The sequence below is a fragment of the Pseudooceanicola sp. NS-SX8 genome, from assembly GCF_057380755.1.
In genome coordinates this window covers 1-52,871 of record NZ_JBXXRX010000003.1, presented here as the reverse complement: position 1 = coordinate 52,871, position 52,871 = coordinate 1, and the positions used below count along the sequence as shown (strand labels likewise).

Sequence of the window (52,871 nt, the reverse complement as noted above, 5' to 3'; positions counted from 1 at the left end):
GTGCGAATCTCAATTGAGATACATATTGAGGTGAGACAAGGAGACCGCCATGCCAGCGCAAACATCCATGATTCACGTCCGTGTTGATGACCATCTGAAAGCTCAGGCGACCGATGCCTTGGCCGGAGTTGGCCTAACCCTCTCCGATGCTGTCCGTATTCTTCTGACTAGGGTGGCTGCCGAGGGCGGGATGCCCGCTGGACTTACTGCGGATCCGGATGCCTATGACGCGTGGTTCAAGTCCAAGGTCCAAGAGGCTTTGGCCGATACACGTCCGACGACGCCTCATGACCAAGTCATGCTCGAAGCGCGCGCCCTCATCGACGGGAAGCGTCGTGCCTGAACTCGAATGGACTGCCTCGGCGGTCGCTGATCTCATGGCGATCGTCGACTATATTTCGGACGATAATCCAGATGCTGCCGCAGCCCTCATGGATGAAATTCATATGAAGGTCGCTCAGTTGCTGTCGCATCCACGGCGCTGTCGTCCGGGACGCGTAGATGGAACGCGTGAGCTAGTCGTCCGTCCGAACTATCTCGTAGTTTATACCGAAAGTCCAATGGGCGTGACGGTCTTGCGTGTGCTTCACGCCGCTCAGTTATGGCCATGAAAACAGTTGGCAGGCTCTCTCTTTGAGCTTTTGTCACTGTCGAATGTCGTGTGAAACTGACTCTTTCAGCCCAGAATATTGAGGCTTTTCAGGTAGGATGCTCCAAGCAATATTGACCTAAACATCACGCACTCCTAACCCAAAGCTGATGGAGTGGATGGCTCCTGCTCCCGGCGTTGCAATGCGCCATACTGCAGATGTCATCGTCTGCTGCGAGAGGAGCCATCCAAATGAAGGTTACAACAGTCGGCCTGGATCTGGCCAAGAATGTCTTTTAGGTTCACGGGATCACCGATGAAGGCCATGTCGTCTTCAACAAGCCGCTGCGCCGGGCTCAGCTGCTTGCCTTTTTCGAGCGCCTGCACCCTTGCCTGATTGGCATGGAAGCCTGTTCTTCAAGCCACTACTGGGCTCGGGAACTGTCCAGGTTCGGGCACGAGGTGCGGCTGATCCCACCGATCTACGTCAAACCCTACGTGAAACGGGGCAAGACGGATGCTGTCGATGCAGAAGCGATCTGCGAAGCCGTCACCCGCCCGACCATGCGCTTCGTTCAGGTCAAATCCGTTGACCAGCAGGCCATGCTGAGCCTGCACCGAACGCGTGAGCTTGTCGTGAGGCAACGGACGCAGCTGGTGAACATGCTCCGCGGACTTCTGGCGGAATTCGGGATCGTCCTGCCGCAAGGTCTGGAAAAGGCGACCGGCTTTGCAAGGGGCGTCCTTGACGGGGCTGCGCCGGACATCCCGGAGATCGGGCAAGACGTCATCCGCGTTCTTTGCCGGCAGCTCCTGTCGACCGACTGTCTTGTGCGTTGGCATGATCTTCGTTTGCAGGTCGTGGCCCGGGCGGACCATCGGATGAAGCTGCTGCAGACCATTCCAGGCGTCGGACCGGTCACGGCCTCGGCGATCGTCGCGACCACCGGCAGCGGCCGTCAGGTCCGCAACGGACGTGAGTTTGCTGCATGGCTGGGGCTGACACCAAGAAACAATTCCAGCGGCGGCAAGGAACGGCTGGGCAGGATCACGAAGATGGGGGATCAGTACCTCCGAAAGCTCCTCGTGGTTGGTATGACCTCCCGCGCTATCCAGGTGAAGGTCCGACCGGACAAGGGGGACCCGTGGCTGAGACAACTACTGGAGAGAAAGCCCTTCCGACTGGCAACCATCGCTATGGCCAACAAGACGGCCAGGATCATCTGGGCCGTCCTGACACGGGAGGAGGCGTGGACGCCAAGACACGCCTGATGCGGCAAGCCCCGCATAGAGGATAGCAAGACCGAAGAGATGATGGAGACACCCACAGCCGCGAAACCGGGAGACCCCGCCGAAAGTCCGGGGCATCATCGCCCGCAAAGCTGACAGGGACCCGGTACGCGGAAGCTATCAGGGCCAGCGGTGGAAACGCCGCGCAAACAGGCCGGACACACGACCGCTTCTGAATGGGTGAATTGAAGTCATTTCCCGCTTGCTATGCAGGAGCCATCCACACAAGTCTTTCTGGTTTTGATTGTGAATGACGGCAGTGCGGACAAACCGGGCTTTCGCTACGCTACGCGCCAACGTCTGGTTTGTTGGGAGGTATCCATAACCCGGTCCTGCATGGGGACGGATGGCACTTCATCCTTCCTGTGCTACGTCTGCCGTCACCTCGACGGTCACATGCTCCATCCCGGTCGTCTCGCGCACTCGGCCTTTCACAGCGCGGCGCACGTCTTCCGCCACCGCGCCGTGCGCCAGCTCGACCTCCAAGGTGGCCATGGGACGCTCCTGCGTGATCGACCAGGCATGGACGTGGTGGGCGCGGGCCACACCGGGCAGCGTCGCCTCCAGGTCGGCTGCGACAGCGCGGGGATCGAAACCGGCGGGCACGCCTTCGAGCAGGATGTGACCGCTCTCGCGCACGACGGTCCAGGCCGAACGCAGAATGAGAATTGCAACCAACACTGACAGGATCGGGTCGATCGGGGTCCAGCCTGTCCAGATGATGATCAGCGAGGCCGCGATCGCCGCGACGGAACCCAGCAAGTCGCCCATCACGTGAAGCGCGGCGGCGCGGACGTTAAGATTGTCGCCCTCCGCGCGGCTGAGCACCCAGAAGGCCAAGACGTTCACCACGAGCCCCCCCACGGCGACCCAGAGCATCAGTCCGCCCAGCACCTCATGCGGATCGCGCAAGCGCTGGATGGCCTCGAAGACAATCCATGCCGCGATTGCGAACAGCGTCAATCCATTCACGAAGGCGGCCAGCACCGAGAAACGGTCGAAGCCGTACGTCCGTTTCCAGTCTGCCGGTCGGCGCGCCAGTCGGAAGGCGAACCAGGCTAAAAGCAACGAGGCGAAGTCGGTCAGCATGTGGCCCGCATCGGCCAGGAGCGCGAGAGATCCGGAGATGAGACCTCCGAAGACCTCAGCCCCCATAAATCCTCCCGTCAGGACAGCAGCAATGAGGATGGCGCGCTCTTTGGACTGGCGCGCCTCGGGCGTGTCGCTGGCCGAGAAGGTCGGGCCGTGCGAATGGCCCGCGTGGCCATGTGAGTGGCTTTGACCATGCCCGTGCGCATGATCGTGCCCGTGACTGTGATCGTGTCTCATCACCGCTCCTCCGCCCAAAGACCTTTATCAGCAGGGCGCGTGGCGCGCTGGCCGCCGGGAACGGGGAACCCGCACTGACGATGGATGTCTGAAACTCGGGCGTTTATTCCGTGGCGGATCGTGGGGGCATCGAAGTCCGGCAGCTCGGGGCTGCGGAGGTGTTGGTCGGTCATGGCAGTACTCTTGATTCGTTTTGCTCCCATTGGTAGATACAATCTACAGGCACTGTAGCTTCAAGGGATAATCGCGATGCAGGGCCATTCCATCGGTGAGCTGTCCAAGCGGACAGGCGTTAAGGTGACGACGATCCGCTACTATGAGGGGCGGGGTCTTTTGCCCGATCCCGGCCGCACGGGTGGGGGGCAACGCCGCTACGGCGATGCCGAGTTGGACCGGCTGACCTTTATCGCCCACGCCCGGCAGTTGGGCTTTGACCTCGACGCTATTGCCGAACTGATCGCGTTGCAGGAGGAACCTCATGCTGCCCATAGCAACGCACACCGCATCGCGAAGGATCGGATTATGCAGGTCCGTGATCGGATCGAGCGGTTGCGGCGGCTGGAGTCTGAATTGGTACGCGTCATGAGGGCCTGCGACGGTCAGTCCGATGGGCAACCCTGCCGGGTCCTGCACGCTTTGGCCGACCATGAGGCTTGTGAGAGCGAGCACTGAAACGATGCTGATGGATGCAGTCCGCAGATACGACTGCGTGGAACACTTCAGGCGTCTCGGTAGGGTACGAAACGGCAATTAGTGTATCTTCAGGTTTAAGTGGAAGGCCCTGCTGCGGCAATGGTACTTCTGCCGAAGCAGCCATTTGGACGCGCCGCAGCATCCGTTAGTTTGGGCTCAAACCAGAATTTCGCCGCGTAAGGTACAAACGTCTGCTCTAGCCCCTGCCCCGCCTGTAAGGCGTGGCACCGCGCTCTAGGCTTGCGCCCGGAACATCACGCCCCACTCTCCCTGTCCGAATAGCCCGCGCCCAGTCTCTCCGAGCCAGTGCGCGGGCTTTCGGTCATGGTCGCTTTGGGACGCAATGATCCGCCCTTCGGGTAACGATCGCTGGGGCGACGAAGCACTCTTGGACAATCATTTGGACGCTGCTGTGAAAGAAAAGCCAGTTTAGTCTGACATTCGACAGTCACTGCAGAAAGTAGATTGCGGGGGTTCGGGTAAGCCGAACGCCCGAGACATGCAGGGCCGCGCTTGAGCGCGCCCGTGCAGGGAACCGCCGGTTCCCCCACGCAAGGCCGCTCGCTTAACGGATCGAAGGGGTTTCCCCAACCACGGTCTCGGGCCGTGCCCGAGCTGCGTGGCCGGGTGATCCCCCTCCCCTTCGATCCTACGAGCAACCTTGCGTGGGCCCCCCTCCTGCCCTCGCCGGGAGGCAGGCTTTCAGGAGAGGGCCGCTTGCAGCGGTCCTCGCCAGAAACCCTGCCCCAATTTTCGGCACCAAGACCGGAAGGGCGTCACCACAAAGGAGGGCCATAATGGCTTATTACCAATGCACCGCCTGCCGCGATGTCGAGGAAATCGACGATGCGATCCCCGACAGTTGCCCCGCTTGCGGCGCGACGAGCGTCATCGACCTTGAGGTTCAAGCGCCGCAGATCGCCAAGGCGAATGACGCGTTTCGCGCGGCGATGATTTCCGGCGGCCATCCCGTCTATCAAGGCCGTGTGGTCTGCACCCAAGGAGTCGCCGCCAAGGGGCCGGAGTTCGTCACCCTTGCACAGCTTGCCGTTGCGGGTTTTTCGGACTTCACCGAGGACACCGACCCCCACGGCGATCATTCGATGGCCTCGGTCACGATCTGCGGCGAAGTCGTCTGGTTCAAGATCGACCTTTACGACGAGAGCCTGTGCTACGGCTCAGATGATCCGCTGGACGACGCCAACACCCGCCGCGTCCTGACCCTGCTTTTCCCGAGCGAATACTGAGGCCAACAGCGGAGCGCTTTGTGCGCTCCGCTCCGGCTCCTTGTCCCCCAAATCCTTCAAGGAATGTCCCAATGACCAAACAGAGCATCATCACCGCCGACGAGGCCCGTTTCCCGCTGTCCGAGCTGTCGCTTTCTCCGATGAACCCGCGCCAGAACGTACCCGCTGCCGAGGTCGAGGAACTGGCCGAAAGCATCTGGACCGCTGGCCTGATCCAGAACCTTGCCGGGATCATGGACGGTAATGGCGGGGTCGAAATCGTCGCTGGTGGCCGTCGTCTGAGGGCGCTGCAACTGTTGGCCGAGCGCCACGCCGATCTGGCCCAGGTGCGCCCCGAACTGGCAAATCCGCCGGTTCGCCTCGCGCGCGATCACAGCACCGCGCAGGCGTGGGCCGTGGCCGAGAACTCTGCCCGCCGCGACCTTCACCCCGCCGATGAAATCCGGGCCTATGGCAAGATGGAGCGAAATGGCGCCACCCCGGCGGCGATTGCCCGCGCCTTCGCCGTGACTGAAAAAAGCGTCTACCGCCGTCTCGCGCTGGCCGGTCTTCCGGAAGCCGTGATCGACGCGCTGGCCGCGAATGAAATTAACCTTAGTGCCGCCGCCTGTTTCACGATCAGCACCGACGAGGCGCGGAGCCTTGAGGTTCTGGAACAGTGCCGGGGCAACACCCTGTCCGACTATCAGATCAAGAAGGCGTTGAAGCCTGACGCAGTGAAGGACACCGACCGACGCGCGAAATTCGTGGGCATCGAGGCATATCAGGCCGCTGGTGGCCGTGTCAGCGGCGACCTTTTCGCGGAAGAAACCTTGCTGGATGATGCCGACATTCTCGATGCGGTTTTCGTGGATCGGTTGGCTGAAGTCGCGGAAAGCCACAAGCGCGATGGCTGGAAGTGGGGCGAAGTGAGCCACGCCGATTATCTTGGCTACTGGTTTCTGCAAGAGAACGGTTTCGAGCGCATCCACAGGGAGGCGGGCGTGCTTTCCCCCGTGCAGTCCGAGCGGTTCGATGAACTGACGGAACAGGCCGAGGCCGACGCGCTGGACGAGGCAGGACAGGAAGAGTTTGCCGCCCTCAATGCGATCACGGAAGGCGACTACACCGAGATGCAGCGCGCGCATTCCGGCGTCATCATATATGTAGACTCGCAGGGCGAGGTGCAGAGCTATGAGGGCCTGATCCGCAAGGCTGATAAGGCCGAGGCGATTGCGGCGGGCGTTCTGGCGAAGTCGCAGCACATCCCCGATAATGCGCCCAAGAGCCCCATTTCCCAGAAACTCCGCGATGATCTGGGTCGCGTCTCGCGCGGTGCCCGTCAACATGCTGCCTTGCGTGACCCTGACCTACTGATCGACCTGCTGGCCTACCAGTTGAGCCACAATCTCTATTGGTCCAAGCCGTTCGGCCTGTCCGTCGAGGACGTGCCGAACTGGCCGACGACCGAGGCCGATGGCTATGCGCTGGATGGCCGCCTGACCGAGAACCCGCCGCGCGATATGTATGGCAAAGATCTTGGTAAGAGCTTCCGAGCGTTCCGCCAGAAAGGGGCGGATCACATTCGCGGCGAACTGGTGCGATTCCTTGCCGCGCAGCTTCGGGGCGGTGATGAGAAGCTGATGGCGCTGATTGAGAAGGAGACACAGCCGAACACCCGCGAAATCTGGACCCCGACCGCCGCTAACTTCTTTGGCCGCGTAGGAGGCCCTTATATGTCGGACCTCTGGCGCGATCTTCTCGACATGCCTGCGGATCATCCGACCGCTACCAGCTTCGACAAGCTGAAAAAGGGCGAGAAGGCCGCGAAGCTTGAAGCCCTGTTCCGTGGTGATCACGACCTGCTCAATGCTCTCGGTGTCACTGGCGAGCAGGCCGACAAGATCGCGGTATGGCTGCCTGAAAGTATGGAGTGAAAAGAGTTCTTTGTGGTGAAGGACGACCTGGCCCCGCTTCGGCGGGGTCTTTTTGTGGCCGGGCCTTCTGGTGTCCTGCCACGTCAGGGCACGAGGCCCTGCCCTGGAAGGACTGGCGCTATCCGCGCGGGAGCCGCTGGCGCGGCGGAATGGCCCCAGGAAGGGCCATTCCAATCCGTGAGCTAATGGCTCGCGGGCATCGGAACGATCAGAACATCCTCATCCGGGCACATCTGGCGGTGATACTGGATCATGGCATCTGCCGAGCGGAAGTGCTTGTGCTCGCCTGATGTCGTCGTGAACACCGGCTCTTCCGTCTTGTCGGGGAAGACGCCCATAACCACCCAGACGAGCTTGCCGTTCGCCGGGTCCTTATGGGGTTCGTAGCGCAGGCGGCCACCGCGTTTGATGAACTGGCGCACCCTGCTGCCGAGCAAAAGGGCGCGCTTCGGTTGTCGGACAGCCTCGCTTGTTTGGGCCATTTGTACCTCCTTCTTGGTCCGTCTGTGTCGCGCCACAGGATCAGAGACCGGCGGCACAACAGGTCGTGTCGGCTCGCCGCTTGAGAGAAGCGGTTGGCTGAGAACGGGGTGCCTGCTCCCGGTCGGGAGCCCATGACGTCAATTTCCTGAGCCTCTTCAGAGCCTTCAAGGAAACGGTCGTCGCGGTCATTCACCCACCAAGAACCAAGCCCGTAATTGCTACTTTGAAACAGTCTGTGGTTGAACCTTGCTGTTCGAACCTTGCGCGGAAAGACGCCAATCCGCGTCATGGCAACATCTTGAAAGAAGATACGTTTTTGAATGTGCCGCGACCTTTTCGGGGCGTGGCGGTTCTCCTTCTGCGCGCAATTTTCGATCTTGCGGCAAATTCCAAATGTGGTCCCGGACCACATTTCCCGCCGGGTAGTGCTGTGGCGGCGGTTGGGGCTGAGCGGTTTTCCAGCCTGGAATGTAGCGACCTTGGGAGCGGAGTTTCAGGCCGGAGCAGGCCCCGAACGAGACGTCAAGTATCGAGAGAGGGGCCTGTGGGAAACCGCGGCGGGACGTTTGAGCAGGGCGAATCCCGCGCATGCGCGGGACCGCGTGCCGAGGTTCCGACCGGCAGGGCCGGTCTCCACCCCGAGCCGGACGCCCCTGCCCTCCCTTCGTCCTGAAGCGCTGCGGTTTGTCTCTCCGAGTCAATCCTCAGCGCGGCCGAATGGTCGTTCAGGCGCATCCGTCTCGGCCAAAGGTCTGGCCCGCATTTCGCAGTCGCTTCGAGGTGAGGTAGCGCAGGAATGGGCGCGGCGTCGGGCATCCGTCAGTGTGCTGAAGCGCCTTCGCGGTGTGGCGATTTATTGGGGAGAGCGTGCGCCGGCCTCGTCCTGGTGCAAGGGCAAGCCCTTCTCCACTGCGCTGCGCTTCGTTGCGACCGCAGGCGGTGCACCTGTCCGATCTGGGCCGTCGCGGTGATCTCCCGAAATCGTCCAACACCGAAAGGAGCTCCACAATGAACAAGATCATCGCCCGTCTGCGCTCAATCCTGCGAAGCCTCACCACAAAAGCGAACCTCAAGATCTCCATTGCGCTCAGCGTCCCCGGCTTCCTGAAGGTCGAGGTTAGCTATGCGCGCAACCTCGATCGGCCGCCCGAGGAGGGCTGACGGTCCCGGGGGCGCGCCTTAAGCCCCTGCCCTTTTCCTAGAAATCAGAAGAGACCCACGCAGCTTGCGCGGGTCACATCCAATCAGAGGTCAGGCCAGGGGATCGACGGGCTACGCCCGCTCACCCCCGCCCTGGCTTTTTTCTCTTTCTTGGTCCGCCCAACAGACCTGACCCGGAAAGTCAAAAGACAAGCGCCGCGCAGGCGCGTCGTCTCCAACGAGGCCGTGTCCTCGGCCTGCGGCCTGCGGGCCGCACCAACCTCGTCTCCGATCCTTTGACTGTCCGGTTCAGGCCCGTGGGTCGGGCTTCGCCCTCCCCCACTCTGTTCCGCCGAAAACATGCGTTTTCGGTCGGATCAGGTGGCCGAGGCGCAGCCCATCGGCGGAAGGACGGCACCCAGCCTCCCCGTCTCACCTTGAAGGAGGCCACAAATGGCAAAATCGGATTTCGACATCTACCAGCACGTCACCAACCAAATCATTGAGGCGATGGAGGCGGGCGTTTCGCCGTGGCGCAAGCCTTGGTCCGGCGGGGAGCAAGGCGTCTCGTTCCCGCTGCGGTCGAATGGCGAACCGTATCGCGGGATCAATGTTCTGATGCTGTGGCTTGCAGCCCATGCCAACGGGTTCGGCTCGGCGCATTGGTTCACCTTCAAGCAGGCGAAGGAGTTGGGCGCGCATGTGCGCAAAGGCCAAAAGTCATCGACGGTGGTGAAATACGGGACCGTCGAGCGGGAGAATGACGATGGCGAGGCGGTCGCGATCCCCTATGCCCGCGCCTATCGTGTTTTCAACGCCGACCAGATCGAGGGCTTGCCGGAGGAGTTCTATCGCCGCCCCGAGGTGCAGGAGGATCTTGGCACCCAGTCGATGCCGGAGGTCGATGCGTTCTTCCAAGCCGTCGGTGCCCGCGTCACACATGGTGGTGCAAGGGCGTGCTATGTCCCTGCGGAGGATCGTATCCAGATGCCGCCCGTATCCGCCTTCATTTCCGCGCAGCACTACACGGCGACGCTTTGCCATGAGGTCACGCATTGGACCGGCCATCGGTCGCGGCTGGACCGCTTCAAGATGGGAAGCACGAAGGCAGATTATGCCCGCGAGGAGCTGATTGCAGAAATCGGCAGCTGCTTCCTTGGGGCGCGCATTGGCGTAGAGCCGACCATCGACGAGGCCGCATCCTATCTCGATAGCTGGCTCGGGGTGTTGAAAGATGACAAGCGCGCGATCTTCAAGGCCGCAAGCGCCGCGCAGAAGGCCGCAGATTTCGTTCTGGAGGCCGCAGCTGCTGGCGGCGCAAGCGAGATCGCCGCCTGAGCACATCGGCAACACCTTGAAAGGGGCTCGCAGATGCGGGCCTCTTTCTGTTTGAAGAATGTACTTATGTATGGCTGTATGTATGTCATTACAGGCACGCAGCCTGGGCCAAGAAAATTTGCCGCGCCGAGACATGCGTCTCGCCGCGGCCGCAAGTGGCCGAGGTTAGTCGCCCGAGATCAGGGCGCCGCGCTTATGTCAGCCGGAAATCCGGTGCATCTTGCGGAGAGGTATATGAGCAACCCAACACGCATGTTTTCCATGAATATGCCGGTCGACGTGCATCGCGCGCTCAAGCGCGAGGCCTTCGAGCGAGAAACAACAATGGGCGAAATCGTCCTCGATGCGCTCAAGCAATGGGGCATCGCTCAACAGACCAACGAGGAAGGAGCAGGCCGTGAAGACGATCGTAATCGCGAATAACAAGGGCGGTGTCGGCAAGACGACCGTTGCGACCCAGATCGCCTTCTATCTCGGTCGCGCAGGCTATTCCGTCATCGCTGTTGACCTCGATGGGCAGCGCAACCTGACCAGCGCCTTGAATGGAAAGCGGGTGGTCGGGAACGCGTTGCAGATGATCGAAAGCGGTGAGGCCCCGAGCTTCTCTGTCGATCCTGGTGAAGTTGTCCTGATCGAAGGGGACCGGGATGTTCCTGTCAGCTCCGATGATGCGGTTCTGCAAAGCACCGTGGCGGCGCTTGACGGGCTTGAGGGCGCGGATTTCTGCGTCATCGATACGCCGCCGACATTCTCGGCGCTGGTCTACGGGGCGCTTCTGACGGCGGACTTCATGCTGTCGCCCATCGAGTTGAAGCGCTTCTCGCTGGACGGGGTCGAGGGCGTGCTGAAAGCCTTCGTGCAGGTTCAGGAGATCAACGAAGGCATCCAGTTCCTTGGCCTCCTGCCGTCCCGCTTTGATGCCGTGAAGCAGAACGAGCGCGAAACCCTGCAAGCGGTCGCCGAGTCCTACTCCAACCTTCTGGTGCCTCATGCGATCCGCAACCGCGTCGGCTACGAGACGGCAGAGGCGGAAGGCATCCCGGTTTTCGAGGTGCCGACTGCCAGCGGCAAGGACGCAGCCGTCGAGTTCGGCGAGTTCTTCGACTGGTTCATCGAGACCGTCGAGAAGGAGGATTAAGCCATGACCGAGAAGAAGTTTGGCAGCACGATGCAGACGCTGGATCGCCTCAAGAAGAGCGGCGATCTGTCGGCCCTGACGCGGAAGAACAAACCTGCGCAGGCCGGGCAGCGTGAAATCCCGCTCGATGACATCATGCCGGACCCCGAACAGCCCCGTCGCCACTTCGACCAGGATCAGCTGGCGTCTCTGGCGGAGAGCATTCGGACCCAGGGGGTACTTCAAGCGATCACGGTGCAGCCTGCCGATGATGCCGGAAAGCACATGCTGATCATGGGCGAGCGGCGTTTCCAGGCCGCAAAGCTGGCGGGTCTTGCCAAGATCCCCGCAGTCGTTCGCGAGATGACCGATGCGCTCCGGATGGCGCAGTTGACCGAGAATGTGCAGCGGGCCGATCTGACGACCTTGGAGGTGGCCGAGGCCGTTGCTGCAATGCGGGCCGCAGGGCAGTCGCGCAGCGCGATCGCCGAGGCGCTTGGCTGGAATGAAGGGGAGGTGTCCCGTTTCGCGGCTCTGGCCAAGATGCCGGATGAGTTGCGCGAAGCCGCCGCGCAGAACGCACCTATCCGCGCTCTGTCGGATTTGAACGCGCTCTGGAAGAAGGACGAGGCCGCCGTTCGGCAGTTTCTCAGCGAGAACGAGGCGGGGGATATTTCCCGTGTGACGGTCGAGCGTCTGCGCGGGGAAATCGACGGGAAAGGAGCAGCGCCCGAAGTGGGGATTCCGGTGCAACCCGCACCCGAGGCCCTGCAAGCTGAGGGTGCGAAGGACGCTCCCGATGCAAACGTTGGGACTGCGGATGTGGCAGGGCAGGGGGGCGAGCCGGGTGAAGCGCCTACGGTCGCTTCTCCGCAATCGCCACGGCCTCGTGTTGCAACGGCATCTCCGGCTCTTCTGGTCCGTCATGGCGGGCAGCTTGGCCGGGCCTTGCTTGATCAGCCTGCCTCGAACAGCAAGTCTGTTCTCATTCGCTTCGAGGTGGATGACCGGGTGGCAGAAGTGCTATTGGCCGAGGTCGAGCTGGTGGAGCTGCTGCGGGACTGAGGAGGACGAGAGATGGTGAAGATCGCGCTCTGGAATGCAATGCTGCTGATCCGCACGCCGGTTCAGGCAATGCTCACGGTGCTGATGGTGCTGCATTTGGTTGCCGCTGTGGCCGGAGCCGTCATGATCTTCACCGGCTACGGCGTTGAAGCGGTCGATCAGATCCCGTTCGTCTATCGGCTCATTGCTCCGGTTCTGATGGCTGGTGTCTTTGTCATCTTGAGCGCTTTGTCCTTCTATCTCGATAGCCTTGTCTTCCGCGTCACGCCGCGCAATCGGCTGCTTTTCCTTTGGGGCTAGCCCTCAAAAAACAGACTTGAAAAGTTGGAGCGCACCGCCTTCGGACGGTGCGTTTTTCTTTGTCTGCCGCGTCGGGCCTAGCTCTCCGATGTGGTCCGGGACCACATTTTGAGCGCGTGGTCCCGGTTCTGCCGACCAAACGGTGAGTGCGAAAAACGTGGTCCCGGACCACGTTTTGGGTTGGGATTTAGACTAATGCAGGATAGGCTAATCGCCAGCAAGTAGCCCACTTTTGAGTTGAAAATGCCCACACAGAAGAAAGCCGCCAAGACGTACCTGCCTCCGGAGCGCCATGCCCAGCTTGAGGCTTTGGCCGCTTCGGAAGGGCAGACTGTGTCGGTCCTTTTAGGGCGTTTGATTGATCTGGCGCTGGATGGAGAAAAGGCCCCGGTCCAGCCCCGTCGTCCGCTTTCCCGTGCCCGGCGTGAGGGCAAAGTAACGGTTCGACTGGCCGCTGACGTGCGGCAGGATCTGGAGGAAGAGGCGCGCTCCCAAGGTGTCACGGCATCGACCTGGGCAGCCGTTCTACTGTCGGCCCGGATGCGAAGCGCACCGCAGATGGTGTCGGGCGAGAGGCGGGGAGTTCGTGCCGCCTATCGCCAGCTTCGCGGTCTGGCCGTCAACGCCAACCAGATTGCCTACGCGCTGAACCGAGGTGTCCTGACGGGTGCAGGGGCTGATCTTACAAAGGCTGAAGTTGAGGGCTTGCGCCAGGACATCGCGAAATTGCGCATGGCACTGAGCGTGTACGCAGAAGGCCGCTTCCAGTTCCAGTCCGCAGAAGGTGAGCAGCCATGAGCGATTTCAAGTCGGAGCTGGGGTTTCAGGACTGCTGGTCGTCAGCGGCCAACAAGGAACTGAACAAACCGGCAGGCGGATCAGTCGGTGGCGGCACCCGCAAGCCTAAGGCTGGCGCTGATCGGCCGGAGCGCTCCTCTGTCCAGGCACAGACCATCTCGGCGGCAGACAAGGCGCGGCTGGCCCGTGTTGTCAAAGGCGCGCCGGAAGTCATGGTGAAGGTGTCCAAGCCTGCCAAGAACGATAAGTCCGGTAATCCGATCAAAGTCAGCCGAGCATCGGAAGCGGTCAGGGCCTCAGAGCATCTCGCCTATATCAGCCGGAATGGAAAGATCGAGGTCGAGAACGACCGGGGCGAGACCTTTTCCGGACGGCAGCAGGTCGGTGTGATCTATCGCGAATGGATGGAGAAGCACGACGAGGACCGCCGCGAAGGCTCCGCGACTGACCGGACCAGGATCACGACAAGCATCGTGTTTTCGATGCCCGGCACGGCAAATGCGGAAGCGGTGAAAGACGCGGTCAGGGCACTGGCAAGGAAGGAGTTTCAAGGGCGGCATGATTACGCGATGGCCCTGCACACGGATACGCATCACCCCCATGTTCACCTGACGCTGCGCACCGTTGGAGAAGACGGTCAAAAGCTGAACTTGCGGAAAGCTGATCTACAACGCCTGCGGGACACGTTTGCCGAGAAGCTGCGGACACGCGGGATCGAAGCGGAATCCACCCCTCGTCATGCCCGAGGCGTGACGCGCCGGGGAGAGGTGACGCCGGTCTACAAGATCAGGCAACGGGGCGGTAAGCCTTTGGTCGATGCCCGGAAGATGCGCCAAGTCCGGCGTGATCTCGACGATAATGGCGGGCGTCTGCCGCAGAAGGCGTGGGATGATGCGTTGATCGCGCGGCGCAACAGGGTGATGGCGACCTATGACCAAGCCGCGATGATCTTGGCTGGCTCAGCAGACCCGAGGGACCGTGACCTGGCGCGGGAAACCAAACGGTTCGCAGCGCGACTAACCGAGACGACCACGCAACGTGCCGAAATGGCCCGGTCTCTGGCGGGGCAGGGGGGCACGCGTTCCGTGCTGCGTGGACGCGGACACGCAGTCGATGGTCCAGAGCGTCAGCAGGATCTATCGAAGGGGAGCCCAGACAAGGGTGGACGTCAACGATAGAGGCAGTTTCTGTGTGGGGGGGGGCGAAAGCCCTTCCACGGGCTCGCAAGTTCTAAACCTGCCGTTCGGGCAATCTACGGCGAATAGCGTATCAGAGCCCGAACTGACCATGATCTGCTGCGGCTTCGCTGCGGGTACATTCGCCCGTTCCCAGCTCTCGGCGGCTTTACTTGCCTACGCTACATGGCACCGAATTCCGACACTAAGGTGGGATTGTGGCTATCGGCTACTCAAGCGATTAAGGCTGAAAGCACCAGAATTGGCGCAGTTTTGGGATTGACCATGCCGCCGTCCGAACTCATTTTCGATGCTGCAACCGAGGGTCTTAATGCGCCTGATCGCCGTTATCGTTCTGACCAGCCTCATGATGCTGGCTGCCTTTCCGCAAATGTCTGCGGCAGGGTCTGCGATGCATGACTGTGCTGCCTGCCCAGAAACGACGATCCATATAGATCAGCAGAACCCGGCGAACCAGCTTCAAGCTGACGTGTCTTGCGCAGACATGGCGATCTGCGCATCCTATGCCCTTCTCGATACCAGTCAGCCTTTCCGTGACACTGATTTGCCACGCCTCCGTCATGCGTGGCCGGAGCCACGAAGTGGCACGACGATCAGTCTGTCTCTAGACCTCCCACCTCCCCGCGCCTGAGCCAGCTCCAGTTGAACCTGGGTCGATTTCGATCGACCCATCATCAGAGCGCGCGGCCCGCAAAGCCGTGCAGGCCAGGATACTATCATGAATAAACTCACCCTCGCCGGGGCCGCGCTTATTGTCGTGGCGCTTGGTGCTTATGCAGTCACTCGCTCCTCCGAGCAAACCGCCCCCGTTCAGGAAATCACGGCGCCAGCGGAGGGCGCGGCCATGGTGGCCGTCACTCTTCCCGATACGTTGTCGCCCGAGGGGACGATGGGGAAGTGGGCTTTCGATGCGGTCTGCGCTGATTGCCATGGTGACAATGCCGCCGGGAAAATGGGGATCGCCCCGCCGCTGATCCACAAGATCTACGAGCCGTCGCATCATGGCGACATGGCCTTCCAGATGGCGGCTGCGAATGGCGTACGCGCACACCATTGGAAATTCGGCGACATGCCGCCGCAGCCCGGGGTGACCCGCGCGGATGTGACGTCGATCATCGCCTACATCCGCGAATTACAGCGCGCCAATGGGATCAACTAACATGAAGATGACACGACGCGCCTTCTGCGCAAGTCTCGCTGCTGTGCCACTGGCGCGCCCTACACAGGCTCAGGATATGGCGCTCCTGACAGCTAGGGCAGCCACAGTGCAGCTTGCCCCGGATGGCTATCCGGCGACGCCGGTCTGGAGCTACAACGGGACGATCCCTGGCCCGGTCATCCGCGCCGCTCAGGGCAGCCGGTTGCAGCGACGGCTGGTGAACACGCTGGAGGTTCCGACCTCGGTTCACTGGCATGGCATCCGGATCGACAACGCCATGGATGGTGTCGCGGGGCTGACGCAGGATGCGGTGCCGCCCGGTGAGAGCTTCGACTACGCCTTCGATCTGCCCGATGCGGGAACCTATTGGTATCACGCCCACACCAATTCGATGGAACAGGTCGCGCGGGGTCTTTCCGGAGCCCTGATCATCGAAGAGGCCACACCGCCTGATGTGGACCGGGACGAGGTCCTGATGATCGACGATTGGCTGCTGGACCCCGATACCGGCCTGTTTGTCGATGATTTCGCGGCGCCGATGACGCGCAGCCACGGAGGCCAGATCGGCAACCTCGTTGGCGTGAACGGGCGCTACGATTTCAGCCTGTCGGCCCGGCAAAACGAGCGGCTGCGGCTGCGGCTGATCAACTCGGCCAATGCCCAGATCTTCGGTCTGAAGCTGGAAGGGCTGACCGGCTGGACGGTGGCTCTCGACGGCATGCCTCTCGACACGACGGAACCGGTGACGGATACGCTTGTGCTTGCACCGGCACAGCGCATGGATCTGATCGTCGATGTCACCGCCGAGGAAAGGGAAACCGCAGGACTTCTCTTTGCCGCAGCGGATGATACTTGGCGCGTACTGGCTGAAGTTTCTGTCGAAGGGCGTGCCGCCTCAGTTCCGCGCGGTGCGCCTCAGCCCTTGCCACGCAATCCGCGCATGGAGGTTGTGGGCGCGGGCGCCGCGCCTGTCCTTGAGATGCCGCTGCAGGGCGGTGCGATGCGCGGCCTGGAAAGCGCAGCCTTCAACGGGCAGAAACTGACCTGGCAGGAGTTGGTGCAACAAGGACAGTTCTGGGCGCTGGCCGGACAGGCCGGGCTAGGAGAGGCGCCGTTTGCCACGCTTTCGCGCGGCGAGACGGCCCGCATCCGCATGACCAATGACACGATTTTCCCGCACGCGATGCACCTGCACGGGATGCATTTCAGAGAGCGCAAGGCAGACGGAAGCCTTGGTCCGCTGCGTGATACGGTTCTGGTCATGCCCAACGAGACGACGGAGATCGCCTTCGTTGCGGACAATCCCGGAAAGTGGCTGCTGCATTGCCATATGCTGGGCCACGCAGCTTCGGGAATGACGAATTGGATCATGGTCGCATGAAGGGCCTGATCGCACTTGCAGCAACTCTTGCAAGCTGGGCGCAGGCCGCTGCGGCAGAGGAAGGCATGGATGGCGCAGCTCTGTATCAGCAGAACTGCGCATCCTGTCATGGGGCGGAGCTTCAGGGGCAGCCGGACTGGCGCAGCCCCGGTCCCGACGGCCGCCTGCCTGCGCCACCCCATGATGCAACGGGCCACACCTGGCATCATGGCGACGACATCCTGTTCCGCATCACGCGGGACGGGACTGCCGCGGTGGTCGGCGGGGGATATGAAAGTGACATGCCCGGCTTTAGTGACGCGCTGACCGAGGCGGAAATTCGAGCGATCCTCGACTACATCAAATCCACCTGGCCCGAGCGCGAACGCGCCTATCAACGTGAAAGAACTCAGCAGGAATAGGCCGAGAAAAGTCAACTTTTAGGGAACATCCACCCACTGGAAGGTTGTTATTCCCCTAAACGCACTCGGAGGTGACGATGGCCTATTCCCGCTTTTTCCTGATGATTGCCGTGTCTACGGTCCTGATGTTCGGGTTGATGTACCTGAACACTTATCTGATCAGCCATATCTTCTGGTCAGAAACACGCGCCTATATGGCAATCGTCATGGGGGCGGTCATGGCCTTTGTCATGCTGGCCTTCATGCTCGGCATGTACAAGAACCGCACGCTCAATATCGCGATATTCGCGGGCTCCATCATCGTTTTCGCAGGGGCGCTTTGGCTGGTGCGCAGTCAGGTGACGGTGCAGGACCGGGCTTACATGCGGGCGATGATCCCGCACCATTCAATTGCCATCATGACGTCGTCGCGCGCGGAAATCACCGATCCTAGGGTACGCACTTTGGCCGATGACATCATCTACGCCCAAGATAAGGAGATCGCGGAGATGCGCTATCTGATCGCGGACATTTCGGCGAATGGAGAGGCGACCCCCGCCGGGGATGCACCGGTAGCCGAACTGAAGCCCGCTCAGGACGCCCTGTCCAGCGAGGTCGTTTCCAAGGTCGATCCGGAGTTCCTGACTCAGGCAGATATCGCCCAGGTCTTCCCGGATGGGGCCGCGTGCAGCTTCACCTACACTGAAACGAGCCCGCCCGTGTTCGTGTCTGGAAACGGCACTGCCCTAGTCAAGATCAGCGGGGATCTTGTCCGCCTCGATGGCGCGGGAGGAAGCTTCAAGGCTGACCCGATCACGATCGAGGTGCGCGACACGGAAGATGATGGCCTTCAGGACTTCGTCATCAGCGCGGGCCCTGACTACGAGGCCGGTTTCCGCGGTCAGCACGCCTGCACGAGTTGAGGAAGATGATCATGCCAAAAGATACCACGAAAACCGCCGTTCTCTACCGCATGGTCATGCCTGAGCACACATGCCCCTTCGGTCTGAAATCCAAGGACTTGCTTGAGCGCAAAGGCTACGCCGTCGAAGATCATCACCTGAAGACCAAGGACGAGACTGAGGCCTTCAAGCGTGAGCATGACGTCAAGACGACGCCGCAGACCTTCATCGACGGGGAGCGCATTGGGGGGCATGACGACCTGCGCATCTTCCTCGGGATCGACCCGCCGAAGGAAGAACAGAGCGACACGACATATCGACCTGTCATCGCGATCTTTTCGGTCTGTGCCCTGCTGGCGCTTGGGCTGGCGTGGCACCAATACGGGACGATCCTGACCTGGCAGAGCTTCCAGTGGTTCATCTCGCTGTCCATGACCGTGCTTGCGATCCAGAAGCTTCAGGACGTCGAGCAGTTCTCGACCATGTTCCTGAATTACGACCTGCTGGCGAAACGTTGGGTGCCCTATGGCAAGATCTACCCCTACGGCGAGGCCCTGGCCGGCATCCTGATGACTGCGGGCGTCCTGACATGGATTTCCGCGCCCGTTGCCCTGTTCATCGGGACCATCGGGGCGGTCAGCGTGTTCAAGGCCGTCTACATCGACAAGCGCGAGTTGAAATGTGCCTGCGTCGGCGGGAACTCCAACGTGCCGCTCGGTTTCATTTCCCTGACCGAGAACCTGATGATGATCGTGATGGGCCTCTGGATGGGCCTGCGCGCCCTCGGGGTCTGAGATGAGAAATGGGGGCGTCGTCGTAACGCCCCCGGTGTTTTTCCGGCTTAGCCAACGTGCTCCGGCGCGACCGTGGACGTGAAGGTGGCAGTGACCAGCAGGATCACGAGGAAGGCCGCGACCTCCCACCGGATCGACGCCCTCAGCGGGCCGGCGTTTCCGGTCTCGGCCAGGGCCGGGGTCAGCCGAAGCTTGTTCAGCCCAGCGAGGCCGAGAAGCAGGGCCACGACAGCCAGTTTCAGCGTCAGGAACTGCCCCCATGGTTGGGCCAGGACCGCGATAGGATCGCCCGCCAGGATCACAAGGATCACGACGCCCGCTGCGACAAGCAGCCCGACCATGACCAGCGCCGCCTGACCGAACCGTTCGACAGTGCGCACGGCTGCTTCGTTGCCGCGCTCTGCCATATCATAGAGCGGATAGAAGCCCCCTATCCAGAAGCTCGCGGCCAGGATGTGGATGACGAAAAGCGTTGCAAGCGCCAGCCTTGGATCTTCGGTCGCGTGACCGCGCAGCGCGAAGCTGATGGCGACAAGAACAACACCAAGAAACGCCACAGGTCGTGTCCAACTGCGATTGAGCACGATGGACGCGATGCCGAGAAGGCCAAGAATGTCGGCCTCAACCGACAGCCCAAGAGGGCTGAACAGCGCGATCTGAAGCATCATCGGATCAAGCGCGCCGCCAAAGCCCCCGTAGAAGAAAGCCGCCCGCAGCGGAATGTTCAGCGCGCTGAACACAATGCCAACGACGGCTGACCCTGCTGCAAGCCGCCTGAGGCGACGGCTTGCAGCGGCATCCAGCTCCGTCAGGAGCCAGAGGTTTATCACGGAGCCTGCCGCAAGCAGGACACTGACATACATCCCCGCCTTGACGAGGATCGAGGCTATCTGCACCGGTTCCAGTGCGGCAAGAACTCCGCCCATGATCAGTTCGCGACCTTGAACGCGAAGCTGCCGTTCATCGGGTGGCCGTCCGGCGACATGCCGCGCCAGTCGATCTTGTAGCTGCCCGGTGCGAGCTTCGGCAGCTTGCCTTCCCAGGTTTTCACGGACTCATTCGCAGCAGGACCGTTGATCTTGTAGGTCTTACCGTCCGGCGCTTTCATCGTGACGGTGGTGATCTGCATGGGGTCTTTGAACATCAGGTGCATGACCTTGGTGTCCGCGCCTACCGTCTGGCCGTTGCCCGGCATGGTCATCATGCCCTTGCCGTGGGCCAATGCAGCGCCTGCGCTCAGGGCCAGACCGACCGACAGTGCGGCGGACGTCAGGATAGTACGAAGTTTCATTGGGATGCTCCCTTGCTTGGTTCAGGTTGAAAATGGCTGCGCCCTCTCCGCGGCTTCGGAGGAGCCGAGAGGGCGCAGAAAAATCAGAACATGAAGTTGATGCCGACGACGCCGGTCAGCTCGTCGACTTCATGGCCATGATCGCGCAGGATGTCGGCTGTGCCGCCGAAGGCGCGTTCGTAGTTCACGCCGACATAGGGGGACACGCTGCGGCCGATCAGGTCGTAGCTCAGTCGCAGTCCCAGCTCGACAGAGCCGCCGCCCGCCGCGATTTCGCGCGCGGGATCATCCGCCAGCGGCAGGCTGACTTCGAGAGACGGCGTCAGGATCAGCCGGTTGGTCAGCAGAGCTTCATACTCCACCTCCGCCCCGAGGTAGGGGTATTCGGAAACGTAGAGCGCCGCTTCGACTTCGAACCATTGCGGCGCGAGGCCGGTGACGCCGAAAGCGCCGTAGTAGCGCTCGGGCGCGCCGTCCGGCGTGGAGGCGGCGACCCCGATGAAGCCATCGAAGAACTCGGTGATCGGTTTCTGGAGGCGGATCTGGTTGTCCATCTCTTCGAAATCGCCACCTTCGATCTTCGCGCCTTCGCTCTTCCAGACGAGCCGCAGCTCGTCATTGCCCGTCCAGGCCTCGAACTCCCAGGCAAAGGAGTTCTCTTCATCGCCCATCCGGTATTCGAGCTTGTCGGTCCGCACGCCCCAGACTGTCGGTGACATTCCCGGATCAGCCACCGCAGCAGTCGTGAAAGCCAGCCCGAGCGGAAGCCCGAGGGTCATTCCAAGCAGTCGTTTTTTCATGTGATTGGTTTCCTTGGAATACGTGCGCATTAGGAAGGCCCGCCTTCGACGATGACCTTGCGGAACATGCCGCCGGCCATGTGGTAGGAGAGGTGGCAATGGAAGGCCCACTGGCCGGGGGCATCGACTTCGGTCTCGGTGTAGAGCGTCGTTCCGGGGGCGACGCTGACCGTGTGCTTCACGGGGTCATAGGCCCCTTTGCCAGTGTCGAGGATCGACCACATTCCATGCAGGTGCATCGGATGCGCCATCATGGTTTCGTTGACGAACTTGAACCGGACCCGCTCGCCGTACTTCAGGCGGATCGGGTCGGCGTCTTCGTATTTCACGCCGTCGATGGACCAGATGTATCGTTCCATGTTGCCGGTAAGGCGGATCTCGATCTCGCGGGTGGCGGGGCGATCACGGTAGAGCGGCTTGCGCGCCGTGAGGTCTTCGTAGCCAAGGAACTTGCCGCCATTGGCCGCCGTCGGGATCAGCCCGCTGCCCGGTGCATAGAAGGCAGCGCCCGGTGCGCCTTCAGAAGGAACGACGGGCATGCCAGCGGACATGTCCATGCCGCCCATATCCATCCCGGAATGGTCCATGCCCGACATGTCGAACCCGCTCATGTCCATGCCTGAGTGATCCATCCCAGACATGTCCATGCCGCCCATGTCCATTCCCGAATGATCCATTCCGGACATCATGCCCCCCATGTCTGCCATCGTAAGAAGAGGCTGTGGCCGCAGCTTGTAGTAGGGGCCGACCATGCCTTCGGACGGCGCCAGCGTGCCCCGCACCATCGCGGTGCGGCCCGCACTTTCGCCGATGATCGAATAGGCCTTGGCCTCGCGCGGCTGGACGATCACGTCATAGGTTTCAGCCACGGCGATGCGCAGTTCGTCCACCACGACCGGCTTCACGTCATTGCCGTCGGCCTGCACCACCGTCATTTTCAGACCGGGCACGCGCACGTCGAAATAGGTCGTCGCCGAGGAGTTAATCAGGCGCAGGCGCACCTTTTCGCCGGGCTTGAAGATGCCGGTCCAGTTCTGCTGGGTGCTGGCTCCGTTGATCAGCGGTGTGAAGCCCTGAACATCCTCGATGTCCGTGGGCATCATACGCATGGCACCCCACATCTTCCGATCTTGAAGGGCGGCCTTCAAACCTTCGGCACCTGCGTTTTCGATCAAGTCCTGAGCCGTGCGTTGCGCGCGGTTGTAGTAGTCTGCCGAAGCTTTCAGGTTGCGGAAGATCCGCGATCCGCTGTGCGGATGCTTGTCCGTGAACTGCACCACGTAGTCGCGGTCCGTCGGCACGGCCTCGCCGCCTTTTGGGGCGATCACGATGGCGCCGTAGGCGCCGTCGGGCTCCTGGAAACCCGAATGGCTGTGGAACCAGTAGGTGCCTGCCTGTTCGATCGGAAAGCGGTAGGTGAAGGTTTCGCCCGGCTTGATGCCGTTGAAGCTGATGCCCGGCACGCCGTCCTGCTGGAACGGCAGGATCAGGCCATGCCAGTGGATGGACGTGCTTTCGCGCAGATTGTTCTTCACGCGGATGACGACGTCTTCGCCTTCCTGGAAGTGCAGGATGGTCGGGGTCTGGCTGCCGTTGTAGCCGATGCCGTTCTTCTTGAAGGTTCCGGTGTCGATCCGGACCTTGTCGACAGTGATGTCATAGGTGCCAGCCTGCGCGGGCAGGCCAAGGGCAAGCCCCAGCACTACGGCGAGAGGCCGCAAGAGATTCATGTGTTTCATGTGTTTTCCGTGAGCGCGGACCAAAAAGATGGCCCCGCAAAGAGGAGATCACTGCCGAGCAGTGAAGGGAGGGAGAAGGATCAGCTGGGCCAGAGGTTCGAACCTGAACAAGGCCGCAAATGATCGGATTGCCGGACGTCGCCGCTCGGGCACGCCGCAATCAACGCCGGACAGGCGCGCTCAGGCCAGAGGAGGCCGAAGGAAGGAAAGAAGAACGGACTGCAGAGCCATGCGCGGCTCAGTCGGATTCAGGTCCGCAATCCGGAAATCTTTGTTCAGGTCGACAGCAGACGTATTTCCAGACTGATCTGTGCAAGCAACGCTGGCACAATGAAGCAGTCCCATTGGCTTGGGCTGCTGCTCAGTCTCGAAGGCAGTGTCGACCACCTGATCCTGAAGAACGGATATTTCGTCACCATGCACATGCTGAGCCGCAGGCTCTGCACAATGTTCGGCCATCGGCATCACATGCGCAAATGCACTCGTCACAACGAGCTGCAATGCAACAAGAATGATGAAGACCCGACCGAGCACACAGTTTCCTTTCGTCCATCGACGATAAACACTTCCCGGTGGCCAGTCGTCAAGTCGGAAGAGGCCCTCCCGTTGCTGGAGGCTAACGACAATGTGAGGTTAACATGACGCTCTATCTAGAGCGGCTGCCCTTGGTCTGGTCCGGCATCTGGCGTTCAGGAACAGGTCTCGTTTCCTTGGCGGTCGCTCCACGCACTTGAGCCTCCTGCTCCTTGGTGACGTTGGCTAGTTTCTGGACAGGGATCGGTCTTCCGGATTTCATCCCTTGAGATAGAAGCTTGGCGGCGTGGTCGCGGGCAGTCTCACGGTCCTTTTCCGAAACCCCTTCAGCCCGGAGCCGCGCGTCCATGTGGGCCAGAACGCTGGCCGGACCTTTGGCGGCATGATCCCCCGGTTCGTAGCGCTTGATCCGGTCTTCGAGCCGGTCCGACTTTGTGTCCTGCTCGCGCTGCTTGTCGGCCATCGGTGTCTCCTCGGTGGTTGCCTTCGCCGCAGATTTGCCCTGTGCCGCGCGTTGCGGCTGTGTTTCACGCTCGATGTCCTTGGCGTCCCAGAGGCGGCGGTGTCCCTGACGTTCGACTTCCTCGCCGGTCTTCTGGTCTTTGGTCTTGTAGGTCACGGGTTCGACGCCGGGAGAGAAGAAGGTCGCGCGGTCGCCGACCTTCAGGTCATGCTTTTCGAGCGCGGCAGGCAGGGTGACGCTCCAGATATGCTCTTCCTTGCCCGTCTTGCTGGTCAGGGCAACGAAGGGCACTGGGTCCGCCCCTTCGCGGTTGCGATAGGGGGCGGTGCCGATGTCAGTGATCTTGCCGGAGATGCCGTCAGAATAGCTTTGGCGCGGCGCGGCCTGCTGGTCTTCGCGATCGGGCGTCCTGGAATTGCCGGGTTGGGAGGCTCGGTCCGTCCGCTCGATGGCACGTTCGCCGATCATCTGGGACCGGCGGGTTGCTTCCTCCTGGTCCTTCTCCGTCGGGCGATAGCCCTGAACCTTCAGGCCTTGGGCGGTGCCTTCGATCCACATCTCGCGCCGGAACTCCTCCGGCCCTTTTGCCTTCAGGCTTTGCCAGCCGCGATGCGAGGCCAGCTCGATCATGTCCATTGCGGTCCCGCGATCCGCGTTTCGGGTGCTGAGCTGGTCGCCCTTGTCGATGATGGCAGGCCGGGCGTCATCATAGGATCGGTAGAGGTCCTGCTGACCCTTCGCCTTCGTGACGAGAAACCTGTCGTGGTAGCTCAGCGGCAGGTCAAAGCGATCCTGATCCGGTTTGGCCTTTGGTCTCTCGCTTGGCGAGATCGAGCCATGATCTTTGGGCTGCTTTTCCGGGCTGGCCTTCTCCGCGACGCGATCATGATAGCCGGTCCAGAAGTCCATGTTGGTCTGCATCATGCGGGAAGGGGCCGCGCCATCGCGGTTGAGATCGGTGAGATCCTTGCGGACGCTGTCGAGCGTGGGCACGGATTTCTGAATGTCCGTGCCGACGGTGACCGTGTGGGCGACGGTGCGCGCGCCCTTTTCCGTGGCCTCGATCACGCGCGGATGCTGGCTGGCGTCGGCATCCGCGAAGGCACGCCCTGCAGCGGCGGCTGAAGTGAAGCGCTCTTCCTTGTCGTTATGCGCGTAGGAGAGCGTGAAGCTTGTGCTCTTGTCCGTCTCAGGCATTCCGTTTCCTTTCGGCTTTCGCGGGGGCGACGTCACAGCCGAGGGCGGCGAGGATGTCCGCCGCGCCCTTGCGTGTTCCGACCTGTCCGGCCTTGTTCAGCTCCTTGATTTTCGACTGTGCCTTCTGACCGCTCAGGGCCAGCCGGTCGAAGGAGATGCCCTCGGGGTTGGCGATCTCCTCGTCGGTCATCGGCACTTCGGCAGGTTCGCCATTGGCGACGTTCGCGGCCTGGAAGGCTTTCAGACCGGCCAGTTTGTCAAAGTTGGTTTGAAGGGTGGAGACGCTCTCGCGCAGCATCGCGTTCTCGTTTCTCAGGGAGGCCACGGCCTCCGCCAAAGCATGGCGGTCGATCTTGGGGACCACGGGCGGCGGCACCTTGGAGCGTTCGAGAAGGGCCGCTTCGGCATAGAACCTGATCTTCTTCGCCCGGATCGGTGGGTGTCCGGCGACGAAGACCAGCGCCTCGCTCTGGTCCATTTGCAGCAGCTCCTGCGGCAGCATGAGGGAGCGCTTCTGTTCGCTGTGGCTGACGGTCGTGCCCTTGCGGTTGGCAAGGTATTTGGACTTGGACTCGCTGCGGGCCTCCACGCCATGCGTGCCGAGCCGTTCCGACAGGTTGCGCGCCTCTTTCACTCCCTTCGGGGTGAAGACGATGCTGACGCCGGAGTTGTCCATGTAGGCATCGGCGCCGTCCTGGCCGTAGAGGTCGGCCAGCTGGGCCGGGGTCTGGACGATGGTCAGCACCTTCATCCCGTAGCCTGCGAAATAGCCGATGCCGCGCTTGAAGGCCGGAAGCTCTCCGACCGAGGCGAACTCGTCCATGCAAAGCAGGATCTTGTATTTCAGGGCCGGATTATGCTCGGGCAGTTCCTGCATGTTCGCATCGACGCAGGACTGGAAGAAGAGGTTCATCAGCGGCCCGAGGCGACCGAGGTTGTTGGGCGTGATGCCGACATAGATCGTCATCCGCTTGCGGCGCAGATCGGCAAAGGAGAAATCCGAGGCAGCGGTCGCCCGGTCGAGCATCGGGTTGGCAAAGAGGCCGAGGTTGGCGGTGATCGTGGATTTCACGCTCTCGAAGGTATTTTCGCTCTTCGACAGGAAATCGTTGAGGGTCGAGACGGTCTGAAGCGACAGCGGACGCCCGGAGTTTTTCCTGTCCTCGATCCGCTTCTGGAAGGTCTGGACGAAGTCCGGGGTCAGGGTGAGCTGGCGGTAGATTTCCCCCAAGGTGAAGGGCCGTTCCGGCGTCTCGGCCAGATAGCCACCGACGCCGACAAAGGCCGTCTGTGCCGCCCGGTCGAAGAATGGGTCTTTCGAGGCCACCGGAATGAACAGATCGGCCAGCCGCTGAAGATCCTCGATCTGGTAATCGGTGCCACGCCGGACCGTGGAAAGCGGGTTCCAGCGATGTGTGCGACCGTCCGGATCGAGGGGATCGAACAGGAACACCTCCTGGCCGCCCGCCTTGCGGAAGCCTGCGGTCAGCGTCCAATTCTCTTTCTTGATGTCGAGGACCACAGCAGATTCCGGCCAGTTGAGAAGGTTCGGGATCACCACGCCGACGCCCTTGCCGGAGCGGGTCGGGGCATAGAGCAGGACGTGTTCATCGCCGCCATACATCAGCAGGTTCTTGGGGGTCAGATGCCCGGCCTTCTGGATCCTGACCGCGCCGCCTTGCTCGACTGCTTGGCCCCATTTGTCGACCCGCTTGCCATAGTTGCGGGAGGGCAGCGAGCCGGTAAAGCCCGCGATCAGACCGGCCTTCGATCTCATGCCCGCCTGCCGGATGTCGCGGGCGCGTGCGAACTCGGCGCGGCCATGCACGTCCGGTTTCGGCTGCGCCTTCAGTATGGCGGCGGCGATGACGATGGTCGGCAGCAGACCGGCATAGCCGGAGAGCTTGATCCATTTGACCGTCTCGGGATCGGTGTATCCGGCCAGCGCAGCCTGCGGCCACAGAAGCAGGTCGCGGGGCAGGTGGAGTGGAACCTTCAGCCCCCACTGCATGACATAGGCGGCGGTGATGAGCCCCCCGGCCACGGCAAAGACCACCGCGGCCGAGATGGCGGCAGCCCGTGCGGGGGTGCCAAGGCGATGCCAATTCTGGACGATCATGCGGCACCCCCAAGCTTTCTGCGAGGATCGAAATAAACCTCGGTGACCCTGCGCCCGGCGGCGGTCTTTTTAATCTGAACGACCACATCGACCATCTGGTAGAGCATGTCCTTGATCTCGTCGCGCTTGAGGTCGCGCCCGGCTTCGCTCTCCTTCACCAGAAGGGCCAGTTGCTCGAAGGCGAGCGTGGCGGAGTCGGCGTGGATGGTGGTGATCGACCCGCCATGCCCGGTGTTGACGTTGCGCAGGTAGTAGAAGGCCGAGGCGTCGCGCAGCTCCTGCAGAAAGATGCGGTCGGGCCGCATCCGGAGCGCGCTTTCCAGCAGGTCGCGGGCCGTGACTTTGGCCTCGCCCTGACCGCCCTTGGAATAGATCATCCGCACCACATTGGGCTGCGGAAGTTCCAGTTCGACGGTGTCCTCGATGGTGATCAGTCGCTCGCTGGTCGGGATCAGCGGGATCAGCGCCTTCGAGAAGGTCGTCTTGCCAGAGCCGGTGGAGCCTGAAACCAGGATATTCTTCTTCGCCAGAACGGCGGCGTTCAGGAAGGTCTTCCAGTCGCCGCTGCGGTGATGGTCGAGGAGGGCGTCATCCTCGCCTGACAAGGCGGAGGGGGCGTTGGTGACGCCCTCGAACATGCCCTGACCCAGAAGTTCGTCGAGCGAAAAGGTCCGCTGCGCCGGTTTGCGGATGGTGATGCTGACCGTGCCCGCCGGGACGGCAGGCGGCAGCACGATCTGGATGCGTTCGCCCTGCGGCAGGGAGCCGGAGAGGAGCGGCGTCGTCTCGTTGACCTTCTGCCGCGAGAACGTGCCAACGGTAGCGACGAGGCCGGTCAGGAAGGCATAGGTCAGGTCGGGCAGTTCGACCCTTTCCCAGGTCCCGTTGGCATATTCGACGAAGACCTCGCCGGGGCGGTTGATGCAGATTTCCAGAACGTCATGGCGCTCTAAGAAGGGCGACAGCGGGGCCATGTGAGAGGCCAGCGCCGGGGGCACGGGCCTTTCTTGCGGCGTGATGGGCCTCTCCATCATTTCAGCCGGTAGACGCCGGAGAAATCGAGATCGCGGGCCACCATGACCGATGCCTCTTCGCCTTGGTTCTTCCGCAGGATCACGGGCACGTCGATGGTGTTTTCCAACTCCGTCTGGGCGAGGCTGCGCGCCGCCGCGCGGGAGTTTTCATAGGAGTCATCATCGCCATCGCCGGATGTTGTGGCGACGATCAGCGCATCGTCGATGATCGACAGCATCATCGTGCCGCCGAAGCGGGTCCAGAACTGGGTGTCGATGTCGCCCTCGAAGCCGGTACGACCAAGCGCATCGGCACCGGGAGAGCCCAGGTTCACGATCACGCCGTTCGGTGTTTCGGCACGGGTCCAGATGACGAAGAGGCGCTTGCGGCCCCGCTGCATCCCGCCCTTGTACTCGCCGACGATACGGGTGCCGCGATCCAGCAGGATTACTGCGCCGGTGGTCGAATAGACGTCGTCGGTCACAGTGCAGCGGACCATGCCGGGGGCCGTGGAATCCATCGCCGTGTCGAGCGAACAGGGGATGGTTGTGCCCTGTGTCACGGTCAGGTTCGGATGGGCGAGAACGGTGGCCTTTTCCGATTGCCGGTCGCTGGTGACAAGCTCGGCCGCGAGCCCTGTCAGCTTGCCGCCCGCGCCCTCGGCCGAGCCGCCAAAGAGATTGGCCCCGGCATCGGTGCCTGCCTGGGCCGCCGACCCGGCAAGGCCCGTTAGGTTTCCCTGATAGGCCATGACAGGCGCGCGTTTCGAGGACTCGTAGAGTTGTTCGGCCTCGCTCGGTTCCGCCGGGGCCAATTGTTCTTCCCGGCGCACGCGCTCGATCGGGCCGACTGGCGCTTCAGGTTCGGGGGCCGCTTCCTCCGGCAGGGCTTGCTGCTCCTGCTCTCGGGGCAATTCCGCCGGTTCGAAATTCTGCCCGGGCCGGATCGTGGTCTGCTGACGTTCGGTCTCTTCGGGCGGCGCAGGCTCTTCGCCGGACGGCCATTGGAGAAAGGCCATCGTACCGAGGAAGACCAAGCCAGCAGCGACGAGGAATTTCTTGTTCTTCTCGTTCAGCCCGGCGGATTTCGCGCTGGTGATCGAGGAGATGCCGCGCTCGCCCTCGATGCCGTTTTCCATTGGTTCGGGTGCACCGTCCTGCGGCGCTTGCTCTTCAGTCGTCATGATCACTGTCCGATGATTTCGCGCTGCACGGAGCGGCTGGTGGTGCCGGTGCCGGTGTAGCCACCAGACGAAGATCCCAGCCCCATGTTGTAGATTGCGGTGACCTGGTTCCCAAGGCGCAGGCGCATTTCGGGGGCCACGTCATGTACGATGATCTGGTTCTTGCGGACGGTGGTGTTCGCCATGCGCTCGGTGCCGGAGCTGTCCACGACAAAGACCGAGGGCATCCGGTTCATCCGCGAGAAGGTCAGAACCGTCATTTCCCCGTTGTCGTAGGCTTGCGACGGCTGGAGGTCATGCGATCCGGCGACCAGATAGCGCCAGTTCTTCGAGCCGGAGGTTGCCACGGAGTCCGCCAACCTTGCCTTGGCCGCCTCTTCCTGCGCCCGCGCCTTCTGGTCTGCGGCCTCAGTTCGGCGGCGGTTGGCCTCGTCGGTCGGATAGGCGAACCTGATCTGGAAATAGACATCCTTGGAGTTGTTGGTGATCGCGCCGTCCCGGACGATCAGCTCGAAGGAATAGGTCCGGGTGGTGCCGTCCTCGCGCATGGTCGCGATCTGGAGGTTGGTTGGCGGATTGGCCTCGCGCGGCTTGAGATAGAGGATATTGCCGCGTGGCACGATCTCCCAGGCGACGGTGTCACCGCTGCCCACGTCAATGATTTCCTCGGTCTGGGCGAAGACGACCTGCACGGAGGTCCGCAGGGTGCCGACGACACGGACCACGTCCCATTCGTTGTAGCTGACGGAGCGGACGCGGCTGTCGGAGCGCGACGGGTTCGGGATGTCGAGCGCCAGGGCAGGCGCGGCGGCGCTGAGTGCCAGACAGGTGATGAGGGCTGTACGCAGGATCATTCCGTCACCTCCGGGTCGGCCCGATAGGTGCTGACGATGAAGCCCAAGGGATTGATCGTACGATCCTCGGTGCTGATTTCCGCATCGGCGTCAAAGTCGAAGCCGATGGTCGAGACCCAGAGGCTTTGCGTCGTCAGGTTTTCCCGCTCGTTGATCTCGGTTTTGTAGAACCGGACCTGTGCCAGCCCGTCCTTCAGGAAGGAGATTGAGCGGATCTTGATCTCGGCCTTGGTGTCGGTGCCATAGGCGTATTGCGGGCTCTTGGGGTTGGAGCCGTTGTAATAGGTCGAGAAGCGTGCCTGTTCTTCCGGCGAGGACATCAGCGTCACTTCGTGGAAGATCGCCTCCCGTTCGGCATAGGTGTAGCCCTCGCGCTCGCGGACATAACGGGCGAGGAAGTAGCGGGTGACGGCCTCGTCATAGGTGGTTTCGCCGTCGCTGAGCCGGGTCATGACCTCGGGCACGCCGCTGGCCTGATCGACCCGGATGACGAAGGGCACCACTTCCTTGAGCGGAGCCATGAAGCCAACAGCGGCCACGCTGGTCAGTGCCATGACGCTGGCGGCCCCGGCGATGATCCAGGCCGTCCGCTTGGAGCGTTCGGCGGCGAGGCGGCTGTCATAATCGAAGTTGCGGGCCTCTTTCAGATAGGCGGCAAGGTCCTTGTCCTGCGATACCGTCATGCGTCGTCCCCCTCCCGCGTGTCCGCGATCTGGGGCGTGACGCCGATTTCCTTCTGCTTTTCGAGGACAGCGGCCTGATAATCCCATTGGGTCGGGTTCAGGGGCCGGACGACCGAGCCTTTCACATCCGGCAGCGGCGTTGTTGTGGCGCAGGCCGAAATGCTGAGGACGGCCATCAGGAGGACAAGTTTCTTCATCGCGTAACCTTGGAGTCTAATCGTGGAGGAGGTGGATTTGTCCGCCTCAGCTCTGTCGTGTCGCGGAGCCACCGGAAGGGGGCGTGCTGCCTCCCTGCCGGGGTGCCGCATTTCCCAGAAGCTTCCGCTCCACGAAGCGCTGCGCGGCGCCGGTCGAGGCACCGGCCCCGGCGCTCAGCGCCGCCGCGATGGAGGGAAGCAGGAAGAAGAAGATCGTGCCGCAGGCCATTGCGACGAGGAATGCAGAGACTGCCGCCGCGCCGTCCTCGATGCTGAAGCTCGAATAGACGTCGCCGATGAAGGAGGTCACCACCAGCATGAGGACGATGACCAGAAGCTTCAGAAGGGCGAAATTCAGGGCCTGACCCAGCCAGGCGAAGAACCAGCCGCGCGTGACATCGAAAAGGGCGAAGGCGACGAAGAGCGGGCCTATGGCCGCCATGAGCGCCAGACCGAAATGGACAAGAAGGCTGATCACGAAGGCAATCGCGGCAAAGGGCACGGCGGCGATGATCACGACGATCGACAGGACATAGCCATAGATCGAGCCCGCGATGCCCGAGCCGTACTGATCCTGCACCTCGGCGCTGATCCGGCCCGCCATCGCCATGACGGGATCGGAGGGCAGGTCGGTCGAGCCGCCGGTCAGCGTTTCCACGAAATCGGGGATGCCGTTGAGGATCGTGTCTCCGACCCAGGACGAGTAATCGCCAGCGCTGGACACCAGGGTCCAGATGATCGCCAGCTTCACGCCGCGCAGGGTGAAATCCATCAGTGGTTCGTGGATGGAGCCACGGATGATCGCCCAGCCATAGAGAAACAGGTAGATCGTCAGGGCCGCCGTCAGCGGTGCAGTCAGCTCGGAAGAGATGGTGCTGCTGATGTCGTTCATCTTGTCGGTGAGACTGTCAGCAAAATTGTCGTAGAGCGCTTGCAGCATGGGACGGCCCTTTCCGGGTGGCGGCGATGATCAGTTGAAGGACGGGTCTCCGAAGAGACGGTCCGAACCTTCACGGTCCTTCTGCGTCTGGGTTTTCTGGGCAGCCTTGCGGGCGTTCACGCAGTTGGCGTCATCCATCGCGCGGTCGGCCACCTCGCAGGTTTCCAGCATCGCGGCCCGCTCGGCGGGATTGGCGGTGAAGTAGTCGACCGTGTGGTTCTCGGCCTCTTCCTTGCAGCCCGCGAGAAACGCAGAAGCCGCAAGGGTGATGATCAGGGGAAGGGGCAGGTGCATGGTGTCTCCTCAGAAGCTGTCGTCGCCGTAGATGCTGGTGAAGGCCGCGCTTTCCTTGGCACGGCGCTGTGCGGCGACTTCGGTCTGGCGCTGTTCTTCGACTTTCGCCTGGGCCTGCTGGAGCATGGCGAGGCCCTGAATGCGGTTGGTGTCGTTCTGGAGCATGGCCTGTTCCACCGCGATCCGGGCGTTCAGCGCGTCCACCTCCTTCTGGGTGGAGACGGTGCCGATCTTGCTGCGCAGTTGTTCAAGCCCTGCCAGCCGGTCATCGGAGAGCGACACGATCCGATCCCCGACAGCGGTATCGCGGGCCGACTGGTTGCGGATGCGGTCCAGTTCGCTCTGGTAGAAATCATCGGCGTCGATATTGGCGCCATCCAGCGCGGAGAAGTCGGCTGCGTCCTGCGCCTTGCCCGCCAGATCGCCCAAGTCATCGAGATCAATGTCGAAGTCGCTGGCGATCTGCATGGCATCCGCACCAAGAAGTTCGCGGACATCGGGCGAGTTCAGCGCGCTGACGATGGAGTCCATGTCGGTCAGGCCGTTGATCGAGGCATAGAGCGCCTTGGCCTGTTCTAGCTCTTCGACCATCTGGGCGATTTCCTTGACGAACTCGGCCTTGGCGTTGGCGATAGCCGCGGTGTCGACCACGGGCACGCCTTGGGCATGAGCCGCAGTCGAGAGGGAGATCGCCAGCGCAGCGGCTGACACGAGAAGCCTTGTCATCGGAGGTCCTTCCTTTTCTGGAACAGGCGGGGGAGCCAGTCTTTCGGGGCCGGGTGGTCCTGCATCAGCGCGTGCATGATGGCGTTGGTGGCAGTGCGGCCCGACAGGACGGTCAGAACGTCATCGAGGCCCGACAGGTCGAGGTCGCAGACCACCGAGTTCTGCGCCTGCTTGATCAGGAAGTGGCCGAGGGGTAGCTCGTCGCGCACGATTTGGAACTCGCGTTCGGACAGGCCGAACTCGTCGACCAGATCCTTGCGGTTGGCGCGGTCGGAGCCGAAGAAGATTTGGCTGGCGCATTGCTCGATGATCGTGCGGGCAATGGGGCTATTCACCACGTCGGAGGCCGACTGCGTTCCGGCCACGATGATGCCGTTCTGCTTGCGGATGACCTTCAGCTTGTTCTTCACGAAGTCCGAGAAGTAGGGATCGGACAGGGCCTTCCAGAACTCGTCGATGAAGATCGCGATGCGCTGGCCGGTGATCAGGTTTTCAACCCGGCGCATGAGGTACATCATGATCGGGTTGCGGATTTCCGGATCGTCGAGGAAGGCCGTGATGTCGAAGCCCACGAGGTCGGCGTCGAAGGCGATGGTGTCTTCGGAATTGTCGAAGACCCAGCCGAGGCGTTCGTTGCTCAGCCAGCGATCCAGCCGGTTGCCGATGTCTTCCGCACCGCCGCCGAACCCCAGTAGCTCGCGCAGGGCGGAGACGGTGCGGCCAGTGCGCGGCAGGTTGGACAGGCTCGCGACGGCCATCTCGATCCGCCGGATGTCCTCAGCCGAGAAGGTGGCGCGCTCGCCGCCCAGCATGGATTTGACCAGGTCGACCATGAAGGCTTGGCCGTCCGCATCAAGGTCGATTGCCATGAACGGGGCGCAGCCGGTCGGGCGACCGGATTGAAAATCGAGATAGGAGCCGCCCGAGGCGCGGACGAAGATCTCGGCCCCGTAATCTTTGTCGAAGAGCACGCGCTTGGCCCCGAACTTTTCCAGCTGTGACAGCAGGAAGGTCTGCACCACCGTCTTGCCGGAGCCGGAGGGGCCGCAGATGAAGGTGTGGCCGAGATCACCGACATGGAAATTGAAGTAGAAGGGGCTTCCGGCGCTGGTCTGGAGCTTGCTGACCGCATCGCCCCATTCGTTGCCGTGCCGGTGGCCGGTCGGGTAATTGTGCAGCGGCGACATGGCCGTGTAGTTGCGGCTGGTCACCATCGCGACCCGCGCCCGGTGCGCGTGGTTGCCGGGAAGCTGCGCCCAGAATTGCGGCTCAAGCCCCATGTCTTCGCGGGCGACGACAGCCCCGGATTCCGACAACAGGTTATGCGCATCGGCCGCGCGGGCTTTCAGCTCTTTGGCATCCTCGGTCAGGACGGTCAGGGACAGGTTATGCTCGCCCATCACGAACTCGCCCGACATCAGATCGTCGCGGGCGTCGCGCAGCCCGTCCGCCTGGGACACGGCGGGGTCATTCGCGTTGCGCAGCCGCCCTTCCTTGAGGGTCATCTGGCGCATGGCCTCGTTCTTGGCCGTGCAGCGGAAGGATTGCGTCAGGACGAAACGGAACGGGGCAGTCAGCAGATTGTCGAACATGTTCGGGCGCGTGCGGGCGTGGTATTCCTTGATGCCGAACATCGCGCCATAGGTGCTGGCGGCGGCATGGCGGATTTCCAGCGCCTCCCGCCCGAAGATCACCCGGTCGGTGTAGATCGCACTGCCGATGGTCCCGTGAACCAGCGGGACCGGCTCATACCGGCCAGAGATCAATTGCTTCAGGACACTGGCAGGCTCGGAGATCAGCAGGTCGCGGTGGTCCCTGATGATCGAGAGCTTCCGGGGTCGAAAGCGGCTGAGGCTGCGGGTCAGCTGCGTGGTCTTGTCGTCGAGATCGTCCAGAAGATCCTGGTCCACCTCGATCTGGCTGGTGCGGGCGCGACGGACGCCCTTTGCCAACCGTCCGCCGGGCAGGCTGCGGGGCTGCATGTAGACAGTCAGATACAGATCGTTCCGGAACAGGCGCTTTGCCTCGATGCGGCTGCGATAGCTTTCGTCGATCCAGCGGGCGAGCTCGGTGACATAGGTGCCAGACGGATAGTCGTCATCGGTGGCCCGGACCACATGGACATAGGCCATGACGGTGTCGTCAGCGATGTTGCGCAGCGCGTGGCTGAGCTGGTTGTGCAGCGTGTTGATGAGCTGGGTATCCGCCGTGCGGAAGGAGACGCCCTCAAGCTTCAGCATCTGGAAGGCACCCCGGTTGCGCGTGATGATCGTGTGCGCGTCCGAATGGCGGATAAAGGGAAGGTAGCGGTCTGCCGTGTTCTCCGTCTTGATCTTGTCGAGCAGGCCCATCAGTCGATCTCCTCGATCTTGTAGAGGCGGCGGAGACGCAGGGGGGATGTCGATGATCCCCCCCAGAGGCTCCGGTTCCGGCACCGGGCATTTGTGTCCAGCCAGCGAAACAGGATTTGGAAAGCGTTCTGATCGCGCTCGACGATCAGGCGAGAGACGCCGAGCAGGGGGATCGCAATGGGCAGGTAGAAGATCGAGTCTGCGGCGATCATCGCCAGCCCGCCGATGCCGCAGCACATGGCGAAGGCTTCAACGGGGATGCCGAAGATCATCGCCGGGCGCGTGAGGGCGAGGAACAGCACGTCCTCGTTCATCTTCACCTTTTCCATGTGGTGCCCTCCCTGCCGGTCAGCCGGTGATCATGCTCAGCACCTCGGAGGAGGCGTAGATCAGGACGACGCCGCCAACGGCCCAAGCGGCACGGCGCAGATCGACGAAGTTGAAGAGCCACCCTGCGCCGATGAACATGAGCGCGATCAGGGCAATGGGCTGCTTGGCGCTTTCGAACTCGTCGAGGATGTTATTCAGGAAGTCGGTGAAGCCTGCCGCAGCGGCGGGCTGCGCCGCTGCGGTCAGGACCGCAGCCAGGAACATCGGGGCGCCGATGCTCCGGTGGCGGGTCAGAAAGGTCTTCATGGTTGCGTCCTTCTATTGGAAAACCAAGGCGTTCGATCCGGTGGCCGCGCCGAACACGTCCCATCGTTTCGCGCTGTCCTTGTCGTCGCTCAGGGAGGGTGACCGCTTTTCTATCGAGGGGGCGGTCACGGACCCCTCTCCCAGCACGCGGGCCACATAGCCGTTGTGGAAACCACGCGTGAAAGAGCCGGTGTTGTAGGAGGAAAGCGCCTGGTGCAGGGCCTGCGTCCGGTCTGCTCCGGCATCGCGCGCCCGGTCATAGCCGTCGCGCAGCACGGTTTCCGCAGCCGTCAGGTTGCGGCAGGCATCGAACACGGTGGCGGGCGTCAGCTCGAGCCAGGATAGGTTGGCGCTGTTGATCTGTCCGAGGCCCATGTCGATGGACTTGCCTTCTGCGATCAGGCGGGCAGCGATTTGCGCTGCCTCATTGGCGGAGCGCGGCGCATAGGACGCGCGATCCGGACCGTTCACGCCGATGGCGAACGGGTTGAAGCCACTCTCGGCGGCCACGAGCTTTTCCATGATGGAGGGGGCGACACCGGGCGCGCAGTTTTCGGCGACGGCCCGGAACGCGGTGGCATTCATGGGCTCAGCCTGCGCGAGGCGCGGTGAGCCGACGGTGAATGCTGAAAGGATCGAGAGGGAGAGGAGGGAACCGCAGAGCGGTCGGAGGATCAGCCAGCGCAGGGCGCCGAGGCGATCACTCGGTGTCTTCGTCTTGTCCGGATTTCGGGGCAGGCACCCAAACGCCTTCGGCGTCAGGGAAGATGCGCATGTGGAAGCTGACCAGCGCATCGGAAGACTTGAAGACGCGGGCTTCGCCAGTCTTCGAGGAAATAACCGGGCTGGCCGCGCCGTTCGACTGAACAGCCCAGAGCTCCCAGTTCCATCCTTTTGGGGTGTGAATCGGGCGGTAGTCGAGCTTGCCACCCTTCTCAAGGAAGTTTTGCACTGCATCAGTCGTAATCACGCGTGGGTTCCACATTGGCTGACACCTGTCGTTGGGAATTTCTGGACAGGTGCTGCGTATCCTTGAATCACGACTTTTTTCAACTTTAAAGCCCTTTTTTGAAAAAAGCGCTTAACAACTAAAAATCGCCTATAGTGATGAAAAGCGCCAAACATGTACTTAGCGTATTTGACAAACTGCGCTTGTTCTGGAAGTTTGGCGTCAAATTTGGTGCTTTGGCGCTATTCATGACAGGCTCCGCTATAGGATGATCACCCCGCTGTGACCATCGTGCGAGCGGGACACCGGCGGGGACATGCCGATCAAAGATGCGAAGGAGGCAGAGGCCTTGATCCTAGATGGACATGCGATGCGGCGCGCCGCCGCGACTGCCTTGACCTGTGCGGGTCTCACTTTGGCGGCTCCTCCGGCTGCGCAAGCCTATCAGATCGACTGCGCGATCCTGATTTGTCTGGCGGGAGGCTGGCCCGGCAGCACCGAATGCAACGAAGCGCGATCCGTCTTCATCAGCAGGATCACGCCTTGGCCGGTGGAGCCTCCCTTGCAGATCTGGAACTGTCCCTTGGGCGTGTCCTACCGCCCGCCTCAGGGCCAGAGCCCTCTGCCGCTTTTGCGTGAAGCTTCGAGCACGCCGATGCCTTCGACACCGCAGCCATTCTCGGCCGTCCTGGAGGGGCTGCCTGTGCCGACGACTAAGAAGGATGAGATTCTGTCCCTGATCGCGGACTATGCCGATGACAACGGCGTGGCGGATGTCGACATCAGCGGGTCCGAGTATGACTTCGTCCGCTCCATCCGCGTCTACAACGTCGAGTATGCCCGTCAGCGTGAAAGCGGTGGTGACAATGGTGACTGTCGCCGGAGCGAGAAGGTCCGTGTCGGCACCTATGGCGTGCAGGGCGACTTTAGCTGGTCCGGCAGTTCGGTCGCATCATTGCCGGATGCTTTCGAAGGTCTTGCCGGTTGGGGGGAGAGTTGTCCGAGCCTCTATCAGCGGTCCGTCTTCATCGACTGGACCGATTACCAAGGGAAATATGGCTATGAACAGGTGGATTACTAATCATAGTGGCGGCGCTGGCGGTGGACTACCAGAATTGCGGCCTCAAACGAAACCCTGTATGCCTAATGACACAATAATGCGACCGAGAGAGTCGTGACGAGGAAAGGAGCAGTAAGGAACCCCAAAAATTAAAGCCCCCGCGAAGGCGGCAACCTTCCACGGGGGGCTGTAGGACCTAGGGCCGGCAAGCCCGAAAACGTCTCTAGTCAAGATCGGTTCTACCAGCTTCCCCACATTGCAGGCAAGTCAAAAACGCATTTGTGCGACCAGTAGAAGTTTGCCTGCCGCCGCCTCGCTTCACACGAACGAGGATCGAACAGATGCATGTATCCCAGGCTTTGCCTGTCCGACGGCGTGAGGCCGTCAAACCAACGCTTCCACGCGGCATGGAGCGCGACGGCTTTGTCGCGCTTGTCGATGCGGTTGCTTCCAGTCTTGGCATCGGTGCTGCGGCGATGATGACCTTTCGCACCATGATTGCGTCGACCAGGCCGAGCGCGTTCAAGCGCGGCCCGGACGAACCGTGCTGCTATCTCAGCCAGAACGAGATCGCGCACAAACGTGGTGTCACGGCTTGCCGCATCCGAGAGCATGAGGCGGCTCTTGTCCGCGCAGGGCTCATCGAGAAGCGGACGATGGCGAATGGGGCGCGGTCCGGCTTTTCCGGTTGCGGCGTCTTCTTCGGCGTGGCGATCGCGCGCGTCGACGAGTTCCTGTCCCTGCGCGACGAGATCGAGGCAGATCGCAGGGCTCATGCCCGTCTGCGAGGGCAGCGCAGTTCGCACAAGCGGCACCTGAAAGGCATTCTGTGCGAGCTGGTCGAGCGGCATGGGCTGACAGCAGAGGTCGAGCGCATCCATCAGACCTTTACGGAGTGGCCGTCAGGCCAGGCGCTTCACCGTATGTCGCTCGAAGAGCTTCAGAGCCATGAGGCCGAAGCCGAAGCGCTGACGATTTCCGCGTCTACTTTGCTCTATGAAACGCATGATCGACCGCTCGAAAACGAGCGCTCTCATATACAAGATACAACTCAAGATTCTAACGAAGTAATCTGTAACGACCCTGTCGATATGCGGAGCGTGGACAAGCCCACGCACACGATTTCTGATAGGTCGCAGCCTAACGGCCGCGTCCATTGCTTAGAAAAGCAGGATGGGGCGGCCAGCGAAGCGCACAAGTCCAAATTCATTCAGAACCTCGGCAGTGATCGTCTATATGGCCTCTGTTCCGAAGAGATGAAGATGTGGCTCGACATCGAGCGCCAGAAGCGGGGCAGACTGGACTTCCATTCCTTCGTGATCGCCGCGCAGAAACGTCTGCCTGAGCTGGGCATCCACCCATCTGCCTGGGAGGAAGCCGTGGGCCTTCTGGATGAGGATGCAGCGATGCTTTGCGTGCTGATCACCGATGCGAAGGTTGCAGATCCTGAGGTTACCATCCTTTCCGCCGGTGCCTATCTGCGCGGGATGGTGCGGGCGCAGCGGACTGGCTCTCTGAACATCATGGGAAGCCTGATCGGCCTGAACGAGCGGAGCAGGAGGCGCCAGTGAAGCTACTGATCTTAGCCGCTGCCATCGTGGGGGGCTTTGTCGTGCCTGCGGCCGCTCAAGAGCTTTGTATCGAGCCCATCAGACCAGAGGCTGCACACCTTCTCGATGCAGGGTTTTCCGGTGCAGAGGTTCGGTCGGAATTTCGACGCTACTTCAGCGAGGTCGAGGACTACCTGAACTGTTTGAACGAAACCTCAGGCCGCATCAGGGATGATGCGCGAGCTGCTGCCTATGACTACCAGCATGTGCTGGAAACGACGGAACCTGGCCGCGGCGATCAAGAATCTGATGGATTTTCGCCTCCGAGTGTTGAGATGAAGGACACAGGAGAACTATTCTTAGACTATCGGCCAAGAATTACGGGAACCCAAAAAAATCCATAGTACGCTCTATATGAAATGAGATCTTTCAGGGCTATCTGGCGATAGCCCCATTGCTAGCGTTATGAAACGGATAATTTTTAGCCGCCGAGAAATATTACCCTAATCAAGACGAAGAGCGTTCTCTACAGCTTCCTTTTCCGTATTACAGTGGGTTGGCTGAAGCCGCCCGTTGCGCCATGCCCAGACTGTAAATCCAGTTTTGGAGCGCTTGTGAACGGTACCGTTGAGGATTTCAACATGCCCTTCGGAGACGAGCCGAAGTAGAACACGTTTCCCTGCTTCAGCTCCGTCAATTTCGAAGAGCTTTGAGGCAGAAGCTTCCACAAGAAGATGGTCCCCTTTAGTATCAATAACTATTACAGTCTTATCTACCCATACAAGAAAATCCGGCCAATAAGCCTTACCTTCGTGTAGGAGAGGAAGTGAGTACCCGCTTCCCACTGGATTGCGCGCCCAGACCCTCTGGGTCCTGTCGAGAGCTCTCGCAAATTTCACCTCAAGTGTGTTCAGGCCAGAGTACTTTCCATGCAGCGAGCGTTTGAATTCTTCATTTGAGGTCGGGTCGATAGCTATCGGACCAACTGAGTATGGGGGATCCACATCATTTTGGAAAATGACCGAGTGCTGGATATAAGCAGAGACCACATCTTGCGCCTTGGTCCGCAGGTGATCGGCCGCAGGGCTGCTCAGTTCAATCATCGCGTCGAATTTGGGCTCCTCAATATCTACGAGGTTCACTGGCCCTCCTGCCCTACGTAAACCACCAGGATAGCTCCGCTGAATCTCCCGCCGGAAGACAGAGCGAGCCGTGACGCGGTTTGAATGCTCTACAGGGACCCACTCAAACTGAGCGTCGGATTCTTCTCCTACCTTTTGGAGCACCTGCATCCTGCTTCCCTGACCCACAGTATTTTGTGCGTCCGAGCGGAAATCCATTATTGATTTGACAATGAGTGAGATTGGTTCCCGGGCACGGCTGCTTTCGATCCCAACGGTAGGTATGGTACGTGGCGGCTGCGGGTCTATGCGGTCGCGCTTTCCACGCGATTTTTCATCCTTCACCACTAGCGCGATGGAGGGGTGCTCAGAGGCCAAGTCTTTTCGTATATCACTCAGAATATCGTCAAAGACCCCCTTCTCATCCGTTCGGATGTGGAAGTGCGCGGTATTCAGGATTGGGTCGTTGTAGTGCTCAGCCCCTGGCTGACGTAGCACCCGGCCAACTACCTGTGTGATCTGCCGCGCTGAAGCCATTTCCTTGTCAATGTAAGCGAAGCAGCAAGCGGGATCATCCCAGCCTTCTTGAAGACCGAGATTAAAGATGACGTGTTCGTAGTCTCCTGCCGTGAAACGGGCGTAGTCCTTCTCGCCGCCGTCAAACAGGTGCATCTCAGGAGGCTTGGGGGAGTCCTTCGAGAACTTGAGCTGGCAGTAGACTGCTATCTTTTCTGGCTTGATGTTGGCGATTTCAACGAGGTGACGCCAGATGAGAATTGGCCGAGCCTGCCTTTCCTTGAAAGGCCGCTTCAAGTCCTCGGAAATGGACATCCCATCGACCGTGTTCGTGGAACAAACGTAGATAGCCTTTGGCGTGAAGGGGAGCTTGTGATCCTTCGCAACTTCTTGCGCTAACTTCAGATCACCAAGCAGGTTATCCAGTGCCGGCTCGAGAGGTGTAATATAGCCGTCGATAGAGATACGCTCTTTCACAAGCCCTGAGAGCACGACTTCTGGGCTCGCAACTGAGGTGGAAAAGTCCTCGTCCTTCCAGCCCTTGTCATTGCGAAGGCGCCCCATGACGTTGTTGAGGCGGGGCGGCAGGGTAAGGGTGGCGCTCGCGACGATGAGCGCGTCTGGGGACAGTTCCAGCAGCCTTTCAGATTGCAAGTCCGAAAGGTTGTGTCCTTCATCATATACGATGATAAGCGGACGCCTTAGTCCCTTCTCGGTTTGGCGCTTCTTCAGCTGATCCCACAGAGACTCTTCTGCAAGGTCGAGCTGAGCCCGATATACTTTGCGGTCTTCGCTTGCACTATCCTCAACGGCAAACTTGCCAACTGTCGCTACCAAAAGAACGGGAGTGTCGGCGCTCGACAAGTGGTCGGGGGCGACCTCTAGGAGGGGCACGACGTTGAAACCGGAAAGGTTGTCCGCATATTTGCCGGAGGACAGGTTCTCGAAGGTCTGGGAGACAACCACTCTTCCTTTCGAAATCCACAAGACAACTGGGGCTATACCGAGTCCATTTCGCATCTGCGAAACCGCATCTGCTAGCATGAGTGTCTTGCCGCTCCCGGTGATCGCAACCAGGGTCTGAAGAAAAGGGATCGTCGTCGTGCGATCGACCATTAAGGGGTTAGCAGAATATTCGAAAAACCGTTTGGCGATCTGACTCGATGCCCGTTCTTGGAAATCAATGAGCTCCATTAAATGCTCTCGTCCTCGTTATTGTATTCGTCGTTCTCATTCAGGCCGAGATCCGCGAGAATCTTGTCGGGAATTTTCCAGAAGCGAACGTTGGGAGACTGGAACATCTCGTAGCGAGCGTAAACGTGAAAAGGAGGCTCAATACTTGCCTTCCTCGCTTCTAGGGCGACCTTCCTGTAGGTGTCGATACTGAGGGAGCCAACCGGCCCTCCATTGTCCCAGATGAGGAAGTACCCTTCTCCGTTCTGATCTAGACCGACTAAGTACTGATAGCTCTCCTCATCGACGCGCTTCAAACTTGGAGCCGAACGTTTGTGGTTCTCCCAGTGTGAAGTGAGAACGACATCTATGAGCTCGTCTCGCTGCATCGTGAGCACCGTCTTGGCGTCGATGGTTTTGGTAAGCAGGCGGTATTCAAACCCGCCGCCCAGAGGCGTTGCCTTCTTCCCATTTGGCCTCTTGCCGGTGGCGGCATTGTGCAAGCGTTGCCAAGTGAGAGTCCGCGCGTACTTGTCGCCGTTGTCAGGAGCTCCCTGCTCTATGAGGATAAACCTCCGGTCCGCTCCCGTCTCGTGGTTCATTTCAAGGACCGCGTGACCAGTTGTTCCAGAGCCTGCATAAGGGTCCAGAATGAGGCCGTTATCAGGGCACCAAATCTGGATGACTTTCTTGATAAGCTTTAGCGGTTTTACGGTGTCAAATCCGTGACCCCGCCCCACAACAGCGTCGAGCTCTTCGATACCATCTCGAGAACGGCCGCTGAGAGACTTTGCCCAGGACACAGCATCCAGCTTCAGCGGCGGTTCACCATCCTCCATCCAGAAGGTGTTGGGAACGGCTCCCTTCTTCACCAGTTGCTTGTGGTTTTTTTTCACCGGTTTTTGGAGGCCATCGACACCCCAATACAGCACTGGCCAGTTGCCTTGTTCAAGTCGCACACTGGCTTTGTTGCTCGCAACGTCGATGAGCTTTTTCTTCTGGGCGTCCGTTCTACACCTAGACCACCCCTTCAATACCAGAGCTTTTCCACGCTCGTCTCCTAAATCTGCCGTCTCGTAGGCAACGCCCCAAGCCTGCAGCCAAGACTTCATCTGGTTACGGTTATTTGCCCAGTGGCGTATTCCAGGGTAGTGGAACTCTCCCGTAAAGGGAGACTGGATGGCATAATCCGCAGAAGCGCTATATCCTTTTCCGGTAAGATCGCCCTGCTTCCACTCTCCAAGCTCATCGTTATCGACATTTCTGAAACGAGCGTTCGATTTCTCAGTGCGATCCAGTTCTCCAGTTTTCGCAAGATCTAGGTCCTTGGCATAAACCAAGACGTATTCCGTTGTTACCGACACGCCCCCAGCTTGGTTCTTGGATGTAGTCTTTTCCCAGTTAATAATGCCTAGCCGGTTCTTCTCCCCGAAGACTTCATCCAGCATCATACCCAAGTGAAAAAGCTCGTTGTCGTCGATGCAGATTGCAAGCACCCCTGAGGGCTTGAGCATCGCCTTCATGATCTGAAGGCGTGGCATCATGGCCTTGATCCATTTGGTATGGCGCGAGCCATCTTCGTTGGACACAATCGTCCCGAGTTCAGGGTCGTTCGGGTCGTTGTCCCAGCGGTCGTTGTAACGAAAGTACTGCCCAGTGTTGTAGGGCGGGTCGGTGACGATAAGGTCCACCTGCCCGCGATATTTGTAGAGCGTCACCATAGCTTGAAGGTTTTCGCCCTCAATCAGCATGTTTTTAGACTGCGCCTCAGGAGAGCCAACATGGAGCTTGGTCTCCCGCCGTGTTTGGCGTGGGCGTACCTTCTTGGAAATTTGCATAGCCGAGCGCTTGCCGTGGAAGCTCAGTGCAACACCGCTCGTCATCATACTTTTGGCTAGCCGCTCAAGCTCTTCCCTGGAGAGCCTCGAAAGCTCTGTTTCAAAATCAAATTCCATGCGTGTTTCCTAGTGCGTCGCGACGCAGTGTTCTTACTATGTTCTCGTTAAGCGCTTGTGATCAGTTGCGCAAGGATAGGACGGCCTTCGGAGATTCTGCGAGCCGGCGGTCGTGCACTCTTCCTGTCAGGTGTCTCGGACGGTTTGCGGTTTTCCAAGATCGTACACAAGAAGGATGTGCCGTTCTGCTTGGCCTCCGTTGATCTGCGGATTGTGGAATACTGAGATCATGATCGATTAGGTTTGGTGGAAAGTGCGCGGTATACGGTCATTCTGGAAATTCCGAGCTCCCGAGCAATTTTGGCCTTCGGCATTCCTGACGCTGCTAGCCGCCGGACTTCAGAGGTGTTGATGGACTTGCGGCGCCCCTTGTAGACACCTCTGCCCTTTGCCGCCTCGATACCCGCGCGCTGGCGGTCGCGGATGAACTGCAGTTCCATATCGGCGACCATGCCCAAAACCGTGACCACCATGCGTCCAGTTGGCCCAGCTGTGGTAACTTCAGGGTCTAAGATGCGCAGAGAAGCGCCTTTGCTTTCCAACTCATGCGCCAGGTTCAGGACGTCGCGTGTTGACCGGCCGAGGCGGTCAAGCCGATGGACGACCAACTCGTCCCCCGTGCGCAGAAATTCGAGGATGGTCTCCAGCTCTGTCCGCCCTGCCCTCGACGCGCCGGACGCGGTCTCAGCACGAATGATCTCGCACCCGGCTTCTTTCAGCTTGGCTCTTTGGATCTCAAGGTCCTGGCTCGCAGTGCTGACGCGGGCATATCCGATGCGGGGCATGGCATTCTGTCACATTAGGGTGGCTGTGACACTTATAGTGTATCACCTGCGTTCGAGCCACCCATTTGTGACCTTCCGCGATATTTGGCGCATTTTCTTCAGGGCTAAATGGCGCAAAATAGTATTGAAACCTGCGAAGAGAACCCTCGTGCTGTGCACGGCGAAAGTCCGCTTCGAGCCCAATTTCAGCTTTCCGCGCTGAACGAAACGCCCCTCCGGGCAAGCCGGGGCGGTTCAAATTGTGAAAAATTTCGTTGAGTGTAAGAGTGAGGGGGAACGGAAGGGCGCCAACTGATGCTAATTGAAACCCGGACATTGTACGTAATGACCGTCCTGGCGTTGATGAGTACGCCGGGACCAAGCCAGTTATTGATGCCCGCCGCGCCACTTTGTCTCCTAGCTTCACTCATTGTTTGGGGTGCATTGCAGCAGGGACTCTTCCTTGATCGTATCGGTCAGCGTGACATTCTCACCCTTTGTCCACCATTCGTACCGCCCAGACACGTAACGGGCACCTGAGGCGGAGACGACGTTGACGAATACACGATGATCTTCATCCACTGGCACCAGTGCCAGCACGTCGGATTCTGAAGTGAAATAGTGCACGACGAACGGTTGCCCTTCGTCGCATTCGTATTCTATCGTGCGTATCGCCATGTCTTCGGTATCAAAGCCGAGCGAAAACGAGACGTCCGCCGGTGCGGCCGAAGCTAATGCGACAGTTATCGCAATACTTGACACAAAGCGCATAAAATATCCTTCCTGTTTGTCAGAGACGGCCTTAGTAACAGCCGTTGTCCACGATCCTACTCCGACTGTATGGCTCCTACGAACGGCAGAAAACTCCGCATTTTGAGCCTTCGCCTGCCCTGCGTCCAAGGTCCGGTCCGGGTCGGAAATGCTCGGCGGTTGGGTCGGGATTGCTTGCCACGCCACGCTGCCAACACTCAGAAAACCGCAGCTTGGAGTCGCTTTCGCTAGACGTTCGACAGCCTGACCGCCGCGCAGCGCCAACGGCGCGAAGTGTGGCCCCGGGCCACATTCCAGATCAGCCGTGAGTCCCGCAACCGGGGATCTCAATCGAGAAAAAGCCCGCGCTGTCCAGCGTGGCCCCCTAGGGCCGCGCCTTGCATCCTGCGATGCTGGACAGCGCCCATATCGCCACGGGAAGCGAGCAGGTTGTGGGCAGGGCGGGCGTCGCAAAAGGCCGAGGCAAAGCCGAGGGAACCTGGTCCTGTTTCTGTATCTTGGTCTCTTGATAGCGTTCCCGCCTTGACTGATCACTGGTTAGTGCGTGCAGCGCTGCGCGCCAGAGCAGCGATCAAATCCGTGCGTGTGACGATGCCCACGATTTTTCCGTACTCAATGACGGGGACGGCGTCAGTGTCTCCGTCTGCCATCATTGGCAGAAGAGCCCCAATCGGCGTGTTGGTTGTTGCTCGGGGCCCTGCCACGCTCATAATGTCCCCTGCCACTATTGGTTTTTCGCGTTCGCGATCCAGCAGCCGTCGCAGGGCTGCCCCGTATCCTCTATCAAGGCGCATCGCGTCACTACGGGCTTGAGTGATGAGGTGCATTTGAAAAATCACCCCCAAGAATGTCTTGTCGGCTTCAATCACTGGAAGAGAGGTGAACCGGTGCTGTCTGAAGAGGTCGGCAATATCACCGAGGGATGTGCCCGGACCGACGGTGACGAGGTTTCGGGACATGATGTCCTGAGCTGACAAAGGTCCTGAGGAATGCGCGGCGGCTTGTAGTTCTGCTGCACCGATTAGCCGTGCGAGGTCTTCGACGCCCAAGTTGAACGATTGGCTGTAACGCTCAAGTATATTGGTCAGTTCGTCCTCCGACAGTCCCAGGCGTTCCGTGGGGTTACGATCATCAGTTCCGTGCTTGCTGAGATCATCAAACTGCCTGAACGGGTAGTGACGTCCAGTCAGGCGCGCATAGATGACGGCTAGAACTACGAGTGCCGATGTGCCCATTGCAATTGGGGTGAGAGCAAACCAGAAGCCAAGATGCGTGACGGCGTCGGGCGACATGGCTGCAGTCATAGCGACCGCACCCGCAGGAGGATGGACTGCCCGACACAGAATGGTTGCGGTAATAGCGAGCCCCACTGCCAAAGCAATCCGCAAGGTTGGATCGGAAACAGTCAGACAGACGGCGACGCCGACAATCGCCGCAACCGTGTTCCCGACAATCGCCGACCATGGCTGTGCAAGCGGGCTGTTGGGAACGGCGAACAGCAATACTGACGATGCCCCGAAAGGCGCAACGAGGTAGAGACCCAGTTCCATGTCAATCTGGGGAGAAAGAAGAAAAATTCCGGTCAGCCCGAGGCCAATCAATGCCCCCAGCCCTGCGCGAAACGCTTCAATGCCCGAGACGCGAGCAACGGCGGGACCTAATGACTTCAGAATGTGCAAGCTCGAACCTATCCGTTCTAGAAAGAAATGTTGGCGCTGCCTGGTACCAAGCGCTGGAGCAGCTGGTGCCAGAGAGCACACTGACCTGACCACCGACATCGTCGTCTCAGATTTGGCTTGAGCTAGGCTGTATCCATACCGAAATCGCTTGGAGCAAGTGCGACATCAGCAACAGAATATCGGCCAAGCGTTTCGATGAATGCCTTTCGCGCGGCGATTAACGGTGGGATCAGTTTGCAGCTTTCGGTAATCGTGCAGCGGTTACCGGTACGCATGCATTCCACCAGGTCGAAATCCGTTTCCATATGTTGAATAATGTCGCCGACAGAGATTTCTGAGGCTTCACGCGCGAGGTATAAACCGCCTCCACGTCCTCGCTGCGCGGAAAGCAGAGCTCCTTGGGTCAGGGAACTGACTACTTTCATGATTGTACTGCGCGGAAGAGCATAGGTCTGCACGATCTGATCAATGTTGAAGCGCCGCGGATGGACCGACGCGGCATAGATCATAATTCGTAGCGCCAGGTCTGTGGTGTCATTTAGCCTCATCAGTTGTGCCCTTTCCGTTCCGCTCGGAGTCTTCGCGAAAAAAATGCGACAGTATGACGCACTGTTAAATACATTCCGTCAGTTGGAATCATTTTATTACGCCTTATAGATTCCAATGATCGGAACCTATAAGGCAGGAGAACGGCATGGCCAAGCCCCTCACCGAGGCAACTCTGGAAATCATCGAAGCAACAGCGCCGGTCGTGGCTGCTCACGCAGATCAGATCGTGCCCAGCATGTACAAACGGCTGCTTGCCGCCCCCGAAATCAGGGCGCTTTTCAACATGTCCCATCAGCACGGGAACTCTCCACAGCACAAGGCGCTGGCAGGAGCGCTAATTGCCTATGCCACCCACATCCGAAACCCGGGCGTCTTGGTATCTGCGCTGGAACGTATTGCGCAGAAACACGTGGGCCTACAAATCTTGCCGGAACACTATCCCCACGTTGCCAAAGCTTTGCTAGGCGCTGTCTCCGAGGTTCTTGGAGAAGCTGCCACTCCTGCTATCCTTGAGGCATGGGGCGAAGCCTACTGGTTCCTTGCGGATACGCTGATCGAGCGGGAAGAGGAAATCTACTCAGTTTCAGCGGCGGCCGAAGGAGGGTGGCGAGGATGGCGACGTTTTGAGGTCATCGAGAAGTCCCCGGAAACCCCAGAGATTACATCCTTCGTCCTGCGCCCGGTTGACGGAGGATCCGTTTTGCGCCATCGCCCCGGCCAGTATTTGAGTTTCCGCTTCGCCCCGGAAGAGGGAGAAGAGTTTCGTCGGAACTATTCGATTTCCTCCGCTCCAAATGGCAAGACCTACCGTATTACCGTTAAGCGTGAGCCAGGAGGCCGGATTTCCAACTGGCTTCACGACAGCGTGGGCGTCGGATACGAAATTGACGTCTCCGCTCCTGCGGGCGAATTCTTTCTCGATCCTGCCGGTAAGCATGATGTTGTTCTTCTCTCCGGCGGCGTCGGTCTTACGCCTATGGTGTCGATGTTGGAAAGTTATGGTGGGGGAAATCGACGTATCGTGTCCGTGCACGCGGCCCGCGATCGCGAGCGCCATGCAATGCGGAACGCGCTGAGCCTCGGAGCGACCGAAAGTTACGTCTTTTATGAGCAACCCACAGATGCGGATCTGAACGCGGGTGTCCGCCCTGGTCAGATTGACGTAAGCTGGCTGGCCGGTATTAGTGATACGGGCTCCACGGACTACTTCGTTTGCGGTCCAGTCGGTTTTATGAAAGCCATAGTCGGCGGTCTTCAGGCTGCCAATGTTCCGGCTGCGCGTATCCACTATGAATTCTTTGGCCCTGCAGCAGAACAGATTAGCTAGTGGACGGATTTCTACGCACCGAATGGTGGGGTTAGGCTCCCCTTTCTGGGGCGGTCTCGAACAACCCCTTCCGGGAGTTGCGCCACGGCGCAGCTCCCAGTTTTCTGCGGTTGGGAGCCACTTCATCGTCATACTGCATTTGTACCGGCTGATCGCTGAATGTCCGGAAGGTCCGCACAGCGTTAGTTCATGTAGGGCGCGGCGAAGGTCAACTATCACGCTTCGATGAATACTTCAGCGCTCGGCGTCCGTTGTAGAACGCGATAGACCGTTGGTCGCGAAACGTCGAACAGTTCTGCCAGATCGCTGATGGAGTAGTCGCCCGTGTCATACATGCGTCGCAGCTCTGTCTGGCGGCGATCCGACAGCTTGGGCTTCTTGCCTTTCAGCTTCCCCTTGGCGCGGGCAACAGCCATGCCCTCTTTGGTGCGCATGCGGATCAAATCGGCCTCGAATTCGGCGAAGGTGGCGAGAATGTTGAAGAACATCTTTCCCATCGGATCGTGCGGATCATAGACCGACGCTCCCAAGGCAAGCCTCACCCCGCGCTTTGCCAACTCATCTGCGATAGACCGAGCATCCGGAACTGACCGTGCCAGCCGGTCTAGTTTCGGAACCACCAGCGTGTCGCCGGCTCTCACGGCCGCCAAGGCCTGCGCTAGTCCTGGCCGCTCGCGGTTCGTCCCAGTCAAGCCATGGTCAGTATAGATGCGGTCCGCAACTACGCCGAGATTTAGGAGGGATGCCGTCTGTGCGGCAAGGTCCTGTTTGTCGGTCGAGCATCGGGCGTATCCAATGCGAGTTTCAGACATGCGGGCGTCCTTTGAGAAATATTATATTGGGGCCATACAGAATTGTAACGGAAAAGGCCCGTTCAATGATACTATCACCGTACCAGTTAAATGAGAATCGATTTCCCCTTGAATATTGGGTGAGGCCCGGAGGTAGTACGGCGTCCGCTCAGCGTTCCCCTTTCGGACAGATCGGAGAAGCAGAATGGATGAAGCGATGCGCCGGTTCGCCGCTCTGCGGCCTCATCTGGAAGAAGGCGTTTCTCTGGCCGCAGCGGCCCGCGCGGCTGATGTGCCAATCCGGACGGCGCAACGCTGGCTGTCGCGCTATAGGCTGGAAGGTCTGGACGGCCTAAAGGTAAGGAAGCGATCTGATTACGGTACTCGCAAACTGCCCACGGCCTTGATCGCTTTGATCGAGGGGCTGGCACTTCGCAAGCCGAGGCTGTCCTGTGCCGCGATCTGTCGACGCGCCAAAGCGATTGCGAAGAGCAGGGATTGGCCGGTCCCATCCTATGGCACCGTTCATTCCATCGTGCAGGCGCTCGATCCTGCGGTGATCGCGCTGGCGCAGGATGGGGCGTCAGCCTATCGAGACCGATTTGAGCTGATCCATCGACACAGGGCAAGCGCACCGAATACGCTTTGGCAAGCGGATCACACGATGCTGGATATATGGATTATTGACGCGAACGGAAAAGCAGCGCGCCCGTGGCTGACCGCGATTATGGACGACCACTCCCGTGCAATCGCTGGATACTTGGTTTTTCTTGGCGCACCATCGGCTCTGCAAACGTCTCTTGCACTTCGACAGGCCATCTGGCGCAAGCAAACCCCGGACTGGCCGATATGCGGCATCCCAGAAAGTCTCTATGTCGATCACGGAAGCGATTTCACGTCCGAACATCTCGAACAGGCAGCGGCCAGCCTGCGGTTCCAGATCATCCATTCCGCCGTAGCGCGCCCGCAGGGCCGCGGGAAAATCGAACGGTTCTTCGGCACTTTAAACACCGAGCTACTTCCGGACCTGTCCGGTAATATAGTGAACGGGAAACCAGCAACACCACCGAAGCTGTCGCTGGCCGATCTCGATGCTGTCATCGGCGCGTGGATTAAGGATACCTACAATGCCCGCCCTCATCGCGAGACGGGGCTGTCGCCGCTGACGTCGTGGTGCGCGGACGGCTGGCTTCCTCAAATGCCCGACAGTATCGACGACCTCGACCTGCTGCTCGTCATGGTCGCAAAGCCTCGACTCGTGCGCCGCGACGGTGTGCATTTTCAAGGGCTGCGTTTTATGAGCCCGATCCTTGCTCCTTATGTCGGCGAAAGCGTCACGATTCGCTACGACCCGCGCGACCTCGGTGAGATCCGTGTCTTCCATAAGAACCGCTTCCTGTGTCGCGCCATCAGCCCGAAACATGCCCATGAGACGATCACGCTGAAAGATATACAGTCAGCCCGTGCGGCGCAGAAGCGCGCCCTGCGGCAACAGATCAATGAGCGGGTCAGCATCGTCGCGGAATATTTTCCGGAGGCGACAGCCCGTAGGAAAACCGAGATCACGCCTCGACCGCAACGCAAGTCGAAACTCCGAACCTATCGGTCGGATGATTGACGATGATGGGACAGCGCAATGGTACATTCATCGCCACGAAAGAACATCGCCGCTTTGTCGAGTTCGCAGGCGCTGTACAGAAACACCGGTATATCGGAATCTGCTTCGGCCCGGCCGGTGTCGGAAAAACGATGTCGGCGCGGCGTTTCGCCCGGTGGGACAAGGCCGAACCGCTCCTGACGGAGTGGGGGCCACGCGACGCATCGGACGTCATCGCCTATGAGGCATTGGCAAAGTCACGCGCAGTTTTCTATACACCGACAGTTGGCGGCCCGGTTCGAGAGGTTCGTGAAGATTTACGCCGTCTTATAGCCCGCGCAGAAGGTTGTATCGATCTGGCGCTCAACCCGGGTATGGTCATTCCGGAAGGCCATAGCCAAGGCCGCATGGAAATGCTGATAGTCGATGAAGCCGAACGCCTTTCGACGCAAAGCCTTGAGCATGTACGCGATATTTTCGACCGGACCGGTATCGGCGTGATCCTGATCGGAATGCTCGGCCTGGAACGGAAACTGGAACGCTATCCGCAGTTCTACAGCCGGATCGGCTTTGCCCACCACTATCGTCCGCTGAAGGGAGATGAGCTGACCTTCGTCCTCACCCGCCACTGGCGGAAACTCGGCCTGCAACTGGACGCCGCCGATTTCACCGATCACCAAGCGATCGCATCCATCGCCCGCATCACCGGCGGCAACTTCCGGCTTCTGCATCGCCTCTTTGTCCAGATCGAGCGCATCCTTAGGATCAACGAGCTCTCGCTGGTTACTGACGATGTCGTCGAGGCGGCACGTTCCACGCTGGTAATCGGTGCCACTTAGTGCTGAAAGAAGTGCGCCAGATAACGCCGGAGATCACACATTGAAACGTATCCCATGGGTGTACTCAATTGATACGCCTGGGGGTTGGACTT

General features: G+C 60.4%; 54 protein-coding genes. 25 read left to right on the top strand and 29 right to left on the bottom strand.

The genetic code is table 11. The features are described 5' to 3' along the window. Nucleotides 1-49 precede the first annotated feature (49 nt). The 3 genes from relB (at nt 50) to AC2IR1_RS23170 (ending at nt 1,861) form a co-directional block, all read left to right on the top strand. Nucleotides 50-343, top strand: coding sequence for a type II toxin-antitoxin system RelB family antitoxin (gene relB, locus AC2IR1_RS23180; RefSeq protein ID WP_486476544.1), 294 nt, complete (start codon nt 50-52; stop codon nt 341-343). Further along, nucleotides 336-611, top strand: a complete 276-nt coding sequence (locus tag AC2IR1_RS23175; protein ID WP_486476543.1) for a type II toxin-antitoxin system RelE/ParE family toxin — start codon at nt 336-338, stop codon at nt 609-611. Before relB ends, AC2IR1_RS23175 begins: the two co-directional genes overlap by 8 nt. A 287-nt stretch (nt 612-898) precedes the next feature. Continuing rightward, the gene (locus AC2IR1_RS23170; RefSeq protein ID WP_486476564.1) at nt 899-1,861 is read left to right on the top strand and encodes an IS110 family RNA-guided transposase; all 963 of its coding nucleotides are present in this window, start codon (nt 899-901) and stop codon (nt 1,859-1,861) included. A 372-nt stretch (nt 1,862-2,233) separates the two neighbouring features. Here the strand turns inward: AC2IR1_RS23170 and AC2IR1_RS23165 are convergent, their stop codons facing one another. Next, entirely contained in the window at nt 2,234-3,208 is a 975-nt protein-coding gene (locus AC2IR1_RS23165) for a cation diffusion facilitator family transporter (RefSeq protein WP_486476542.1), read from the bottom strand. Nucleotides 3,209-3,457: 249 nt separating this feature from the next. Here AC2IR1_RS23165 and AC2IR1_RS23160 point away from each other — a divergent pair, with 249 nt between their 5' ends. From AC2IR1_RS23160 to AC2IR1_RS23150, 3 genes are all read left to right on the top strand, one after another. Further along, nucleotides 3,458-3,880, top strand: a complete 423-nt coding sequence (locus tag AC2IR1_RS23160) for a MerR family transcriptional regulator (RefSeq protein ID WP_486476541.1) — start codon at nt 3,458-3,460, stop codon at nt 3,878-3,880. 818 nt (nt 3,881-4,698) lie between these two features. After that, the gene (locus tag AC2IR1_RS23155; RefSeq protein WP_486476540.1) at nt 4,699-5,148 is read left to right on the top strand and encodes a DUF3768 domain-containing protein; all 450 of its coding nucleotides are present in this window, start codon (nt 4,699-4,701) and stop codon (nt 5,146-5,148) included. A gap of 71 nt (nt 5,149-5,219) precedes the next feature. Further along, nucleotides 5,220-7,064 carry a ParB/RepB/Spo0J family partition protein gene (locus AC2IR1_RS23150; protein ID WP_486476539.1) on the top strand — a complete coding sequence of 615 codons (1,845 nt, stop codon included), beginning with the start codon at nt 5,220-5,222 and terminating at the stop codon, nt 7,062-7,064. Nucleotides 7,065-7,246: 182 nt separating this feature from the next. On the opposite strand, the gene AC2IR1_RS23145 is transcribed toward AC2IR1_RS23150, so the two are convergent. Continuing rightward, complete coding sequence (locus tag AC2IR1_RS23145; protein WP_107978919.1) at nt 7,247-7,546, bottom strand: hypothetical protein; 300 nt, start codon at nt 7,544-7,546, stop codon at nt 7,247-7,249. A 1,009-nt stretch (nt 7,547-8,555) separates the two neighbouring features. On the opposite strand from AC2IR1_RS23145, the gene AC2IR1_RS23140 reads away from it, so the two are divergent. The 13 genes from AC2IR1_RS23140 (at nt 8,556) to AC2IR1_RS23080 (ending at nt 19,117) form a co-directional block, all read left to right on the top strand. Beyond that, entirely contained in the window at nt 8,556-8,708 is a 153-nt protein-coding gene (locus AC2IR1_RS23140) for a hypothetical protein (RefSeq protein ID WP_486476538.1), read from the top strand. A 432-nt stretch (nt 8,709-9,140) separates the two neighbouring features. Then, nucleotides 9,141-10,025: an ArdC family protein gene (locus AC2IR1_RS23135; protein ID WP_486476537.1), complete on the top strand. Its 885-nt coding sequence runs from the start codon at nt 9,141-9,143 to the stop codon at nt 10,023-10,025. Between the two features lie 234 nt (nt 10,026-10,259). After that, nucleotides 10,260-10,448 carry a hypothetical protein gene (locus tag AC2IR1_RS23130; protein ID WP_146178904.1) on the top strand — a complete coding sequence of 63 codons (189 nt, stop codon included), beginning with the start codon at nt 10,260-10,262 and terminating at the stop codon, nt 10,446-10,448. Next, nucleotides 10,423-11,163, top strand: a complete 741-nt coding sequence (locus AC2IR1_RS23125; protein WP_211785583.1) for a ParA family protein — start codon at nt 10,423-10,425, stop codon at nt 11,161-11,163. The genes AC2IR1_RS23130 and AC2IR1_RS23125 overlap by 26 nt, the downstream gene beginning before the upstream one ends. 3 nt (nt 11,164-11,166) lie before the next feature. Next, a complete protein-coding gene (locus AC2IR1_RS23120; RefSeq protein ID WP_486476536.1) occupies nt 11,167-12,207 on the top strand; it encodes a ParB/RepB/Spo0J family partition protein in 1,041 nt (346 codons plus the stop codon). A gap of 12 nt (nt 12,208-12,219) precedes the next feature. Next, nucleotides 12,220-12,507: a hypothetical protein gene (locus AC2IR1_RS23115; RefSeq protein WP_486476535.1), complete on the top strand. Its 288-nt coding sequence runs from the start codon at nt 12,220-12,222 to the stop codon at nt 12,505-12,507. 243 nt (nt 12,508-12,750) lie between these two features. Continuing rightward, nucleotides 12,751-13,305, top strand: a complete 555-nt coding sequence (locus AC2IR1_RS23110; protein ID WP_486476534.1) for a MobC domain-containing protein — start codon at nt 12,751-12,753, stop codon at nt 13,303-13,305. Then, nucleotides 13,302-14,483, top strand: coding sequence for a relaxase/mobilization nuclease domain-containing protein (locus tag AC2IR1_RS23105; RefSeq protein ID WP_486476533.1), 1,182 nt, complete (start codon nt 13,302-13,304; stop codon nt 14,481-14,483). Before AC2IR1_RS23110 ends, AC2IR1_RS23105 begins: the two co-directional genes overlap by 4 nt. 736 nt (nt 14,484-15,219) lie before the next feature. After that, nucleotides 15,220-15,660 (top strand): c-type cytochrome, encoded by a 441-nt coding sequence (locus AC2IR1_RS23100; protein ID WP_486476532.1) that lies wholly within the window; start codon nt 15,220-15,222, stop codon nt 15,658-15,660. Between the two features lies 1 nt (nt 15,661). Next, nucleotides 15,662-17,041, top strand: coding sequence for a multicopper oxidase family protein (locus tag AC2IR1_RS23095; protein ID WP_486476531.1), 1,380 nt, complete (start codon nt 15,662-15,664; stop codon nt 17,039-17,041). Next, entirely contained in the window at nt 17,038-17,442 is a 405-nt protein-coding gene (locus AC2IR1_RS23090; protein ID WP_486476530.1) for a c-type cytochrome, read from the top strand. Before AC2IR1_RS23095 ends, AC2IR1_RS23090 begins: the two co-directional genes overlap by 4 nt. 77 nt (nt 17,443-17,519) lie before the next feature. Further along, complete coding sequence (locus AC2IR1_RS23085; protein WP_486476529.1) at nt 17,520-18,344, top strand: DUF6692 family protein; 825 nt, start codon at nt 17,520-17,522, stop codon at nt 18,342-18,344. An 11-nt stretch (nt 18,345-18,355) separates the two neighbouring features. After that, on the top strand, nt 18,356-19,117 hold the full coding sequence (locus AC2IR1_RS23080; protein WP_486476528.1) for a MauE/DoxX family redox-associated membrane protein: 762 nt from the start codon (nt 18,356-18,358) through the stop codon (nt 19,115-19,117). Between the two features lie 47 nt (nt 19,118-19,164). Here the strand turns inward: AC2IR1_RS23080 and AC2IR1_RS23075 are convergent, their stop codons facing one another. The 20 genes from AC2IR1_RS23075 to AC2IR1_RS22980 form a co-directional block, all read right to left on the bottom strand. After that, complete coding sequence (locus AC2IR1_RS23075; protein WP_486476527.1) at nt 19,165-20,043, bottom strand: CopD family protein; 879 nt, start codon at nt 20,041-20,043, stop codon at nt 19,165-19,167. 2 nt (nt 20,044-20,045) lie between these two features. Next, the gene (locus AC2IR1_RS23070) at nt 20,046-20,408 is read right to left on the bottom strand and encodes a copper resistance CopC family protein (RefSeq protein WP_486476526.1); all 363 of its coding nucleotides are present in this window, start codon (nt 20,406-20,408) and stop codon (nt 20,046-20,048) included. Between the two features lie 83 nt (nt 20,409-20,491). After that, nucleotides 20,492-21,208, bottom strand: coding sequence for a copper resistance protein B (locus tag AC2IR1_RS23065; protein ID WP_486476525.1), 717 nt, complete (start codon nt 21,206-21,208; stop codon nt 20,492-20,494). A gap of 29 nt (nt 21,209-21,237) precedes the next feature. Next, nucleotides 21,238-22,947 (bottom strand): copper resistance system multicopper oxidase, encoded by a 1,710-nt coding sequence (locus AC2IR1_RS23060; RefSeq protein ID WP_486476524.1) that lies wholly within the window; start codon nt 22,945-22,947, stop codon nt 21,238-21,240. A gap of 180 nt (nt 22,948-23,127) precedes the next feature. Next, nucleotides 23,128-23,481: a hypothetical protein gene (locus AC2IR1_RS23055; protein ID WP_486476523.1), complete on the bottom strand. Its 354-nt coding sequence runs from the start codon at nt 23,479-23,481 to the stop codon at nt 23,128-23,130. 112 nt (nt 23,482-23,593) lie between these two features. Beyond that, nucleotides 23,594-25,141 (bottom strand): LPD7 domain-containing protein, encoded by a 1,548-nt coding sequence (locus AC2IR1_RS23050; RefSeq protein ID WP_486476522.1) that lies wholly within the window; start codon nt 25,139-25,141, stop codon nt 23,594-23,596. After that, on the bottom strand, nt 25,134-27,260 hold the full coding sequence (locus AC2IR1_RS23045; protein WP_486476563.1) for a type IV secretory system conjugative DNA transfer family protein: 2,127 nt from the start codon (nt 27,258-27,260) through the stop codon (nt 25,134-25,136). Before AC2IR1_RS23045 ends, AC2IR1_RS23050 begins: the two co-directional genes overlap by 8 nt. Continuing rightward, nucleotides 27,257-28,258: a P-type DNA transfer ATPase VirB11 gene (gene virB11, locus AC2IR1_RS23040; protein WP_486476562.1), complete on the bottom strand. Its 1,002-nt coding sequence runs from the start codon at nt 28,256-28,258 to the stop codon at nt 27,257-27,259. Before virB11 ends, AC2IR1_RS23045 begins: the two co-directional genes overlap by 4 nt. Before the next feature lie 32 nt (nt 28,259-28,290). Further along, nucleotides 28,291-29,457 (bottom strand): type IV secretion system protein VirB10, encoded by a 1,167-nt coding sequence (gene virB10, locus AC2IR1_RS23035; protein WP_486476561.1) that lies wholly within the window; start codon nt 29,455-29,457, stop codon nt 28,291-28,293. 2 nt (nt 29,458-29,459) lie between these two features. Further along, nucleotides 29,460-30,311, bottom strand: a complete 852-nt coding sequence (gene virB9 / locus AC2IR1_RS23030) for a P-type conjugative transfer protein VirB9 (protein ID WP_486476560.1) — start codon at nt 30,309-30,311, stop codon at nt 29,460-29,462. After that, on the bottom strand, nt 30,308-30,994 hold the full coding sequence (locus tag AC2IR1_RS23025) for a VirB8 family type IV secretion system protein (RefSeq protein WP_486476559.1): 687 nt from the start codon (nt 30,992-30,994) through the stop codon (nt 30,308-30,310). Before AC2IR1_RS23025 ends, virB9 begins: the two co-directional genes overlap by 4 nt. Next, entirely contained in the window at nt 30,991-31,191 is a 201-nt protein-coding gene (locus tag AC2IR1_RS23020) for a hypothetical protein (RefSeq protein ID WP_486476558.1), read from the bottom strand. Before AC2IR1_RS23020 ends, AC2IR1_RS23025 begins: the two co-directional genes overlap by 4 nt. A 46-nt stretch (nt 31,192-31,237) precedes the next feature. Further along, nucleotides 31,238-32,131, bottom strand: coding sequence for a TrbL/VirB6 family protein (locus AC2IR1_RS23015; RefSeq protein ID WP_107978587.1), 894 nt, complete (start codon nt 32,129-32,131; stop codon nt 31,238-31,240). Nucleotides 32,132-32,161: 30 nt separating this feature from the next. Beyond that, nucleotides 32,162-32,425: an EexN family lipoprotein gene (locus AC2IR1_RS23010; protein ID WP_486476557.1), complete on the bottom strand. Its 264-nt coding sequence runs from the start codon at nt 32,423-32,425 to the stop codon at nt 32,162-32,164. Nucleotides 32,426-32,434: 9 nt separating this feature from the next. Further along, entirely contained in the window at nt 32,435-33,151 is a 717-nt protein-coding gene (locus AC2IR1_RS23005; RefSeq protein WP_486476556.1) for a type IV secretion system protein, read from the bottom strand. Further along, a complete protein-coding gene (locus AC2IR1_RS23000; RefSeq protein WP_486476555.1) occupies nt 33,148-35,502 on the bottom strand; it encodes a VirB4 family type IV secretion/conjugal transfer ATPase in 2,355 nt (784 codons plus the stop codon). Before AC2IR1_RS23000 ends, AC2IR1_RS23005 begins: the two co-directional genes overlap by 4 nt. Beyond that, the gene (locus tag AC2IR1_RS22995; RefSeq protein ID WP_066013902.1) at nt 35,502-35,831 is read right to left on the bottom strand and encodes a VirB3 family type IV secretion system protein; all 330 of its coding nucleotides are present in this window, start codon (nt 35,829-35,831) and stop codon (nt 35,502-35,504) included. The genes AC2IR1_RS23000 and AC2IR1_RS22995 overlap by 1 nt, the downstream gene beginning before the upstream one ends. A 19-nt stretch (nt 35,832-35,850) precedes the next feature. After that, a complete protein-coding gene (locus tag AC2IR1_RS22990) occupies nt 35,851-36,138 on the bottom strand; it encodes a TrbC/VirB2 family protein (RefSeq protein ID WP_088664335.1) in 288 nt (95 codons plus the stop codon). Between the two features lie 12 nt (nt 36,139-36,150). Then, nucleotides 36,151-36,723 carry a lytic transglycosylase domain-containing protein gene (locus AC2IR1_RS22985; protein ID WP_486476554.1) on the bottom strand — a complete coding sequence of 191 codons (573 nt, stop codon included), beginning with the start codon at nt 36,721-36,723 and terminating at the stop codon, nt 36,151-36,153. 115 nt (nt 36,724-36,838) lie between these two features. Further along, nucleotides 36,839-37,108 (bottom strand): hypothetical protein, encoded by a 270-nt coding sequence (locus tag AC2IR1_RS22980; protein WP_211785601.1) that lies wholly within the window; start codon nt 37,106-37,108, stop codon nt 36,839-36,841. A gap of 295 nt (nt 37,109-37,403) precedes the next feature. Here AC2IR1_RS22980 and AC2IR1_RS22975 point away from each other — a divergent pair, with 295 nt between their 5' ends. From AC2IR1_RS22975 to AC2IR1_RS22965, 3 genes are all read left to right on the top strand, one after another. After that, nucleotides 37,404-38,168, top strand: coding sequence for a hypothetical protein (locus AC2IR1_RS22975; protein ID WP_486476553.1), 765 nt, complete (start codon nt 37,404-37,406; stop codon nt 38,166-38,168). Nucleotides 38,169-38,488: 320 nt separating this feature from the next. Continuing rightward, the gene (gene repC / locus AC2IR1_RS22970; RefSeq protein WP_486476552.1) at nt 38,489-39,718 is read left to right on the top strand and encodes a replication initiation protein RepC; all 1,230 of its coding nucleotides are present in this window, start codon (nt 38,489-38,491) and stop codon (nt 39,716-39,718) included. Continuing rightward, nucleotides 39,715-40,101, top strand: coding sequence for a hypothetical protein (locus AC2IR1_RS22965; RefSeq protein WP_486476551.1), 387 nt, complete (start codon nt 39,715-39,717; stop codon nt 40,099-40,101). The genes repC and AC2IR1_RS22965 overlap by 4 nt, the downstream gene beginning before the upstream one ends. Nucleotides 40,102-40,200: 99 nt before the next feature. On the opposite strand, the gene AC2IR1_RS22960 is transcribed toward AC2IR1_RS22965, so the two are convergent. From AC2IR1_RS22960 to AC2IR1_RS22935, 6 genes are all read right to left on the bottom strand, one after another. Continuing rightward, the gene (locus AC2IR1_RS22960) at nt 40,201-42,528 is read right to left on the bottom strand and encodes a DEAD/DEAH box helicase (RefSeq protein ID WP_486476550.1); all 2,328 of its coding nucleotides are present in this window, start codon (nt 42,526-42,528) and stop codon (nt 40,201-40,203) included. Then, nucleotides 42,528-44,462: a site-specific DNA-methyltransferase gene (locus tag AC2IR1_RS22955; protein ID WP_486476549.1), complete on the bottom strand. Its 1,935-nt coding sequence runs from the start codon at nt 44,460-44,462 to the stop codon at nt 42,528-42,530. Before AC2IR1_RS22955 ends, AC2IR1_RS22960 begins: the two co-directional genes overlap by 1 nt. A gap of 227 nt (nt 44,463-44,689) precedes the next feature. Continuing rightward, complete coding sequence (locus AC2IR1_RS22950; RefSeq protein WP_486476548.1) at nt 44,690-45,247, bottom strand: recombinase family protein; 558 nt, start codon at nt 45,245-45,247, stop codon at nt 44,690-44,692. Between the two features lie 402 nt (nt 45,248-45,649). Then, a complete protein-coding gene (locus AC2IR1_RS22945) occupies nt 45,650-45,997 on the bottom strand; it encodes an MliC family protein (RefSeq protein WP_486476547.1) in 348 nt (115 codons plus the stop codon). A 530-nt stretch (nt 45,998-46,527) separates the two neighbouring features. Beyond that, nucleotides 46,528-47,676, bottom strand: a complete 1,149-nt coding sequence (locus AC2IR1_RS22940; RefSeq protein WP_330628095.1) for an HPP family protein — start codon at nt 47,674-47,676, stop codon at nt 46,528-46,530. Between the two features lie 122 nt (nt 47,677-47,798). Continuing rightward, nucleotides 47,799-48,224 (bottom strand): RrF2 family transcriptional regulator, encoded by a 426-nt coding sequence (locus AC2IR1_RS22935; RefSeq protein ID WP_406721746.1) that lies wholly within the window; start codon nt 48,222-48,224, stop codon nt 47,799-47,801. Nucleotides 48,225-48,370: 146 nt separating this feature from the next. On the opposite strand from AC2IR1_RS22935, the gene hmpA reads away from it, so the two are divergent. Further along, nucleotides 48,371-49,552 carry an NO-inducible flavohemoprotein gene (hmpA, locus tag AC2IR1_RS22930; protein WP_339110164.1) on the top strand — a complete coding sequence of 394 codons (1,182 nt, stop codon included), beginning with the start codon at nt 48,371-48,373 and terminating at the stop codon, nt 49,550-49,552. A 215-nt stretch (nt 49,553-49,767) separates the two neighbouring features. Here hmpA and AC2IR1_RS22925 read toward each other — a convergent pair whose 3' ends face one another. Continuing rightward, nucleotides 49,768-50,364 carry a recombinase family protein gene (locus AC2IR1_RS22925; RefSeq protein WP_486476546.1) on the bottom strand — a complete coding sequence of 199 codons (597 nt, stop codon included), beginning with the start codon at nt 50,362-50,364 and terminating at the stop codon, nt 49,768-49,770. A gap of 184 nt (nt 50,365-50,548) precedes the next feature. Between AC2IR1_RS22925 and AC2IR1_RS22920 the strand changes: the two genes are divergently transcribed. After that, nucleotides 50,549-51,961, top strand: coding sequence for a Mu transposase C-terminal domain-containing protein (locus tag AC2IR1_RS22920; RefSeq protein WP_486476545.1), 1,413 nt, complete (start codon nt 50,549-50,551; stop codon nt 51,959-51,961). 5 nt (nt 51,962-51,966) lie between these two features. Continuing rightward, nucleotides 51,967-52,779 carry an AAA family ATPase gene (locus tag AC2IR1_RS22915; RefSeq protein ID WP_486476565.1) on the top strand — a complete coding sequence of 271 codons (813 nt, stop codon included), beginning with the start codon at nt 51,967-51,969 and terminating at the stop codon, nt 52,777-52,779. The last annotated feature ends 92 nt before the right edge of the window (nt 52,780-52,871 follow it).

Bases quoted from the DNA above. Each gene is read 5' to 3' on its own strand.
- relB (WP_486476544.1), top strand. From the start codon at position 50: ATGCCAGCGCAAACATCCATGATTCACGTCCGTGTTGATGACCATCTG.
- AC2IR1_RS23165 (WP_486476542.1), bottom strand. From the start codon at position 3,208: ATGAGACACGATCACAGTCACGGGCACGATCATGCGCACGGGCATGGT.
- AC2IR1_RS23160 (WP_486476541.1), top strand. From the start codon at position 3,458: ATGCAGGGCCATTCCATCGGTGAGCTGTCCAAGCGGACAGGCGTTAAG.
- AC2IR1_RS23155 (WP_486476540.1), top strand. From the start codon at position 4,699: ATGGCTTATTACCAATGCACCGCCTGCCGCGATGTCGAGGAAATCGAC.
- AC2IR1_RS23150 (WP_486476539.1), top strand. From the start codon at position 5,220: ATGACCAAACAGAGCATCATCACCGCCGACGAGGCCCGTTTCCCGCTG.
- AC2IR1_RS23145 (WP_107978919.1), bottom strand. From the start codon at position 7,546: ATGGCCCAAACAAGCGAGGCTGTCCGACAACCGAAGCGCGCCCTTTTG.
- AC2IR1_RS23140 (WP_486476538.1), top strand. From the start codon at position 8,556: ATGAACAAGATCATCGCCCGTCTGCGCTCAATCCTGCGAAGCCTCACC.
- AC2IR1_RS23135 (WP_486476537.1), top strand. From the start codon at position 9,141: ATGGCAAAATCGGATTTCGACATCTACCAGCACGTCACCAACCAAATC.
- AC2IR1_RS23130 (WP_146178904.1), top strand. From the start codon at position 10,260: ATGAGCAACCCAACACGCATGTTTTCCATGAATATGCCGGTCGACGTG.
- AC2IR1_RS23120 (WP_486476536.1), top strand. From the start codon at position 11,167: ATGACCGAGAAGAAGTTTGGCAGCACGATGCAGACGCTGGATCGCCTC.
- AC2IR1_RS23115 (WP_486476535.1), top strand. From the start codon at position 12,220: ATGGTGAAGATCGCGCTCTGGAATGCAATGCTGCTGATCCGCACGCCG.
- AC2IR1_RS23110 (WP_486476534.1), top strand. From the start codon at position 12,751: ATGCCCACACAGAAGAAAGCCGCCAAGACGTACCTGCCTCCGGAGCGC.
- AC2IR1_RS23105 (WP_486476533.1), top strand. From the start codon at position 13,302: ATGAGCGATTTCAAGTCGGAGCTGGGGTTTCAGGACTGCTGGTCGTCA.
- AC2IR1_RS23100 (WP_486476532.1), top strand. From the start codon at position 15,220: ATGAATAAACTCACCCTCGCCGGGGCCGCGCTTATTGTCGTGGCGCTT.
- AC2IR1_RS23095 (WP_486476531.1), top strand. From the start codon at position 15,662: ATGAAGATGACACGACGCGCCTTCTGCGCAAGTCTCGCTGCTGTGCCA.
- AC2IR1_RS23090 (WP_486476530.1), top strand. From the start codon at position 17,038: ATGAAGGGCCTGATCGCACTTGCAGCAACTCTTGCAAGCTGGGCGCAG.
- AC2IR1_RS23085 (WP_486476529.1), top strand. From the start codon at position 17,520: ATGGCCTATTCCCGCTTTTTCCTGATGATTGCCGTGTCTACGGTCCTG.
- AC2IR1_RS23080 (WP_486476528.1), top strand. From the start codon at position 18,356: ATGCCAAAAGATACCACGAAAACCGCCGTTCTCTACCGCATGGTCATG.
- AC2IR1_RS23075 (WP_486476527.1), bottom strand. From the start codon at position 20,043: ATGGGCGGAGTTCTTGCCGCACTGGAACCGGTGCAGATAGCCTCGATC.
- AC2IR1_RS23070 (WP_486476526.1), bottom strand. From the start codon at position 20,408: ATGAAACTTCGTACTATCCTGACGTCCGCCGCACTGTCGGTCGGTCTG.
- AC2IR1_RS23065 (WP_486476525.1), bottom strand. From the start codon at position 21,208: ATGAAAAAACGACTGCTTGGAATGACCCTCGGGCTTCCGCTCGGGCTG.
- AC2IR1_RS23060 (WP_486476524.1), bottom strand. From the start codon at position 22,947: ATGAAACACATGAATCTCTTGCGGCCTCTCGCCGTAGTGCTGGGGCTT.
- AC2IR1_RS23050 (WP_486476522.1), bottom strand. From the start codon at position 25,141: ATGCCTGAGACGGACAAGAGCACAAGCTTCACGCTCTCCTACGCGCAT.
- AC2IR1_RS23045 (WP_486476563.1), bottom strand. From the start codon at position 27,260: ATGATCGTCCAGAATTGGCATCGCCTTGGCACCCCCGCACGGGCTGCC.
- virB10 (WP_486476561.1), bottom strand. From the start codon at position 29,457: ATGACGACTGAAGAGCAAGCGCCGCAGGACGGTGCACCCGAACCAATG.
- virB9 (WP_486476560.1), bottom strand. From the start codon at position 30,311: ATGATCCTGCGTACAGCCCTCATCACCTGTCTGGCACTCAGCGCCGCC.
- AC2IR1_RS23025 (WP_486476559.1), bottom strand. From the start codon at position 30,994: ATGACGGTATCGCAGGACAAGGACCTTGCCGCCTATCTGAAAGAGGCC.
- AC2IR1_RS23020 (WP_486476558.1), bottom strand. From the start codon at position 31,191: ATGAAGAAACTTGTCCTCCTGATGGCCGTCCTCAGCATTTCGGCCTGC.
- AC2IR1_RS23015 (WP_107978587.1), bottom strand. From the start codon at position 32,131: ATGCTGCAAGCGCTCTACGACAATTTTGCTGACAGTCTCACCGACAAG.
- AC2IR1_RS23010 (WP_486476557.1), bottom strand. From the start codon at position 32,425: ATGCACCTGCCCCTTCCCCTGATCATCACCCTTGCGGCTTCTGCGTTT.
- AC2IR1_RS23005 (WP_486476556.1), bottom strand. From the start codon at position 33,151: ATGACAAGGCTTCTCGTGTCAGCCGCTGCGCTGGCGATCTCCCTCTCG.
- AC2IR1_RS23000 (WP_486476555.1), bottom strand. From the start codon at position 35,502: ATGGGCCTGCTCGACAAGATCAAGACGGAGAACACGGCAGACCGCTAC.
- AC2IR1_RS22995 (WP_066013902.1), bottom strand. From the start codon at position 35,831: ATGGAAAAGGTGAAGATGAACGAGGACGTGCTGTTCCTCGCCCTCACG.
- AC2IR1_RS22990 (WP_088664335.1), bottom strand. From the start codon at position 36,138: ATGAAGACCTTTCTGACCCGCCACCGGAGCATCGGCGCCCCGATGTTC.
- AC2IR1_RS22985 (WP_486476554.1), bottom strand. From the start codon at position 36,723: ATGAATGCCACCGCGTTCCGGGCCGTCGCCGAAAACTGCGCGCCCGGT.
- AC2IR1_RS22975 (WP_486476553.1), top strand. From the start codon at position 37,404: ATGCCGATCAAAGATGCGAAGGAGGCAGAGGCCTTGATCCTAGATGGA.
- repC (WP_486476552.1), top strand. From the start codon at position 38,489: ATGCATGTATCCCAGGCTTTGCCTGTCCGACGGCGTGAGGCCGTCAAA.
- AC2IR1_RS22960 (WP_486476550.1), bottom strand. From the start codon at position 42,528: ATGGAGCTCATTGATTTCCAAGAACGGGCATCGAGTCAGATCGCCAAA.
- AC2IR1_RS22955 (WP_486476549.1), bottom strand. From the start codon at position 44,462: ATGGAATTTGATTTTGAAACAGAGCTTTCGAGGCTCTCCAGGGAAGAG.
- AC2IR1_RS22950 (WP_486476548.1), bottom strand. From the start codon at position 45,247: ATGCCCCGCATCGGATATGCCCGCGTCAGCACTGCGAGCCAGGACCTT.
- AC2IR1_RS22945 (WP_486476547.1), bottom strand. From the start codon at position 45,997: ATGCGCTTTGTGTCAAGTATTGCGATAACTGTCGCATTAGCTTCGGCC.
- AC2IR1_RS22935 (WP_406721746.1), bottom strand. From the start codon at position 48,224: ATGAGGCTAAATGACACCACAGACCTGGCGCTACGAATTATGATCTAT.
- hmpA (WP_339110164.1), top strand. From the start codon at position 48,371: ATGGCCAAGCCCCTCACCGAGGCAACTCTGGAAATCATCGAAGCAACA.
- AC2IR1_RS22925 (WP_486476546.1), bottom strand. From the start codon at position 50,364: ATGTCTGAAACTCGCATTGGATACGCCCGATGCTCGACCGACAAACAG.
- AC2IR1_RS22920 (WP_486476545.1), top strand. From the start codon at position 50,549: ATGGATGAAGCGATGCGCCGGTTCGCCGCTCTGCGGCCTCATCTGGAA.
- AC2IR1_RS22915 (WP_486476565.1), top strand. From the start codon at position 51,967: ATGGGACAGCGCAATGGTACATTCATCGCCACGAAAGAACATCGCCGC.